55 protein-coding genes, 1 tRNA gene and 1 pseudogene are annotated in these 55,845 nt (G+C 64.7%); 42 read left to right on the forward strand and 15 right to left on the reverse strand.

Annotated elements, in window-relative coordinates:
- Nucleotides 1-285: 285 nt before the first annotated feature.
- From mnmA to OC450_RS00570, 6 genes and pseudogenes are all read left to right on the forward strand, one after another.
- Nucleotides 286-1,467 carry a tRNA 2-thiouridine(34) synthase MnmA gene (mnmA, locus tag OC450_RS00545; RefSeq protein ID WP_211382329.1) on the forward strand — a complete coding sequence of 394 codons (1,182 nt, stop codon included), beginning with the start codon at nt 286-288 and terminating at the stop codon, nt 1,465-1,467.
- Nucleotides 1,468-1,706: 239 nt separating this feature from the next.
- Nucleotides 1,707-2,345, forward strand: a complete 639-nt coding sequence (locus OC450_RS00550) for a class I SAM-dependent methyltransferase (protein ID WP_262046973.1) — start codon at nt 1,707-1,709, stop codon at nt 2,343-2,345.
- Nucleotides 2,346-2,616: 271 nt separating this feature from the next.
- Nucleotides 2,617-2,976, forward strand: a complete 360-nt coding sequence (locus OC450_RS00555; RefSeq protein ID WP_211382331.1) for a hypothetical protein — start codon at nt 2,617-2,619, stop codon at nt 2,974-2,976.
- Between the two features lie 267 nt (nt 2,977-3,243).
- Nucleotides 3,244-3,320, forward strand: a tRNA-Met gene (locus OC450_RS00560).
- Nucleotides 3,321-4,562: 1,242 nt separating this feature from the next.
- Nucleotides 4,563-4,769: a hypothetical protein gene (locus OC450_RS00565; RefSeq protein WP_211382332.1), complete on the forward strand. Its 207-nt coding sequence runs from the start codon at nt 4,563-4,565 to the stop codon at nt 4,767-4,769.
- Nucleotides 4,770-4,957: 188 nt separating this feature from the next.
- Nucleotides 4,958-5,074, forward strand: a pseudogene (locus OC450_RS00570) (aldehyde dehydrogenase family protein); the annotation flags it as partial.
- Nucleotides 5,075-5,078: 4 nt separating this feature from the next.
- Here OC450_RS00570 and OC450_RS00575 read toward each other — a convergent pair.
- The 5 genes from OC450_RS00575 to OC450_RS00595 form a co-directional block, all read right to left on the reverse strand.
- Nucleotides 5,079-6,044 (reverse strand): ABC transporter ATP-binding protein, encoded by a 966-nt coding sequence (locus OC450_RS00575; RefSeq protein WP_262046974.1) that lies wholly within the window; start codon nt 6,042-6,044, stop codon nt 5,079-5,081.
- Entirely contained in the window at nt 6,041-7,015 is a 975-nt protein-coding gene (locus tag OC450_RS00580; RefSeq protein WP_211382334.1) for an ABC transporter ATP-binding protein, read from the reverse strand. Before OC450_RS00580 ends, OC450_RS00575 begins: the two co-directional genes overlap by 4 nt.
- A 3-nt stretch (nt 7,016-7,018) precedes the next feature.
- Nucleotides 7,019-7,879 carry an ABC transporter permease gene (locus OC450_RS00585; RefSeq protein WP_211382335.1) on the reverse strand — a complete coding sequence of 287 codons (861 nt, stop codon included), beginning with the start codon at nt 7,877-7,879 and terminating at the stop codon, nt 7,019-7,021.
- Entirely contained in the window at nt 7,876-8,820 is a 945-nt protein-coding gene (locus OC450_RS00590; RefSeq protein WP_211382336.1) for an ABC transporter permease, read from the reverse strand. The genes OC450_RS00585 and OC450_RS00590 overlap by 4 nt, the downstream gene beginning before the upstream one ends.
- Nucleotides 8,821-8,898: 78 nt before the next feature.
- Nucleotides 8,899-10,440 carry an ABC transporter substrate-binding protein gene (locus OC450_RS00595; RefSeq protein WP_262046975.1) on the reverse strand — a complete coding sequence of 514 codons (1,542 nt, stop codon included), beginning with the start codon at nt 10,438-10,440 and terminating at the stop codon, nt 8,899-8,901.
- Nucleotides 10,441-10,761: 321 nt separating this feature from the next.
- Between OC450_RS00595 and OC450_RS00600 the strand changes: the two genes are divergently transcribed.
- Nucleotides 10,762-11,640 carry a MurR/RpiR family transcriptional regulator gene (locus OC450_RS00600; protein WP_262046976.1) on the forward strand — a complete coding sequence of 293 codons (879 nt, stop codon included), beginning with the start codon at nt 10,762-10,764 and terminating at the stop codon, nt 11,638-11,640.
- Between the two features lie 103 nt (nt 11,641-11,743).
- Here OC450_RS00600 and OC450_RS00605 read toward each other — a convergent pair whose 3' ends face one another.
- The gene (locus OC450_RS00605; protein WP_211382339.1) at nt 11,744-12,475 is read right to left on the reverse strand and encodes a DUF3750 domain-containing protein; all 732 of its coding nucleotides are present in this window, start codon (nt 12,473-12,475) and stop codon (nt 11,744-11,746) included.
- A 122-nt stretch (nt 12,476-12,597) separates the two neighbouring features.
- Here OC450_RS00605 and OC450_RS00610 point away from each other — a divergent pair, with 122 nt between their 5' ends.
- The 5 genes from OC450_RS00610 to OC450_RS00630 all read left to right on the forward strand — a co-directional run bounded on the left by OC450_RS00610 (nt 12,598) and on the right by OC450_RS00630 (nt 17,228).
- The gene (locus OC450_RS00610) at nt 12,598-12,858 is read left to right on the forward strand and encodes a hypothetical protein (protein WP_211382340.1); all 261 of its coding nucleotides are present in this window, start codon (nt 12,598-12,600) and stop codon (nt 12,856-12,858) included.
- 342 nt (nt 12,859-13,200) lie between these two features.
- The gene (locus OC450_RS00615) at nt 13,201-16,329 is read left to right on the forward strand and encodes a DEAD/DEAH box helicase (protein ID WP_262047226.1); all 3,129 of its coding nucleotides are present in this window, start codon (nt 13,201-13,203) and stop codon (nt 16,327-16,329) included.
- 93 nt (nt 16,330-16,422) lie between these two features.
- On the forward strand, nt 16,423-16,617 hold the full coding sequence (locus OC450_RS00620) for a hypothetical protein (protein ID WP_211382341.1): 195 nt from the start codon (nt 16,423-16,425) through the stop codon (nt 16,615-16,617).
- 41 nt (nt 16,618-16,658) lie between these two features.
- Entirely contained in the window at nt 16,659-16,925 is a 267-nt protein-coding gene (locus OC450_RS00625) for a hypothetical protein (RefSeq protein WP_256805812.1), read from the forward strand.
- Between the two features lie 117 nt (nt 16,926-17,042).
- Nucleotides 17,043-17,228 carry a hypothetical protein gene (locus tag OC450_RS00630; RefSeq protein WP_211382342.1) on the forward strand — a complete coding sequence of 62 codons (186 nt, stop codon included), beginning with the start codon at nt 17,043-17,045 and terminating at the stop codon, nt 17,226-17,228.
- A 496-nt stretch (nt 17,229-17,724) separates the two neighbouring features.
- On the opposite strand, the gene OC450_RS00635 is transcribed toward OC450_RS00630, so the two are convergent.
- Nucleotides 17,725-19,512, reverse strand: a complete 1,788-nt coding sequence (locus OC450_RS00635; RefSeq protein WP_256805813.1) for a peptide ABC transporter substrate-binding protein — start codon at nt 19,510-19,512, stop codon at nt 17,725-17,727.
- 459 nt (nt 19,513-19,971) lie between these two features.
- Entirely contained in the window at nt 19,972-20,550 is a 579-nt protein-coding gene (locus tag OC450_RS00640) for a TetR family transcriptional regulator (protein ID WP_256805814.1), read from the reverse strand.
- A 145-nt stretch (nt 20,551-20,695) separates the two neighbouring features.
- Here OC450_RS00640 and OC450_RS00645 point away from each other — a divergent pair, with 145 nt between their 5' ends.
- Complete coding sequence (locus OC450_RS00645) at nt 20,696-22,141, forward strand: MATE family efflux transporter (protein WP_262046977.1); 1,446 nt, start codon at nt 20,696-20,698, stop codon at nt 22,139-22,141.
- A 6-nt stretch (nt 22,142-22,147) separates the two neighbouring features.
- Here the strand turns inward: OC450_RS00645 and OC450_RS00650 are convergent, their stop codons facing one another.
- Nucleotides 22,148-22,534 (reverse strand): hypothetical protein, encoded by a 387-nt coding sequence (locus tag OC450_RS00650; protein ID WP_211382346.1) that lies wholly within the window; start codon nt 22,532-22,534, stop codon nt 22,148-22,150.
- Between OC450_RS00650 and OC450_RS00655 the strand changes: the two genes are divergently transcribed.
- The 11 genes from OC450_RS00655 to OC450_RS00705 all read left to right on the forward strand — a co-directional run bounded on the left by OC450_RS00655 (nt 22,533) and on the right by OC450_RS00705 (nt 34,210).
- Nucleotides 22,533-22,721: a hypothetical protein gene (locus OC450_RS00655; RefSeq protein ID WP_211382347.1), complete on the forward strand. Its 189-nt coding sequence runs from the start codon at nt 22,533-22,535 to the stop codon at nt 22,719-22,721. The two genes, OC450_RS00650 and OC450_RS00655, sit on opposite strands and share 2 nt — an antisense overlap.
- Nucleotides 22,722-22,786: 65 nt before the next feature.
- The gene (locus OC450_RS00660; protein ID WP_410050486.1) at nt 22,787-23,581 is read left to right on the forward strand and encodes a MetQ/NlpA family ABC transporter substrate-binding protein; all 795 of its coding nucleotides are present in this window, start codon (nt 22,787-22,789) and stop codon (nt 23,579-23,581) included.
- Nucleotides 23,582-23,707: 126 nt separating this feature from the next.
- Nucleotides 23,708-24,742: a putative FMN-dependent luciferase-like monooxygenase gene (locus tag OC450_RS00665; protein ID WP_211382349.1), complete on the forward strand. Its 1,035-nt coding sequence runs from the start codon at nt 23,708-23,710 to the stop codon at nt 24,740-24,742.
- 37 nt (nt 24,743-24,779) lie between these two features.
- The gene (locus tag OC450_RS00670; RefSeq protein WP_211382436.1) at nt 24,780-25,379 is read left to right on the forward strand and encodes a CMD domain protein; all 600 of its coding nucleotides are present in this window, start codon (nt 24,780-24,782) and stop codon (nt 25,377-25,379) included.
- A 14-nt stretch (nt 25,380-25,393) separates the two neighbouring features.
- Nucleotides 25,394-25,978 carry an alkylhydroperoxidase domain protein gene (locus OC450_RS00675; protein ID WP_211382350.1) on the forward strand — a complete coding sequence of 195 codons (585 nt, stop codon included), beginning with the start codon at nt 25,394-25,396 and terminating at the stop codon, nt 25,976-25,978.
- 61 nt (nt 25,979-26,039) lie between these two features.
- A complete protein-coding gene (locus OC450_RS00680) occupies nt 26,040-27,197 on the forward strand; it encodes an ABC transporter substrate-binding protein (RefSeq protein ID WP_211382351.1) in 1,158 nt (385 codons plus the stop codon).
- A gap of 56 nt (nt 27,198-27,253) precedes the next feature.
- On the forward strand, nt 27,254-29,077 hold the full coding sequence (locus tag OC450_RS00685) for an ABC transporter permease (RefSeq protein ID WP_262046979.1): 1,824 nt from the start codon (nt 27,254-27,256) through the stop codon (nt 29,075-29,077).
- Nucleotides 29,077-29,925, forward strand: coding sequence for an ABC transporter ATP-binding protein (locus OC450_RS00690; protein WP_211382353.1), 849 nt, complete (start codon nt 29,077-29,079; stop codon nt 29,923-29,925). Before OC450_RS00685 ends, OC450_RS00690 begins: the two co-directional genes overlap by 1 nt.
- A complete protein-coding gene (locus OC450_RS00695; RefSeq protein WP_256805820.1) occupies nt 29,922-30,662 on the forward strand; it encodes an ABC transporter ATP-binding protein in 741 nt (246 codons plus the stop codon). The genes OC450_RS00690 and OC450_RS00695 overlap by 4 nt, the downstream gene beginning before the upstream one ends.
- Nucleotides 30,663-30,837: 175 nt before the next feature.
- The gene (locus OC450_RS00700; RefSeq protein ID WP_211382355.1) at nt 30,838-31,917 is read left to right on the forward strand and encodes a HoxN/HupN/NixA family nickel/cobalt transporter; all 1,080 of its coding nucleotides are present in this window, start codon (nt 30,838-30,840) and stop codon (nt 31,915-31,917) included.
- Nucleotides 31,898-34,210 carry a TonB-dependent receptor gene (locus OC450_RS00705; RefSeq protein WP_262046980.1) on the forward strand — a complete coding sequence of 771 codons (2,313 nt, stop codon included), beginning with the start codon at nt 31,898-31,900 and terminating at the stop codon, nt 34,208-34,210. Before OC450_RS00700 ends, OC450_RS00705 begins: the two co-directional genes overlap by 20 nt.
- 5 nt (nt 34,211-34,215) lie before the next feature.
- Here OC450_RS00705 and OC450_RS00710 read toward each other — a convergent pair whose 3' ends face one another.
- The 6 genes from OC450_RS00710 to OC450_RS00735 all read right to left on the reverse strand — a co-directional run bounded on the left by OC450_RS00710 (nt 34,216) and on the right by OC450_RS00735 (nt 42,327).
- Entirely contained in the window at nt 34,216-35,727 is a 1,512-nt protein-coding gene (locus tag OC450_RS00710) for an ATP-binding protein (RefSeq protein WP_256805823.1), read from the reverse strand.
- Between the two features lie 177 nt (nt 35,728-35,904).
- Nucleotides 35,905-36,969 (reverse strand): ketopantoate reductase family protein, encoded by a 1,065-nt coding sequence (locus OC450_RS00715; RefSeq protein ID WP_262046981.1) that lies wholly within the window; start codon nt 36,967-36,969, stop codon nt 35,905-35,907.
- Nucleotides 36,970-37,952: 983 nt separating this feature from the next.
- Nucleotides 37,953-38,600: a MarR family winged helix-turn-helix transcriptional regulator gene (locus OC450_RS00720; RefSeq protein ID WP_211387351.1), complete on the reverse strand. Its 648-nt coding sequence runs from the start codon at nt 38,598-38,600 to the stop codon at nt 37,953-37,955.
- A gap of 844 nt (nt 38,601-39,444) precedes the next feature.
- Nucleotides 39,445-40,770: a flagellar protein export ATPase FliI gene (gene fliI / locus OC450_RS00725; RefSeq protein WP_256805824.1), complete on the reverse strand. Its 1,326-nt coding sequence runs from the start codon at nt 40,768-40,770 to the stop codon at nt 39,445-39,447.
- 36 nt (nt 40,771-40,806) lie between these two features.
- Nucleotides 40,807-41,535, reverse strand: coding sequence for a flagellar basal-body rod protein FlgF (gene flgF / locus OC450_RS00730; RefSeq protein WP_211387349.1), 729 nt, complete (start codon nt 41,533-41,535; stop codon nt 40,807-40,809).
- Between the two features lie 3 nt (nt 41,536-41,538).
- On the reverse strand, nt 41,539-42,327 hold the full coding sequence (locus tag OC450_RS00735; RefSeq protein ID WP_256805825.1) for a DUF1217 domain-containing protein: 789 nt from the start codon (nt 42,325-42,327) through the stop codon (nt 41,539-41,541).
- A 142-nt stretch (nt 42,328-42,469) separates the two neighbouring features.
- Here OC450_RS00735 and motA point away from each other — a divergent pair, with 142 nt between their 5' ends.
- The 18 genes from motA to OC450_RS00825 all read left to right on the forward strand — a co-directional run.
- The gene (motA, locus tag OC450_RS00740) at nt 42,470-43,366 is read left to right on the forward strand and encodes a flagellar motor stator protein MotA (protein ID WP_256805826.1); all 897 of its coding nucleotides are present in this window, start codon (nt 42,470-42,472) and stop codon (nt 43,364-43,366) included.
- A complete protein-coding gene (locus OC450_RS00745; protein WP_256805828.1) occupies nt 43,363-44,304 on the forward strand; it encodes a flagellar motor switch protein FliM in 942 nt (313 codons plus the stop codon). Before motA ends, OC450_RS00745 begins: the two co-directional genes overlap by 4 nt.
- The gene (locus OC450_RS00750) at nt 44,285-44,599 is read left to right on the forward strand and encodes a hypothetical protein (protein ID WP_211387345.1); all 315 of its coding nucleotides are present in this window, start codon (nt 44,285-44,287) and stop codon (nt 44,597-44,599) included. Before OC450_RS00745 ends, OC450_RS00750 begins: the two co-directional genes overlap by 20 nt.
- Before the next feature lie 76 nt (nt 44,600-44,675).
- Nucleotides 44,676-45,056 carry a flagellar motor switch protein FliN gene (gene fliN, locus OC450_RS00755; RefSeq protein ID WP_211387344.1) on the forward strand — a complete coding sequence of 127 codons (381 nt, stop codon included), beginning with the start codon at nt 44,676-44,678 and terminating at the stop codon, nt 45,054-45,056.
- 2 nt (nt 45,057-45,058) lie between these two features.
- Nucleotides 45,059-46,099 carry a flagellar motor switch protein FliG gene (locus OC450_RS00760; RefSeq protein ID WP_211387343.1) on the forward strand — a complete coding sequence of 347 codons (1,041 nt, stop codon included), beginning with the start codon at nt 45,059-45,061 and terminating at the stop codon, nt 46,097-46,099.
- Nucleotides 46,100-46,112: 13 nt separating this feature from the next.
- On the forward strand, nt 46,113-47,198 hold the full coding sequence (flhB, locus tag OC450_RS00765) for a flagellar biosynthesis protein FlhB (protein WP_211387342.1): 1,086 nt from the start codon (nt 46,113-46,115) through the stop codon (nt 47,196-47,198).
- Nucleotides 47,199-47,283: 85 nt separating this feature from the next.
- Nucleotides 47,284-47,664 carry a flagellar basal body rod protein FlgB gene (gene flgB / locus OC450_RS00770; protein ID WP_262046982.1) on the forward strand — a complete coding sequence of 127 codons (381 nt, stop codon included), beginning with the start codon at nt 47,284-47,286 and terminating at the stop codon, nt 47,662-47,664.
- 11 nt (nt 47,665-47,675) lie between these two features.
- Nucleotides 47,676-48,092: a flagellar basal body rod protein FlgC gene (flgC, locus tag OC450_RS00775; RefSeq protein ID WP_014492659.1), complete on the forward strand. Its 417-nt coding sequence runs from the start codon at nt 47,676-47,678 to the stop codon at nt 48,090-48,092.
- A 2-nt stretch (nt 48,093-48,094) separates the two neighbouring features.
- Complete coding sequence (locus tag OC450_RS00780) at nt 48,095-48,424, forward strand: flagellar hook-basal body complex protein FliE (protein WP_211387340.1); 330 nt, start codon at nt 48,095-48,097, stop codon at nt 48,422-48,424.
- A 17-nt stretch (nt 48,425-48,441) separates the two neighbouring features.
- Nucleotides 48,442-49,230 (forward strand): flagellar basal-body rod protein FlgG, encoded by a 789-nt coding sequence (gene flgG / locus OC450_RS00785; RefSeq protein ID WP_211387339.1) that lies wholly within the window; start codon nt 48,442-48,444, stop codon nt 49,228-49,230.
- A 13-nt stretch (nt 49,231-49,243) separates the two neighbouring features.
- Nucleotides 49,244-49,720, forward strand: coding sequence for a flagellar basal body P-ring formation chaperone FlgA (gene flgA / locus OC450_RS00790; protein ID WP_256805833.1), 477 nt, complete (start codon nt 49,244-49,246; stop codon nt 49,718-49,720).
- Nucleotides 49,717-50,847, forward strand: coding sequence for a flagellar basal body P-ring protein FlgI (flgI, locus tag OC450_RS00795; RefSeq protein ID WP_211387337.1), 1,131 nt, complete (start codon nt 49,717-49,719; stop codon nt 50,845-50,847). Before flgA ends, flgI begins: the two co-directional genes overlap by 4 nt.
- 67 nt (nt 50,848-50,914) lie before the next feature.
- Nucleotides 50,915-51,682, forward strand: a complete 768-nt coding sequence (locus OC450_RS00800; RefSeq protein ID WP_262046983.1) for a MotE family protein — start codon at nt 50,915-50,917, stop codon at nt 51,680-51,682.
- Nucleotides 51,683-52,378 carry a flagellar basal body L-ring protein FlgH gene (gene flgH / locus OC450_RS00805; RefSeq protein ID WP_211387335.1) on the forward strand — a complete coding sequence of 232 codons (696 nt, stop codon included), beginning with the start codon at nt 51,683-51,685 and terminating at the stop codon, nt 52,376-52,378.
- Between the two features lie 42 nt (nt 52,379-52,420).
- Complete coding sequence (locus OC450_RS00810; protein WP_211387352.1) at nt 52,421-52,864, forward strand: flagellar basal body-associated FliL family protein; 444 nt, start codon at nt 52,421-52,423, stop codon at nt 52,862-52,864.
- A complete protein-coding gene (gene fliP, locus OC450_RS00815; RefSeq protein ID WP_211387334.1) occupies nt 52,861-53,601 on the forward strand; it encodes a flagellar type III secretion system pore protein FliP in 741 nt (246 codons plus the stop codon). Before OC450_RS00810 ends, fliP begins: the two co-directional genes overlap by 4 nt.
- A 242-nt stretch (nt 53,602-53,843) precedes the next feature.
- Nucleotides 53,844-54,758 (forward strand): flagellin, encoded by a 915-nt coding sequence (locus tag OC450_RS00820; RefSeq protein WP_262046984.1) that lies wholly within the window; start codon nt 53,844-53,846, stop codon nt 54,756-54,758.
- A 271-nt stretch (nt 54,759-55,029) separates the two neighbouring features.
- Nucleotides 55,030-55,845 (forward strand): flagellin (locus OC450_RS00825; RefSeq protein ID WP_262046985.1); only part of this gene is annotated, 816 nt, incomplete at its 3' end.

The following is a 55,845-nucleotide window of genomic DNA, read 5'->3' on the forward strand; positions in this document are numbered from 1 at the left end:
TTTGATGTATTTTATCTCGTAAAATCAATTACTTGAGGAAATGGAGCGGCCGCCGCGCAGCCCTTCGCAACCCCGCCATTTCTGCCTCCCCGGCAAGAATTGCCCTAAGGCGGCGGCGTGCGTGATTGCTTCACCGGAATGCCGCCTATATTAAAGAGACAGCTCTCAGCTGCTTTCGACCGGGCAAGCCGTGGCCTTCGGGAACTCTTGGTTCCCGGGGATCGCCGGGTGTCCCGCCCCGAACCAGCGGATCGCCAACACCGCCGTCACAACGCTTGCAGGCCCATGCTCAACAGTCTGGATCTCGAAGGCCGTCCTGAGGACACCAGGGTCGTCGTTGCCATGTCGGGCGGCGTCGATTCCTCGACGACGGCTGCGCTGCTCAAGGCCGAGGGCTACGACGTCGTCGGCATCACGCTGCAGCTCTACGACCATGGCGCGGCGACCCATCGCAAGGGCGCCTGCTGCGCCGGCCAGGACATCCACGACGCCCGCGACGTTGCCGCCAAGCTCGGCATTCCCCATTACGTGCTCGACTACGAGGACCGTTTTCGCGAATCCGTCATCGACAATTTCGCCGATTCTTACGCGCTCGGCGAGACCCCGGTGCCGTGCATCGAGTGCAATCGCAGCGTCAAATTCCGCGACCTGCTGAAGACCGCGCGCGAGCTCGGCGCGCAGGCGCTCGCCACCGGCCATTATGTCGCCTCGCGCCGCCGCGACGACGGCTCGCGCGCCCTGGTGTGTGCGGCCGATGCCGATCGCGACCAGAGCTACTTCCTGTTCGCGACCACGCAGGAGCAGCTCGACTATCTGCGCTTCCCGCTCGGCGACATGACCAAGCCCGAGACGCGCGAGCTTGCACGCCGCTTCGGCCTCGCCGTCGCCGACAAGCACGACAGCCAGGACATCTGCTTCGTGCCGACGGGCCGCTACACCGACATCATCACCCGCCTGCGTCCGAACGCGATGGATCCCGGCGACATCGTCGATCTCGGCGGCCGCGTGCTAGGCCGCCACAACGGCATCGCCAATTTCACCATCGGCCAGCGCCGCGGCCTCGGCATCGCGGCAGCCGCGCCGCTGTTCGTGGTGCGGTTGGATGCTGCGAACCGCCGCGTCGTCGTCGGCCCGCGCGAGGCCCTGAAGATGCACCGCATCGTGCTGCGCGACGTCAACTGGATCGGCGGCGGCGACATCGACCGCGCCATCGGCGATGGCCTCGAAATGTTCGTGCGCGTGCGCTCGACCCGCGCTCCGCAGCCCGCGTGGCTGCGCGGCGGCAACGGCCATTACGAGGTCGAGCTCGTCGCCGGCGAGGAGGGCGTCTCGCCCGGACAGGCCTGCGTGTTCTACGACGCAGCCAGCGGCCAGGCCCGCGTGCTCGGCGGCGGCTTCATCCAGAGTGCCGCGGCGAAGATCGCGAGCAATGCCGCACGTCCGCTCGCCGAAGCCGTGCGCGGCTAATCCATGAGATCGGACCGCACTCTTGCGACACCGGAGTTGCGCCCCCTCTCCCGCCTGCGGGGGAGGGTAGGGGAGAGGGGTCTCTCCGCTCGCGATATCTCGCGAGAGGAAAAAACCCTCACCCGGCGCGACGCGCCGACCTCTCCCGCAGGCGGGAGAGGTGCAGCGAGTTCGGGGCAAGACCTCATTCCACCAACAATCACGACACTCTAAGAAATTCCGGGGCGGGGCAGGGGGACATGGCAGCAGACATCTCGCGGGCCGGGGTCGAGAAGGCCTATGGCCGCTGGGCGCCGGTCTACGATCTCGTGTTCGGCAAGGTGTTCGACGCCGGAAGGCAGTCGACCATCGCGGAGGCCGACCGCATCGGCGGCCGCATCCTCGACGTCGGCGTCGGCACCGGGCTCTCGCTGTCCGATTATTCGCGCACCACGAAGATCTGCGGCGTCGACATCTCCGAGCCGATGCTGCGCAAGGCGCAGGCGCGCGTGCGCGCGATGCGCCTCAGCAATGTCGAGGTGCTCTCGGTGATGGACGCGAAAAACCTCGCCTTCCCCGAAAACTTCTTCGACGCCGTGGTCGCGCAATACGTCATCACCGCCGTGCCCGATCCCGAAGGCACGCTCGACGAGTTCGTGCGCGTGCTCAAGCCCGGCGGCGAGCTGATCCTCGTCAACCACATCGGCGCCGAGAGCGGCCCGCGAAAGCTGTTCGAGCTCGCCTTCGCCCCCATCGCCCGCCGTCTCGGCTGGCGCCCGGAATTCCCGTGGGCCCGCCTGGTCGACTGGGCGTCGAAACATGGTCGCATCACGCTTGCCGAGCGCCGCCCGATGCCGCCGATGGGGCACTTTTCGCTGATCCGCTACCACAAATCGTGACTGCAAACGGCACCGGCCGTGCGCTTCTCAGGGCGGCCGCATTCGAGAGTGGCTTCCCCGCGGCACATCCTTCGAGACGCCCGCCTTTGGCGGGCCCTCAGGATGAGGGTGGAGGACTCGGCACCGCCTTCAACGCCGACTGCGCAGCTGAGCCTCATCCCGAGGAGACCGCGAAGCGGTCGTCTCGAAGGACGAGGCGCTTGCCCGGTCGTCCCCGATCACATCGCATTTCGGCGGGGAACATCGACCCCGACCCGCGCATTTCCCTTCCATGCGCAACCCATCGAACATCATCCTGGCCAGCCTCCTGATCGCCGCCTCAGGCAGCGCGATCGCGCAGGCTCCGCCCGCCCCGGCGACGCCGCCGCAAGCGACCGCACCGCCATCCCCGCAACGCAGCCCCGGCTGCGCGCCCTCGGACCGGATGACCACCGCTCCCGACGGCACCACCACAACCGGCCAGTCCCGGGAACCGCTCGGCGACAAGCTCGCCAAGACCGACGGCGTGCTCTGCCCGCCCTCCGGCGTCGACCCCGAGATGCACGCCCCGACCCCCGAGACCGGCGGCAACACCCCCGTCATCCCGCCCCCCGGCAGCCCCGGCGGCGACCCGACGGTCCGGCCGAAATAGGGATTTTTCGCCGCTCCGCGTTGCTTCGCCTCTCCCCGCCGGGGAGAGGCCGGAAACCGCGCCAAGCGGGGGACTCTCCGCGAGTCTGATTTGGGAAATGAGCGAATCCGGCGCTGAAAGCGGCCGCTTTTCCACCCGCCCGGCGACGTGTCCCGCCGAAGCCTTGCATAGGCGGAAGGCGGACCACATTGCTTGACAGCCCGCCGCCCCCTTCCTTATATGCCGCGCGTTCGCGAGATCGGCCGTAACAGCCGTTCGCGACCCTGTGGCGGGGTAGCTCAGCTGGTTAGAGCACGGGAATCATAATCCTGGGGTCGGGGGTTCGAGTCCCTCTCCCGCTACCAATCATATCTCTCAAATCTCCATTTGTAGCACTCTGCAATTCTTCCGGAGGCTTCGCTGCCGTAGGCCGAGATTACGGCCGGCCAGAACATCACTCTTAAGTTGCGGTTGCAATATTTGCGCGGAAAGCCATGCCGCCAGTTTGATGTACTGACAGTGGTGCCTACCAATAGCCCTTGCTGACAGAGTCCTTGCGCTCCGATTGCTAGAGCTCTCTTCCAATCAGCGAGATCTGCCCCTTGCTGTTGAGGTGGCAGGGAAAAGCCATGCTGTTCATACAAATCTCTTATCCACCGCTCGAGCGTGCTAACGCAATCTCGAGGAAAAATCTCTCGACCTTGCGCATCGAAGCATCCGACTGAGCGAATAGTCGTTCTCCATTGCCCGTCGGGCAAAACACCCACCACCCCGTCAATCGCTTCTCGCAGAAATATTCCACTTTACCGAAATTCGGTTTTAGCGTATATGTCGTTCCATCCCGGCTCAACCTTGAGGGGCGATCTCGTTGTCGTCTTGTTCGCGAGCCGGGCTTGCGGTGGACGCGGCAGCGTCGGCATGAGAGGTGCGGGCAGGGCGGGTAGTCCCTGTGAGCTCGCGGCCGCGTGCGGACGAGCGGCGCTGTCAGGTTCGTCTCGCCCGCAAGTTTCCGGCTCCGTCGACAGGGCCGGGAAAACTGCGGCGAAATGGCGGGCCGTGCGTACGGCAAAACCGTGTGGTCCTGGCCGTCGTTGCTACGGTCAAGCTTTCGCGGAGGTGTGTGCGAGCCCAACCGGGCGGACAGCATCGTCAATTCGCGAGGGCGAGGGAGGCTAGAACGAACTCGGCTCCCGGGAGAGCAGGCATAAGCCGTCCAACCATCGCGCAGGGAAGGCCGAGTGATTGGCACCACCTGTATGCTGCTGTGCGGTCTTTTTGCGCTACATCTTCGCGCAGCGGACCGTGGGTGCGAGGTCAGCACCCGGCCTTCCCTGCGCCCTCTTGGCTTTCAGAGGGTGGAGTGACCAGGCAAAGCTCGGGCGAAACGCGCCGCGAGGAGGCGAAAGTGTGTTCGCGAGCGATGAATCGCTACCGGGCGCGATCTCTCATCGAGCCTCGGTGGCGATCGGCGCCCCAAGCTTGCCGCCGAACAACGCTGCACCCAATTGCCGAGCCGAATTGGTCATGCGCGCGCATTCAATGTGGTTACATTGCGTCACAGCATGCTCTACGATAGAGCCATCGTGGATGACGTTGGAGGTAAGCACATGTCATATGCCTATAAGCCGAACGAAGAGGTTCGCCACCAGCCGCAAGGTCCACAAGGACGTGCCGCAACCGATCCAGCAATGGTTTACACCATCGTTCAATGCATGCCCATCGAGGCAGACGGACGTCTTCGATACCGTATCAAGAGCAAGTCGGAGAATGTCGAGCGGGTCGTAACGGAAGATCAGCTGTCGTACTTTCAGTGATCTGGCGCGCTTGAGCCGCGAATTGCGGCGACGGTCCAGGCATGCCTGCTTTTCGGCATGCCCTTCGTTTCAGAATATCTTCCTCGTAGCTTGAGTCTCTTTCGTGCACGTCACTCGCGTTGCGGCCCCTTGCCGATGCGATTGGAGTCGTCGTCCCGTGAGCATGGAAATCATCCTGGTCCAGACGATCCATCTTTACCGGCGTGGAGAACAAGATGGCGGTCGCCCAGGAGGAAGTGTTCGGACCCGTTCTGTCGATCGTTCCTTTCGATACCGAGGAGGAAGCGATCGGCATCGCGAACGAGCAGGTTATACGTTGTGGCAGGCGATTGTTCTACCATCCGTGCCGGCAGACCGAAGTTTTGGCGCATCAACGAAGCAGCGGTCGCTGGCTAATGGACATCGCGGCGCATAGGCGCAGCCGCGCGGTCGTGTGAAGAGGCTTGGCGGTTCACCCATTTCGATCGCGCCCAGGATTCGCTTTGAAGGATCCGGCTTCGGAATTGCTGCGACCAACGCGCGCGTGTACGGATGGAGCGGTTGATCCAGGACAGTCCGTGTCCGGGCGTGCTCCACGATCCGGCCCATATACATGACGGCGACGCGGCTGCTGATCTGTCCTATCACGCCAAGGTCGTGCGAGATGAAGAGCATCGACAATCTCAGCTGGTCACGCAGGTCCATCATCAGATTGAGCACCTGCGCCTGCACGGAAACGTCGAGGGCCGAGACCGGTTCGTCCGCGATGATGATGGACGGCGTGGGAAGAATGGCGCGCGCGATTCCGACCCGTTGCCGTTGCCCGCCGCTCAGTTCGTACGGATAGCGAGCGGCGAAAGACGGATTCAAGCCGACGGCCGTCAACGTGGCAGCTATGGCTGCGCTGCGCTCGGCACGGGTCTTGAAGAAGCCGCTGATATCGCCCGCCTCCGCCACCGAGTCTCCAATTGCGCGCCGTGGGTTGAGCGATGCGTTGGGATCCTGGAAAACCATCCGGACCTTCAGGCGCATCTCGCGGAGACTGGAGCTGCCGGCTCCGATCATGTCGGCTCCATTGAATCTGATGGTGCCGCTGTCGGGACGGACCAGCCCGACGATGGTTCGGCCCAGCGTGGTCTTGCCGCATCCCGATTCGCCGACGATGCCGAGGACCTCTCCTTCGGCCAGCGACAGCGACGCACCATCCACCGCTTGCACCCGGTATTTCCGACCGGCTCGCCTGGCACTGAAGGAAACCATGATGTCCCGGACGTCGAGGATGACATCTCCGCTCACGGCAGTTCCCCGCCGCCCAGCGGGAATGCGCAGAGCACCTCGTGTCCTCGGGAGACCTCCATGCGAGGCGGGGTCGCCACGCGGCACACGTCGCGCACCGCTGCGCAGCGCAAGGCAAAGACGCAGCCGGCAGCGACCGTACCCGGCACCGGCGGCTGACCCGAAATGGTTGGCAGCCGGCGCGCGCCGGAATTTCGCGACGGCATGCAATCCATCAGTCCACGGGTGTAATGGTGACGCGGTTTCCCGAACAGCTCATCGACCGCTGCGGTTTCCACGATCCGGCCGGCGTACATGACAGCCACGCGATCGGCGAGCTGCGCAACGACTCCCATGTCGTGGGTGATGAACAATATTGCCATATCGAGGCGATTGCACAGCTCGCGCAAGAGCCCGAGAATCTGAACCTGTATGGTGACATCCAGCGCTGTGGTCGGTTCATCGGCGACCAGTACCTGCGGCCTGCAGGCCAGCGCAATCGCGATCATGACCCGCTGGCGTTGACCTCCGGACAGCTGATGCGGATATGCCGACAGCTGCATTCTCGGGTCGGGCATGCGCACCAGCTCGAGCAGTTCGCACGCACGGGAGAGGGCCGCCGCGCCCGAAATCCCCTCATGTACGCGCACGGCTTCGGCGATCTGATCGCCGATCCGGCGAACCGGATTGAGTGAGGTCATCGGCTCCTGAAAGATCATTGCCATGCGGCCGTGGCCCGCTTCGACACGTTGCCAGGGCTGCAACTGCGTTACGTCGCAGCCCTCCAACAGGACCTCTCCGACCCGGACCCGGGGACCGGGTTGCGGCAGCAATCCCATGACCGCAAGCGAGGTCATGCTCTTTCCGCAGCCGGACTCGCCGACGAGACCGAGGATCTCGCCTTTGGCCAGTCCGAATGACACGCCCGCGACGATGTCGACCGGTGCGGTTGCCGGTCCCACTGACACCGTAAGGTCGCGAACACTCAGCACGGCCTAACCCTTCTCACCAAAGACCTGACGGAACCGCGGATCGAGTCGATCGCGCAATGCGTCGCCGACCAGGTTCAGCGAGAATGCCGTCGCCACGATCATCATGCCCGGGAAAATGAGCAGCCACGGCGCGCGCGTGATGAAGGTGCGCGATTCCGCCAGCATGTTGCCCCAGCTTGGAATCTCCGGCGGGGCGCCAAGGCCCAGGAAATCGAGTGAGGCCGCGCCAAGCTGCGCGAAGGCGAAGACGAAGCTGGCCTGTACGAGAAGCGGTGAGACCAGGTTCGGCAAGATGTGCCGACTGATGAGCCATACGGTTCCGGCGCCCATGCTGCGGGATGCCTCGACATAAGTTTCCGCGCGCAAGCGTAGCGTCAGACCGTAAACGATGCGCGTTGTAGTCGTCATGTAGCCGAGCCCGATGGCCAGAATGACATTGGCCACACTCGGCCCCAGGATGACAATCAGACCAAGTGCGAGCAGCAGAGTCGGGAAGGCCATCAGCACGTCGACCATGCGCATCAGCAGGTGACCCAGCCGCGGGAACAGAGCGGAAAGTACGCCGGCCGGAACGCCTGTGGCGAGGGCGAAGACGACCACGCCCGAGCCGATCAGAAGTGCCATCCGTGCTGACTGAATCGTGCGTGACAGGGTATCCCGGCCGAATTGGTCGGTGCCGAACCAGTGGGTCACGTTCGGGGGCGTCAGACGGATCAGCGGATCGATGGCGTACGGATCGTAAGGCGCCAGCCAGGGTGCGAAGGCCGCGGCGAGCACGGTCGCCAGAAGGACCCCGAGCCCGGCCAGCGCGATCGGGCGAGCGATGAACGGCCTGAGCCACAAGGTGGCGCTGTTGGTGCTCATTGGAGTTCGACCCGCGGATCAAGCAGACGGTAGCTCAGATCGACCATCAGATTGACCAGGAGATAAACCACGACGATGACGAGGATGACGCCCTGGATCACCGGGTAGTCTCGGCGGAGGATCGACTGAACGACGAGGCGGCCGATGCCGGGCAGGGCAAACACGGTTTCGGTCACCACCGCTTCGGACAGCAGAGCAGCGAAAGTGAAGCCGAATGCCGAGACGACCGCCAGCAGCGCATTGCGCCAGATGTGGCGGCGCACGACCTGCCAGGGCCGGATTCCCTTTGCACGCGCCGTGCGCACGTAGTCCTCGCGGGAGACGTCGAGCATGCTGGCGCGCGTCAGCCGCAGGATCAAAGCAGCGTTCGGCGCCGCAAGCGCCAGGCTGGGGAGGACGAGATAGCGCAGATTGACGACACCGCCTTCGAAGATCGACGGATAGCCGGAGCTCGGAAACCAGCCGAGCCAGGCGGCAAAGATCAGGATCAGATAGAGCCCGACCCAGAACGTGGGTATCGAGGCCATCAGCATCGCCGCGCCGGACAGTCCCTGATCGAGCCACGTGCCGTGCCGGACGGCCGCAATCATGCCGATCGGCACACCGATGACCGCAACCCAGATCATCGTCATGGTGGCGAGCAGGGTGCTGGTCTCGGCACCATCGGCAATCACCGACAGCACCGGCGCCTGGAAGAAGATCGAGCGCCCGAGGTCGCCCTCGAGCACATGTCCGGCCCAGTTCAGATATTGCAGGATGATCGGTTGGTCGAGACCGAGTTGGTGTCGCAAGGCGTCGATCTGGTCGGGGGTGGCGGTGTCGCCGAGCAGAACATAGATGGGGTCACCCGGCACGATATGGATGAACGCGAAGATGATGACGGACGCTGCCAGCAGCGTCACCGCCGTCGTTCCTGCGCGCTTGAGTGCGTAAGACCACATGTGATTATGCGGCTGTCAGCGGCAACGATGCGCGCCGGCGCCGGCGCTCGACAGTCCTCGCGGCCTCATTGCCCGTCCTTATTTCGTGGACACGTTCCAGAAGACGGGACCGTTCGGGTTGAGTCCCTTGAGCTTGGGAGAAGCAATGTCATAGGTGTAGGCATCGCCTACTTTCATGACCGGCACCTGTTCGTAGATCAGCGACTGGATCTTGTCCCATGTCGACTTCCGCGCGACTGGATCGGTCGTGTTGATCAACTCGGCCCGAAGCGAGCCGATCTCGGGGCTGTCCCACCAGCCGGGATAGCTCGCATTCAGGAACGTCAGCAGCAGCGGGTCGGGCGCGAACGAATGGTGGGTGACGAAGATGTCCCACTGTTCCGGCTGGCCGCGCATCTTCAAAAGGGTCGCCCAATCGACGACCATCATCTGAACATTGATTCCGGCGTCGGCCAGCTGGCGGGTGAAGACTGACGCTTCGTCATAGTGTGCCTGGTAATTCGTCGAGACCAGCAGGCGGATCGGCGTTCCCGTGTAGTCCGCCTCCTTCGCGAGCTCCTTGGCCTTCTTCGGATCGTGGGCGCTGTAATTGGAGACGCCATCCGTCGAGTACCAGGGCGTGCCCTTGGGAAAGATCGATCCCTCGGCATTCCACAGGTCCTTGGGACCGAAGGCGACGCGCAGCGCCTGCGACTTGTCCAGCGCGGCCTGGATGGCGCGGCGGAGCTTGTAATTGTCCTTCAGGATCCCCTGCTTCGAGTTCATGAAGAAAAGGCCGAAGATCGGCGCGTTCGTGCGCTGCACCTGAACCGATGGGTCTTTGCTCAGGGATTCGTACAGATCGCCGGAGATCATTTCCGCATAGTCGTAGTCGCCCGCCTGCACGCCGCTCACGCGCGTGCCGACGTCAGGCACCGGAATGAACCGAATCTTGTCGAAGCCGGCGACGCGGGCACCGGCAAAGCCGTCGCCGTTTTCCTTCACCGGCTTGTAGCCATCGAACTTCTCCACCTCGACATAGCGGTTCGGCCGCCATTCCACGAACTTGTAAGGCCCGGTGCCGATATAGTCCTTCTGCTCGATCGGCCGGTTTCCCGCGTTGGCGGCTATCTCTTCCGGATAGATCGCAAGGCCGCCATTGACGTCGGCAATGAGAGCTTTCCAGGCGCCGTTCGGCGCTGACAATTTCAGCGTGACTTCATACTTTCCGGTTGCCTCGACTGATGTGGCCGCGGCCATCAGGAGCTTGCCGCGAGCACCGAAATTGCCCCATCTCGTCATCGAGGCGACCACGTCCTTGGCAGTCATCTCCTTGCCGTTGTGGAAGAGGACGCCTTCGCGGAGCTTGATGACGATGGTCCGACCGCCGTCTTCCGTGCGATCGCTCTCGGCCAGCATCGGACGCGGCGTGTAGGTCGAGTCCAGCGCATACAGGGTCTCGAAGATATGGCGGCCGATGACCGATGCGACGTCGGCCGTCGTCAGCATGACATCGAGCGGCGGCGGTTCTCCGATGGTGGCTTCGCGTAGCAGGGTGGCGGCATTGGCCTGCGCAATCAGGAACGACGCGGTGGCCAAGCCGACGACGCCACGCATCAAGACACCTGGACCGTATCTCATGATCGCTTCTCCCGCCCTGTTGAGCCGCCTGCTTCCGGTGCAGGGGGATGTGCCTTTCAGCTGTTGGTTCTGACGGCACGCTATTGCTTGTTTGAAAGTTACATATAGAATTCGGCAATTATCAAGCAGAAAATGCTACTCTTGATAACGGCATGCCGATATGGGTTTGGTCAATGCTGAAGGTTTCTTACGGCAGCTTCGTGCCAAGGGCGCGGGTTGGTCTGACCTGAGGAAGAGCGGGCAATGCCGCGTGCAAAGCGAAATGACCCGGCGAGAGCCCCTGGTGCAGCGGTCTCGAAGCCGCCCGGCGACGACAATGTCGTGGCCGGCGACATCATCTCCCTCATCAGGCAGAGCGCTCCGGGCCTCAGCCCGTCGGAGCAGCGCGTTGCCACGGTGCTGCTCGCCGATATCGAGTTTGCCGTTCACGCCAGCAATTCCGAGTTGGCGCGCCGGGCGCGCGTCAGCGAGCCGACGGTCACCCGGTTCAGCCGTTCCGTTGGCTGCCGCGGCGTCCGTGACCTCAAGGTGAGGCTGGCTCAAGCAATGGCGGTTGGGCGAATTTACGTTGAACTGCCCCCGCATGTCGGGACGGATCTGGCGCGCCCCGCGCTCTGGCGGTCGGTGTTTCAGGAAATTCGCCGTGCCATTGCCGCGGTCGAGGAGGGGCTTCGGAAGGAGGACATCGAGAGGGCTGCCGCAGCCATCTCCCGCTGTTCGAAACTCGCGGCGTTCGGCGTGGGGGGTGGTTCGACCCTTGCGGCGGCGGAGGTTCAGAACCGGTTCTTTCGTCTTGGCATCGCCGTGTCCCACGCCTCCGATCCGAGGTTGATGCGCATGATCGCAGCGACCTTCGGGCGGGATGATGTCGTCGTTGCCATCTCGACCACGGGTGAAGCGAACGAAGTGATCGAGGCAGCCGGTATCGCCAGGCAATACGGCGCCTTGGTCGTCGCAATCACCAAGCCGCAAAGCAGGCTGGCTTCAATCGCCGATATTGCGCTTGGCGTGCACGTGCCCGAAGCGCCCGACGCGCTCAAGCCGACGGCCTCGCGCTATGCGCTTCTCGCCACCATCGATCTGCTCGCCGCGTCCACGGCCTATTGCAAGCCGCTCGAAGCCCAGGCACGCATGCGGCGGATCAAATACGAGTTGCTGAAGGGGAGCGACGGGGACGCCAAAGGGCCGCTGGGAGACTGAAGCTTGGAGGATGGGGATGCCGCCTCCTGCGCTCGCTATGACGATGTGGAAAAAGCGAGTGCCACGCCCCATCGTCACGGCACCGACGATGTCGCCGCCTCGCTTACGCACCCGCCGCGACACCGAGGCGGCCGATGCCGGGAAGCTTCAGCGCCGGACGGCGGATGTCGAGGCCGAGCACCGCGCCGAGAAAGTTGATCTCGATGCCTTCGACCCAGCCGATGGTCATGCCGAGATAACCCGACAGCGAGGCATAGAGGCCGGTGCCTGATGGCGTGATGCCGGCCCAGCGTCCGCTGTAGGGATAGTCCTTGCCGATCGCGGTCGGCGGCAGCACGGCCCGCAGCTCGGGCACGGAATCCAGCGCCGCCTGCACGAAGGTGTTGGAGTTCGGGCCCGGCCAGGCGTTGTAATCGCCATAGGCGCGGAACCTGTAGGTCTCGATGACGTCGCGGATCTTCGGGATCAGCGCTTCGGCCCGCGCGCCGTCGACCGCGACCACCGTTTCCGGTATGGCGCCGAACCAGCGGCCGTCGGGCGCAAAGCCGTTGCTGCGGATCGGGTCGCCCCACGCCGTGTAGTCGTAGCGGCTGTAGGCCGAAGCGTCCTTCTCCTTGACGACGATCCAGGTATGGACGGCAAAGATGCTGCGCCAGCGCACGGTGCGCGCGGCAAAGACGCGGATCAGCGCGTCCGGATTGCTGGAGGCCGGCGGCAGCAGGCCGGCGCTGGAGCGATCCGCCATCTGCCAATTGCCGCGGCCGTCGCCGCGCAGATAATAGCTGCCGGCCGACACGCCGATCGGCAGGAAGATCAGCAGCAGAAAGAGAATCAAGACTTTCCTCAAGGGTGAATGGCGCTTCAAGCGGGACGATGCAGTGAATATAGTTCGCAGGCGCCCTCGCGCCAGCGCCGTCCCGCTCTTGCATTCGCAACGTGCGGCCATATGTTGCTGCCATGAGGAAGTTGTCACTCGTCGAGGACCAGGCTATCCAGGCGCGAATCGCGTTCATCGCAGGCGCCGAGACGTTCGATCGCCTCTTCCTGGGCATCCGCTTCGACGAGGTCGACGGCAACCTGCTGTTCGCTGTCGCCAGGGACGAAGACTGCGCGTCCGAGATCGAGGACGAGTTCTCGCACCATCTCGCCGTGGTCGCGTCGCACATCCTCGCGCAGAGCGTCGATGTGGTCGTGGTGCTGCCGAAGGTGCTGCAGTAGGATTCTGCGCCTTCAGGGCGCTTGCCTTCGCCTTGCGTCTCTGCTTTCCAACGCCATCGCAAAATTGTAATGACCTCATCGAGCGTTTGGGGCCGTATTGCGTTGTCGAGGGAGCTCGACCGGATGGCTCGTCATCGCTCTATTCTGCCTGCCGACAAAGATGGATTGAAATTGGCGCCCGCCACGAAAACCCGCGCCGCGAAAGGCGCGACCAGGACCAAAGCCAGGACTTCCAAGGATTCCAGGAATTCCAAGAATTCCAGGGATTCCGCGGGGGCGAGGAATTCCATGAGTTCCAGGAATGCGACGCGTTCCGCGATCGCGTCCTCGTCGCCGCTCGGCATGCTGGCGCTGCACCTGCTGGAGCAGTGGAGCAAAGCCGGCCGCGACGGCCTCGTCTTCCTCTGCGACGACGAGAGCCGGGCAGAGCGGCTCGGCGGCGTGATCCATGGGCTCGATCCTGAAGTCGAGGTGCTGGTGTTTCCGCGCCTGAACACGCTGCCCTTCGACGGCCTCGAGCCGTCCCGCGAGATCGCGGGCCGGCGCAGCTCCGTGTTGCGGCGTCTCGCCAAGGCTAAAAAACCCGTCTTCCTGGTCTCGACCGCGGAAGCCATCATGGAACGGCTGCCGCTGCCGGCGAGTTGGTCGAGGTCGAGCCTCACGCTGAAGGTGGGCGCGGCCTATTCGGAAGCAGAGCTGGAGACGCGGCTGGAAGGGCTCGGCTACGATCTCGACGAGGAGGCGGAATATCCCGGCGGCGTCCTGTTCCATGGCAAGACGTTCGAAGTGTTTCCCGCCGGCGCGCTGGCGCCCTTCCGGATCGAGCATTCCGGCGAGACGATCCGCAAGATCGTCGCTGTCGATCCGATCGAGCACGAGGTGGTCTACGAGACGAAGGAGTTGATCGTCGACGCCATGTCCGAGCGGATCGCGCTGGGCGCCAAGCGCGGACAGCGGGCGACGCTGCCGGATTATTGCAGCCGCGCGCGATGGATCGCGGATGCCGGGGTGTCGGCCCACGCGGAGAGCTGGCTGGGCACGATCGAGGAAGCCGCGGGCCGCAGGGACGCGGAGCGCGAATATCTCGGGCAGGCGGACTGGAAGAAGCTGAAGAAGCGCATCAGCGTGCTGCCGCGAAAGGCCGCCTTCACCTCGACGCCCGAATTCTCCAAGCTCGCCTCGCCGCGCAAGGCGCTGCGCGCATTCGTCGCCGACATGCAGCGCGCGGGATCGCGGCTGCTGTTCGTCGCGGCGATCGAGGACGATTTGCGCGCGATGGAGCGCATGAGCGGCATCAAGGCGGAGCGCCTTGCCGATTGGAGCGAGGTGGCGAAAGGAAGAAGCCGCGAAGGCGCGCTGCTCGCCGATTTCGATGCGGGGTTCATCGGCGTCGGCCGCAAGCCCCTTGTCGTCGTGACCGCCTCCGACGTGCTCGGGAGCCGGGCTCATCATCCGCAGCCGATGGCGCGCGCCTGGAATCCGGCGTTCGATCATCCCGACGTGCCGGAGAAGGGCGCCGCCATCATCCATCTGCAACGCGGGCTCGCCGTGCTCGATGGCTTGCAGACCCTCGACATGGGGAAGGGATCGCGGCGCGAGATGATCAGGCTCGCCTTTGTCGCAGACAACGCCGTGCTCGTTCCGCCGTCCGATCTTGCGGTGATCTGGCCCTATGCCGGTGAGCCCGGCAAGCTGGCGCTCGACAAGGCGGACGGCAGCACCTGGTGGGCGCGGCGCACCGCGGCGGAAGCCGAAATCCAGGTGGCCGCGAAGGCGCTCGCCAAGCACATCAGCCAGCGGCGCCGCCGCCGTGCCCCCAAGCTGGTGCCGCCGGGGGCTGCTTACGAAAAATTCGTCGCGCGCTTCCCCTATTTTCCCACGGTCGACCAGGCTCAGGCGATCCAGGACGTGCTCGACGATCTGGCGGCGGGCCATCCCATGGACAGGGTGGTCTGCGGCGATGTCGGCTTCGGCAAGACCGAGGTGGCGCTGCGGGCGGCGGCCGCGGTGGCGCTGTCGGGAAAGCAGGTGGCGATCGCGGCGCCGACGACCGTGCTGGCCCGGCAGCATGTCGAGACCTTCCGCAAGCGGTTCGGCCCTCTCGGCATCGAGGTCGGAAGCCTGTCGCGGGCCAATTCAGGCCCCGAGACGCGAGAGACCAAGGAAGGGCTGCGGCGCGGCCGGCTGAAAATCGTGGTCGGCACGCAGGCGCTCAGCGCCAAGGACGTGAAGTTCGCCGACCTCGGCCTCGTCATCATCGACGAGGAGCAGCATTTCGGCGCGGCGGAGAAGGCGAAGCTGTCGGGCCTGGCCAAGGGTGCCCATTCGCTCTGGATGAGCGCGACGCCGATCCCCCGCACGCTCGCGGCGGGTCTTGCCGGCTTCAGGGATCTCAGCGTGATCGCCTCTCCGCCGGTTCATCGGCTTCCCATCGTGACCAGGATCGCGCCGCTGTCGGAGGCCGCGATTGCCGCGGCGCTGCTGCGCGAGCGGAGGCGCAACGGGCAGAGCTTCCTAATCTGTCCGCGCATCCAGGATCTGGAGCCGATGCTGGCACGGGTGCAATCGGTAGCGGGCGATCTGCGCATCGTCTGTCTTCACGGCAGATTACCCGTCGAGGACATCGACGACCGCATGATGAGCTTCGTCGACGGCGAAGCGGATGTTCTGCTGGCGACCAATATCGTGGAAAGCGGTCTCGATATTCCGCGCGCCAACACCATCGTGGTGTGCTGGCCGGAAAAGTTCGGCCTGGCGCAGCTGCATCAACTCAGGGGGCGGGTGGGACGCGGCGGCACGCGCGCATTCGCCCATCTGCTGACGGAATCGACCTCGGAGCAGTCCGAGAAGCGTCTGGCGGTGCTGGAGGAGTTCAGCAAGCCGGGTGCCGGCTTTGCCATCAGCGAGCGCGATCTCGATCTCCGGGGCGCCGGCGATCTGTTCTCGGAACAGCAGTCCGGGCACGTCCAGGTGTTCGGACCCGTGCTCTACAGTCATCTCCTGAAGCTGGCGTCCGAGCGCGCCAGCGACAACGGCACCGATCTGTGGGTGCCCGATCTCAATCTCCCGATGGCCGACATGCTGCCTGCAGGTTACGTGCAATCGGAAGCGGTTCGCCTCGAAATCTATGGGCGCGCTGCCAGGTGCCGAAGCGACGACGATCTGGAAGACCTGGAGGAGGAGATCTCGCGCCGGTTCGGCAGGCTGCCGCCGGAGGCCCGCGACTTCTTCGCAGCCGCAAGACTCCGGATCGATTGCAAGCGGCGCGGCATCGTCAGGCTGGATGTCGGACCCGAGGCCGTCGCCGCGACGTTCCTGCCGGGGCGGCTGCGGAAATCCAGGGGGACGTCCGAGGGGAAGTCCGAGGCGCGGTCGCTCCAGCGCGACGGCGACCGCGTCGTCTACGCCGGTCGCCGCGACGAGGATGCGTTCAGCCGGGTCGAGGAATTCCTTGACCTGCTGGACGCCTGAGGCAGGTTTGCGCTGTCAAGGCGTCGATATTGGCAATGGAACGCTGCCCGGCCCCCGGCTGTTCCATTCCCGTGCCCAGATCAGGAGAATCGAATGAGCGAAGCAGCGGATCATCTTGCGGGCCTGCTCGGACGAGCGGCGATGGACGTGTGGGGCGACATGCCTCGCGACATCCAGGAAGCGCTGTTCGAGGCCGCCATGAAGGGACGTCCCGCGGAGCGGGAAGAGCTCGCGCGCCTGCTGCACGAGCGGCATCCCCGCACGCTTCATCCGGCGCGGCCCGGCTGAGGCGACGGCAGGAACGATCACGCGGGAAGCCGATTGGTAAATTGCGCGATGCGCTGCAAACGGGTTTGCAAGAATCCCGCGGGCCGCATCGCTCGACCTTGAGGCAAACCCGTGAGTCGATCGGCGTGACTGAGATGATCATCGGAAAATGGTACGACCCGATCTCGCAGCGATGGATCGTGCCGCGCGAGGCTCGCCCAATGGCGACCCATTCGCCTTCCGGCGCGAAGAAGGTGCCGGACACAAGCAAGACGGGCGAGGCGGAGAGGATCTGGCACCTGCTGGTCGATTGCTGCGCGGGCGGTTGATGCGCCTTGAAACACTGCTCGATCTGTTCACATGTGAACAGAAGCGCCGCGAATTCTCCCTATCATCGGTACACCACGACCTCCGTTCGTGGAGTGCCATGACAGGGAGACCCGATCGTGCTCAGGCGGCGTCGCGTTCAGCAAACCACCAGCCTTCAGGAGCGGCTTGCGGAGTTCGCCAGGACGATCCGCGAAAAGGCGGAGTCCTTGCCGGACGGCAAGGAGAGGGATGAGCTGTTGAAGCGGCTGCGAAGCGCCGACACCGCGTCAACCCTCGACCGTCAGTTTACCGGCAAGGACTGAGCAAGGACTGAGCATGATTGGTTTCGCTCGGGCTCGCTCATCTATGCGCGACTGAGGAACTCTTGTGCGGGATCGAGGCTTGAATCTGCGGGCCAGCGTCGCCGCCGATGGCTGGTCTGCACGGTCCCGCCTCCAAGCCCCCATACCCCCCAAGGTGGGGCCGTGCCTCACGGCAGAAGATGCAATGCCTGAGCCCGACCGAGCAGGACATCAGAGAACGTGCGGACCGATTGTGTCGGCCGCAGCACGTCGCTGCCTCGGTCGATAAAAAAGCCGCCGAGTTCTTCACCCTGGCGGCTTCAGAGTCCGGAGCTGTTGATCGCCTTCCCAGCATCGTGCGTACCGCCGTTACCTTGTTTGCGGCCATGCCCGGTCATTCTAGGCGAAGGCGTTCAATTCGACTGTGATCTGAAGCACAATCGCAAAATCGATGTCGCAAAGCGAGCGTCAGCGCCGACAAGCGCAGAGCACTCGCGAAATCCACGACGTTCCACCGTCAGGTCCGATACCAGCTCGCCAGATTCCAGGTCGTGACGTCCCACCCCGAGATGTCGGCCATGAGGTTGTTGACGCCGCCGCCGACGATGTTGCGCGAGAGCAGCGGCACCAGCACGTTGGCCTCGCAGAAGATCTCGTTGACCTTGATCAGCAGCGCGGCGCGCTTGACCGGATCGAGCTCCTGCTGCGCGGCCTTGTAGGCCTTGTCGGCCTCGGGATCGGACCAGCGCGAGATATTGCGGCCCAGCCATTTGTTGTCCTTGTTGGCGATCTCCCAGGAGACGCACTGGTTCAGGAACCGCTCCGGGTCGGGCTGCGGCTGCGTCGTGTTGTACATCTCCATGTCGGCATAAAACTTCGAGTAGGTGTCGGGGTTGCCGACGTCCGACGAGAAGAACACCGAGGCGGTGACCGCCTTGATCTCGATCTCGATCCCGGCCTTCTGGCAGGCCTGCTTGATGATGGCCTGCGTCTTCTGGCGCGGGGCGTTGATCGAGGTCTGGAAGACATATTTGAGCTGCTTGCCGTCCTTGGCGCGGATGCCGTCCGCGCCCTTCGTCCAGCCGGCCTCGTCCAAAATCTTGTTCGCCTTGTCGGGGTCGAACTCATATTTCAGCTTGCTCGACTTGAACCGCGAGGGCTGGTTGACGAAGCTCGCTGTCGCGATGCCGCCGCGGCCGTAGATGAATTTCTGGATCGCCTCGCGATCGATCAGGAGGTTGAACGCCCGGCGCACGGCCGGATCGGACAGCGACGGGTGCTTGGTCTTGGTGCTGGACCGCTCGCCGTCGACCTCGGTCCCCGGATCCGTCGTGTTGAGGATGATGAACTCGACGCCGCCGGAGAGCGTGAATTCCACCTTGCCTTTGCCGCTGGCCTCCATGCGCTTGAGGACCTCGTCCTCCACCAGCAGATTCCAGGCATAATCGTATTCGCCGGTCTGCAGCACCGCGCGAGCGGCGGAGACCGCGTCGCCGCCACCCTTGACCTCGAGCGTGTCGAAATGCGGCTGGTTCTTGACGTGATAGTCGGTGTTGCGTTCGGCCCTGATCAGATCGCCCGGCTTGAACTCGATGAATTTGTACGGGCCCGTGCCGACCGGCTTCAGATTGCCCGGTGCGTCGCGCGACTTCGCGCCGGCATAGTCGGCGAAATGATGCTTTGGCAGGATCTGGCCGACGGAGCCGACGAAGGGGTCGGCCCAGAACGGGGTCGGCGCCTTGAAGATCACCTTGACGGTGTGATCGTCGATCTTCTCGACCTTGATATTCTGGTAGGACCCCGTGGTGTAGGCGGCGGTCGCCAGATCCGCGGCGTAGGCCCAGGTGAAGACGACGTCGTCGGCGGTGAAGGGCTTGCCGTCATGCCATTTGACGCCCTGCTTCAGCTTCCAGGTCACGGTCGTGCCGTCAGGCGAGAGGCCGCCGTTCGCCTTGGTCGGAACCTCGGCGGCGAGGCAGGGGATGAGGTTGCCCTCCTTGTCCCAGCCGGCGAGCGGCTCGAAGAAGATGCGCGAGGCGACCTGGTCCTTGGTGCCGATCGCGAAATGCGGATTGAGCAGCGTTGGTGCCTGCCAGATCAGGATCTTGAGCGGGCCGCCGCCGCCGGCCTTGGTCGGTTTGTAGTCAAGCGTGGCGTCCGCCATCGCCACGTCGTTCCAGCTCAGGATCTGGCTCGCGATCGGCGCGGCGATCCCGACCGCCGCCATCGTCTTCATGAACGAGCGCCGCGACAGCGTGCCTTGCTTGACCTCCGCGATAAGCCCGCGAATCTCGTTCTCGTTCATCGGATGACCTCCACCGTCGCAAAGACAAGTCGCCACTGGCATGCAAGTACCGTGCACACTAGCGCAGGATGTCCGGGGTCGTGGAGTCAAAGTTGAGGTTGTCGGTTTGAAGGAGGGCGTACTTGCGATGAAACGCCGCAGGGCAAGCCTCGAAGGGCGACGGCCCGGCTGCATCCCGGCCATTCGTCCTTCGAGGCTCGCAGTGCAATGTCTCTGCATCCACTCGCACCTCAGGATGACGGAACCAACATTGCGCAGCGCAGCGGAGCTGGACCGCCGCCTGAAGCATTCAGGCGGCGGTCCAGTGCGAGCTAACTGAACTTGGGGAAGTTCTAAGGCCGCGCCGGAACGCTAACCCGGTCGCCGCGGACGCCTCAAGTTTCATAATGTTGCTCCGGCCGGAATTTCATTGCAGTCGCCGGGAAAATGCCACACATGACCATCGGGGACTCGAATGCGTCAACGTCCATTTGCAATCGTCAGCGCTGTTCCAATTGCGTTCTCGAGAATTTCCTCCGACAATTGCCCGTCGCTCACCGCGCGTGACAATTGCAGCGCGCCGACCATGGCCGCGTAGACCGAAATCGCGCGTCGCCGACGGTCCGTAGCCGAGCCATCCGGCATCTGCGCCGCCATCAGCGCAATGATCTCGGACGTCTTTCCGGTGAATGCGTCACGCGTCGCCTTCGGATGCCGCGCGATCTCGGCAACCAGTGCCGCAGTCGGGCAACCGGTGCCGGCGTGTTCGCGATGACGCGGGGAGAGATAGTCGCGGATCGTCGTCTCCAGCGCGACGCCGTTTGCGAGATTGTCCTTGTGCTTCTGCTCGCGCCGCTCCAGCGCGTCGAGCACCACCGCGCGAACCAGATCTTCCTTGGAGGCGAAGTGGGTGTAGAAGGCCCCGTTGGTCAGGCCGGCCTGCGCCATGATGCCGGCGAGGCCGACCGCGGCGATACCGCTCTCGCGGAACTGCGACGAGGCTACATCGAGGATATGCCGCCGCGTCGTGTCCCGGTGTCCCTTGTCGTAGCGCGCCAATTCCGCCTCCTGCGACCCGATCGCCGCCCGGCCACAAAATCGTGAGGGCCGTCCTATTGCATTACGATCATAATAATACATTATAGTCATAATGCAAAGGGGCGGGCGATCGGTCGTGCCTTCAGGGAACCACAGGACCGTACCCATGTCAGTCGAGGATGCCGCCGCGCCGGCCTTGTCCGCCACGCAATTCGTGGCCCACACCGCGGCGCCGCTTCGCCAGGTGGCGGCATCGGCACCGAGCGCCGCGGAGCAAAGGCGTGCGGCGTTGCTGCATGCGCCGATCCTGCCGACGCTGCTCAGGCTGGCGCTGCCGACCGTGACCGTCCTCGTCGCACAGACCGCGGTCAACATCGCGGAGGCCTATTATGTCGGCTATCTCGGCACCGATGCCCTCGCCGGCGCCGCCCTGGTGTTCCCGATCTTCATGCTGATGACCATGATGTCGAATGGCGGCTTCGGCAGCGGCGTCGCGTCCTCCGTCGCCCGCGCAGTCGGTGCCGGCCGCCGCGCTGACGCCGAAGCGGCGCTGTTGCATGCCGTGGTGCTCGCGATCATCGCCGGCGGAGTGTTCACGCTGGGCGTCATCGTCGGCGGTCCGCATCTGTATCGTGCCCTCGGTGGCACCGGCGATGCGCTGGCGGCGGCGACCACCTATTCCAACTATCTGTTCGCCGGCGCCATACCGGTGTGGATCGTCAATCTCCAGGCCGCAGCGCTGCGTGGCTCCGGCAATGTCAGGGTGCCCGCACTGGTGACGCTGGTCGGCGCGATCGTGACCATTCCGGTCTCGCCGGCGCTGATCTTCGGGTTCGGGCCGATCCCGCGGCTCGGCATCGGCGGCGCGGGCGTCGCCTTCGGCCTCTATTATGGCGCGGCGATGTTGTTCCTGCTGCGCTACATGGCCTCTGGCGCCACCGGCCTCAAGCTGCACATCGTGCCATTGCGTGCAAAGATTTTTGGCGACATGCTCAAGGTCGGCATCCCCACCGCGTTCAACGCGGTGCTGACCAACCTCACCGTCATCCTCGTTACCGGCGCGGTCGGCCTGTTCGGGACCTCCGCGCTCGCCGGCTACGGCATCGCCTCGCGGCTCGACTACATCATGATCCCGCTGCTGTTTGGCATCAGCACGGCGACACTGACCATGGTCGGTGTCAACATGGGCGCGGGCCAGCCGGCGCGGGCGCGGAAAATCGGCTGGATCAGCGGCCTCGTCGGCATGATCATGACCGGCACGATTGGCCTCCTGGTCGCGATTTTCCCGGCCGCCTGGCTGCACCTGTTCAGCCATGACGCGGACGTCGTGGGCGAGGGTATGACTTACCTGCGCATCGTCGCACCAGCCTATGCGGCACTCGGTTTTGGCTTCGTCACGTCGTTCGCCGCCCAGGGCACGGGCCGCGCGATGGGCCCGCTGGTTTCGTCCGTCGCGCGCATCCTGATTGCGGCGGGCGGCGGCTGGATCGCGGTGGCGGGCTTTGGCGCAGGCATGGCGGGGCTTGCCACCATGGTGACGGTGTCGCTCGCTGCCTATGCCGCCATCTGCGTCCTGATCATGCTGTCACCGGCGACGTGGCGGACTGAGTAAAGAGGCTCACTGGAGGCCGGCAACGCCGACGGCCAGCGCCGACAGCAGCAGCAGATTGCTCAGCAATTTGAGCGGCGTGTTCGGCTGCGCCAGCCAGCGCGAGACCTTCTCGGAGAAGGACAGCGCCGGATCGGCGAACAGTTGCTCAAAGCTTTGCCCGAAGAAATGTGGAAATTTCGGTCCGAGCCACGGCGTCACCAGCGCGTGCAGGGTTGACGCCATCGCGACGAAGATGGCGGCGCCAAAGGGTTCGCCGACGAATTCGGCTGCGTCGATCAATTTCATCGTCAGCGCGACGCCGGAAAAGAACGGCACACCCTGGAGCAGGACGTAGAGCACGAAACATTCGCGGCGGTTCCGGCCTGTGAGCTTCGGAGCGGTGAGGGTGGTCATGGCTGATCTCCTGGCTGAATTGGTTTCTGTGATGCCGCCATTTTCGCTCCCCGGCTGTCACTGCGCCGTGATGCGCGTCACGCTTGCGGACGGCGTCGTCGTCGCCGTGAATTCGTTTCTCGTCGGGCATCGAATGGAGAAGGTGATTGCCGCTGCCCGCATTCAATATGGATTTCCATTTCATTGATTTCGCAGCGTGGAGAAGCGAATACGGTTCCAATCGTTGCCGATGAGTCATGAAGACGCTGAGTCGTGGAGACCAAGATGTCGTTTCGTTCCGCCCTGATCCTTTCCGCCATCCTCGCCGCGTGGTCGGCGGGCGCCTCGGCCGAGACCATCAAGATCGGCGTGACGCCGGGGCTGCATGCGCAGATCTTCGGGGCGGTGAAGCCGATCGCGGCCAGGCAGGGCCTCGACATCCAGCTCATCGAGTTCTCCGATTATTTCGTGCCGAACGCCGCGCTCGACGCGGGCGAGATCCAGGCCAATTCGTTCCAGAACCAGCCGTATCTGGACAACCAGAAGGCCGATCGCGGCTACAAGATCGAGTCGTTGGGCCTGACCGTGAACTTTCCGATCGGCGTCTATTCCAAGAAGCACAAGGCTTTCGCCGACATCCCCAAGGGCGGCAAGGTTTCGATCCCGAACGATCCGACCAATGGCGGCCGCGTTCTGCTGCTCCTGCGCGACAAGGGCGTGATCAAGCTGAAGGACGGTACGGGCTTCAAACCGACGGTGCTTGATATCACCGAGAATCCCAGGAAGCTGAAATTCATCGAGGTCGACGCGGCGCAGGCGCCGCGCGCGCTCGACGACGTCGATGCCGCCGCGATCAACACCAATTACGCAACCCAGGCGGGCCCCGATCCGGTCAAAAATCCGATCCTGCGCGAGGACCCGATGGGACCCTATGTCAATTTGATCGCCATCCGTACGGCGGACAAGGACAAGCCATGGGTCAAGATCCTCGTCGAAAGCTACCACACGGCGGAGGTCAAGGATTTCGTCCTGACCAAGTTCAAGGGCGCGGTGCTGCCGAGCTGGTAGGCAGTCTGCCCAGCCAAAGCCCAGCGCAGGGGGAGTGATCTGGCGGGCAGCCTTGCACAATGCCCGCTTGTCTGGAGCCGCGGCAACCGACATCATCGGGGCCCATCCTCGCCCGACAGGGGTCGTATGAAACGCTTTGCAAACCTGAAACGCCTTGGGTTCTTCACCCGGCTTCTCGACGAGGCCCCGCCCGCCGATCGCTACCGCTTCGCGGCCGAGCAGATCGTGCGTGCCGAGAAGGCGGGCCTCGATTCCGCGTGGATCGCTCAGCATCATTTCCACGAGCGCGAGGGCGGCCTGCCGTCGCCCTTCACCTTCCTTGGTTATGTGGCGGCGCAGACCTCGCGCATCCGTCTCGGCACCGGCATCGTCACCTTGCCGCTCGAGAATGCGGTGCGGGTGGCGGAGGATGCCGCGGTGCTCGACCTGCTCTGCAATGGCCGGTTCGAGCTCGGCGTCGGCACCGGCGGCAACCCGTCGGCCTTTGCCGCCTTCGGCCTCGACAGCGCCCGTCGCAACGAGATTTTTGCTCGCAATCTGGACGTCGTTCGCACGGCGCTGGTCGGCAAGCCGCTCGACGGCGGCGATACGATCTATCCGCAGCGTCCGCAATTGGACGGCCGGATCTGGCAGGCGACGTTCTCGGTCGCGGGGGGCGCCCGTGCCGGCAAGGCGGGCGACGGCCTCTTGCTGTCGCGGACCCAACCCCGGACCAGGGGGGCGCCGAAGGCCACGCTTGCCGAAATCCAGAACCCGGTCATCGACGCCTATCTCGAAGCGCTGCCGCCGGGACGCGAGCCGCGCATCATGGCCTCGCGCAGCGTCTTCGTCGCCGACGACCATGCCGAGGCGATGCGTCTCGCCGATATCGGGCTGCGGCGCGCGCTGCCGCAATTCATGAAGGGTGGTCACCTTCCCCCAGGCGAGACCCTGGAGGAGATGATCACGGCGTTCGACACCCATGTCGGCGCGGCCGACCAGGTCATCGCCTCGCTCCGCGCGGACGCGACGCTGGAGCGGGTCACCGATCTCGTCTTCCAGGCGCATTCGGTCGATGCGCCGCATCCCTATATCCTGCGCTCGATCGAGCTGGTCGCGGAGAAGGTTGCGCCCGCGCTGGGCTGGACCCGGACGGCCCCCGATGTGGCTCTGGCAGGCTGATCGACATGAAACTGATTGCGTTGCACGAGGCTGAATGATGGGAACGAAGGATATCATCGATACGCTCGCCGGGATCGAGCCGGGCTCGGCGCTCGACGCCATCCGCGGCCGCCGCGTGCAGGCACGCGAGAATGCACAGACAAGCTATCTCTCGCTGTTCGAGCCGATCGACGCCAGCGATTTTTCGCTGGTGGAGCGTGCGGCGGTCGCGTTCTTCGTGATCGGCCTTCACCGAGAGCTTACCGTGGCCGCTTTCTATCGGGCCAAGCTCGCGGCGGCCGCCGATGGCGCGCGTCTGGTTGAGGCGGTCGAGGTCGAAATCGCGCGAGGCGAGACCTCGGGCCCGTACGGCGCCTTTCCGGCGGGCCCGCTGTCGGTGGAGAACAAGGCCGGGCTGATCTATCGCGTGAGCGCAGAGCGCGGGCCGGACCTCGGCGCCCGGCTCGTGGCGGCGTTTGAGCATGCGCACCTTCTGGTGTTCCGGCCGCGCGATGCCGCATCGTCCGACATGAAGGCGTTGCTGGCGGCGGGCTGGTCGAATACCGGCATCGTCACCTTCTCCCAGCTCGTGGCGTTCCTGTCGTTCCAGGTGCGTGTCGTCAGCGGCTTGCGAACGCTCGCAGCAGCGAACGCGTAAGAGGAGACCGCACCATGAGCCCTGCAAGCACAGTCAACCCGCCCGTCGTCTTCACCCAGGACGAGCTCGGCTGGGTGTCGTGGATCGATCCACTGCCCGAAGCCGAGTTGACCGAGCGGCATTTCGCCGGCCTCGTCGATCGCGCCCGCGCCAAATCGGAATACTTTCGCCTGCTGGTGCGCGATCCCGAGGTGCTGGAGGCCCGCACCAAGACCGACAAGGACATCTTCTACAACATCGCCGACGGCCTGCCGCGTGCCGAGCGTGAGCTCGCGGCCGCGGCGACCTCGCGCTACAACGGCTGCATCTATTGCGCCTCCGTGCATGCGCGGTTCGCCAGCACCTATTCCAAGCGCCGCGACGACGTACAGCGGCTACTCGACGAGGGCGTCGGCGCCGATCTCGGCGAGCGCTGGAATGCGGTCGTCAAGGCGTCGGTGGCGCTGGCCGCGACGCCGGTTGCGTTCGGTCCTGACAATGTCGATGAGCTGCGCCGTGCCGGCCTCGACGATGCGGAGATCGTCGACGTCATCAACGGCGCCTCGTTCTTCAACTGGGCGAACCGGCTGATGCTGTCGCTCGGCGAGCCCTCGAAATAGGCAATCTCACCGGCATGGAAATTGCTGATTGTTTCAACACCTGACAGGATGGAGCCCCTGCATGAGCAACATCGATCGTCGTACCCTGGTCAAAAGCTCGCTCGCCGCCATGATGGCGGGAGCAGCATTCTCGCGTACAGCCTTCGCGCAATCGTCCGAGCCGATCCTGCTGGGCGTCAGCGGTCCGCTGACCGGGCCGAACGCACAATATGGCACGCAGTGGAAGCAGGGCTTTGATCTCGCGCTCGACGAGATCCAGGCGGCCGGCGGCATCAACGGCCGCAAGCTCGCCTACAGCTTCGAAGACAGCCAGAGCGATCCGCGCCAGTCGGTGGCGATCGCGCAGAAATTCGTCTCCGATCCCAGGATCGTCATGGAGCTCGGCGACTTCTCGAGTCCCGCTTCGATGGCGGCCTCGCCGATCTATCAGCGCGGCGGGCTGGTGCAGTTCGGCTTCACCAATTCTCATCCCGACTTCACCAAGGGCGGCGACTTCATGTGGAGCACCTCGGTCAGCCAGGCCGACGAGCAGCCGCTGCTGGCGGCCTATGCCGTCAAGCGTCTCGGACTGAAGAAGCTCGCAGTGCTGCATCTCAACACCGATTGGGGCCGCACCAGCCGCGACTATTTCGTCAAGGCGGCCAAGGAGAATGGTGCCGAGATCGCGGTCACCGAAGGCTACATCGCGGAGGAGCGCGACTTCCGCTCCACGCTGGTGCGTGTCCGTGATGCAAACCCGGACGGGCTGATCCTGATCTCGTACTATTCCGACGGTGCGCTGATCGCGCGTCAGGCGCGTCAGGTCGGGCTGAAGCAGGTGATCTGCGCCGCGAGCTCGGTCTACTCGCCGAAATTCCTGGAGCTCGGCGGCGAGGCGGTCGAGGACGTCCATGTCGGCACGCGCTACTTCCCGGAAGACCCGCGCCCCGAGGTGAAGAAATTCATCGCGGGCTTCAAGAAGAAATACAACGGCCAGGAGCCCGATGCGTTCAACGCCTACTCCTATGACGCGATGAACATGGCGGCCGCCGTGATCAGGATCGGCGGCACCGACCGGCGCGCCATCCGCGATGCCTTCGCGAAAGTGAAGGACGTATCGAGCGTGATCTTCGGGCAAGCGACGTTCGACGTCGAGAGCCGCCGCGTCAAGGGCGCCATGAATGCCGAGCTCGTCGTGCGCAAGGGTCAGTTCGCGCTCTGGGATGGCAAGCCGACCTGACATGATGGCCGGAGCGGGCGCTCCGGCCGCTTTTCTCTCTACGCGGTGACAACAGCGTGTCTTCCTGGCTCGACTACACGATCAACGGGCTGATCGTCGGCAATGTCTACGCTCTGGTTGCGGTCGGGCTTGCGCTGATCTTCGGCGTCAGCCGGCTGATCAACTTTGCCCAGGGCTCGATCTATCTCGTCGGTGCCTATATCGGCTGGGTCGCGGTGGTGCAGCTGCATACGCCGCTGCCGCTCACCATCATCGTGGTCGCGGTGGCCGCCGCGCTGGTCGGGCTGGTCATCGAGCGGTTCGGCCTGCGGCCGCTGCAGAACTCAGTGCGCATCGCACCGCTGCTCGCGACGATCGGCATCAGCTTCGTGCTCGATCAGCTGGTGATGCTGACCTTCTCGCCCAACCCGCGCGCGCTGCCGAGCCAGTTGCCCGATGTGCGTTTCCAGGTCGGTGGCGGCACGATCGGGCCGCTCGATCTGCTCATTGCCGGCGTCGGCATCACCAGCGCGCTGCTGCTGTTCGTGTTCCTGCGCTACAGCAAGCTCGGCTGGGCGGTGCGCGCGACCGCGCAGGATCGCGATGCCGCGATGCAGATGGGCGTGGACGTCAACCGCGTCAATCAGGCGGTGTTCGGCATTGCGGCTGCGCTCGGCGGCGTCTCCGGCCTGCTGGTCGGCATGTACTACAACCAGATCGACACTGCGATGAGCCTGCAGGCGACGCTCAAGGGCGTCGTCGCCGAAGTCGTCGGCGGCGCCGGCAACGTGCCGGGCGCCGTGATCGGCAGCCTGCTGCTGGGACTGGTCGAGAGCTACGGCGTCGCCGTGTTCGGCACCAGCTACCGCAACCTGTTCGCATTCCTGCTGCTCGTCGTGGTGCTCGTGTTGCGCCCGAACGGATTGTTCGCCAGCGCACGACAGGCGCCGCCGGAGCCGCTCACCGGCACCTTCATCGCGCCGAGCCGCCCGGTGCGGATTCCGCGCTGGGCGCTGCTGGTCGCCGCCGCTGCGTTTGCGATCCTGCCGCTGTTTCCGGTGTCCTTCTATGTGCTCCAGACCCTGATCAACGCCTGGCTGCTCGGCATGCTCGCGCTCAGCCTGACGCTGGTGGCGGGAACGATCGGCCAGGTCTCGCTCGGTCACGCGGCGCTGCTTGCGATCGGCGCCTACACCTCCGCGCTGCTGTCGCTGAATTTCTTTGTCCCCGTCGGCCTCGCCATCATCGGCGGCGGCCTGATGAGCGCCGCGCTCGGCACCGCGCTGATCTCGCCGTCGTTCCGTCTGCGCGGGCACTATGTGTCGATCGCCACGCTCGCGATCGGCGAGATCGTGTCGCTGGTGATCCTGAACTGGGAAAGCGTCACCCGCGGGCCCATCGGCATCTCCGGCATCCCGCCGTTGGCGCTGTTCGGCTATGATCTGATCAGCGCGACATCGATCTACTGGTTCAGCTTCATCGTGATGGTCGTGCTGGCTTTGCTGCAGGGCCGGCTGCTCGGCTCGCATCTCGGCCGCAGCTTTCGCGCCATTCGCGACGACGACATTGCTGCGCGCGCCTATGGCCTCAGCCTGAACCGCTACAAATCGCTCGCCTTCATCTTCGGCGGGTTCGCCGCCGGCGTCAGCGGCGGCATCGCCGCGCATCTCTATTCCTACATCAACCACGAGACCTTCAACACGCAGCAATCCATCCTGGCGCTGACGGTCGTGATCCTCGGCGGTCTCGGCAACGTCGTCGGTGCCATCGTTGGATCGGTGGCGCTGGTCGGCCTGCCCGAAGTGTTCCGGATCGCGGCGGAGTATCGCATCCTGATCTACGGAATCGTGCTCCTGCTGCTGGTGCGATTCAGGCCGCAGGGCCTGTTGGGGACGATGTGATGGCGGAGCAGCACACGACCATGCTGTCCCTGCGCGGGCTGACGCGCCGCTTCGGCGGCCTCACCGCCGTCAATGCGATTGATCTCGATCTCGCGAAGGGCCAGCTCGTCAGCATCATCGGCCCGAACGGTGCCGGCAAGACCACGCTGTTCAATCTCGTCACCGGGCTCGATCGGCCTGACGCCGGCGAGGTCCGCTTCGAAGGCCAGGACATCACGGGTCTGTCGCCGGAACGGCTTGCGGCCGGAGGGATCGCGCGCACCTTTCAGCTGGGCCGAGTCTTCGGAAATCTCAGCGTCATGGACAACGTTTTGATCGGCGCCCACACGCGGCTGCGCGCGGTCAAGCCGGCGGTGCCGCTGATCGGCCCGCTGCTGGAGCTGGGATTGGCGCTGCTGCGTCCCGCCAGTGTCAGGGCGGAAGAAGAGCGGCTGCGCGAAGAGGTGAAAGCCATCCTCGCGCGCTTCGGCGAGCGGCTGCTGCCGCGGATCGACCAGCCGGCCTACAGCCTCTCCTACGCCAACCGCCGCCGCGTCGAGATCGCGCGCGCGCTGGCGCTGAAGCCGCGCCTGCTGCTGCTGGACGAGCCGACAGCCGGCATGAACCCGACGGAGACAACGGAGATGCAGGGCCTCGTCGCCGAGCTGAAGGCGGAAGGGCTGACCATCCTCCTGATCGAGCACAAGCTGGAGATGGTGATGCGGCTCTCCGACCGCGTGATCGTCATGGACGAGGGCAAGAAGATCGCGGAAGGTCCGGGCGAAGTGGTGCGTGGCGATCCCAAGGTGATCGAGGCCTATCTCGGCCACGGCCTGTCGGGGAAGGCTGAGCAGGAGAGCGCGGCATGACGACGAGCGCAGCCGAGCCGCTGCTGGCGCTGTCCAACGTCAATACGTTCTACGGGCAGGCGCAGGTGCATTTCGATCTGTCGATCACGGTCGGCCGCGGCCACATCGTCTGCCTGCTCGGCGGCAATGCCAGCGGCAAGTCCACGACGATGAAGATCATCCTCGGCCTCGTGAAGCCGCGATCAGGTGACGTGACGTTCGATGGCGCCTCGCTGCTGGGGCTGACCACGCCGCAGATCGTCCGCCGTGGCATCGCCTCGGTGCCCGAGGCGCGGCGCCTCTTCGCCGACATGAGCGTGCGTGAAAACATCCTGATGGGCGCCTTCGTGCGCAACGATCACGAGGCGATCGCGCAGGATCTCGAGAAGATGCTGGGGCTGTTTCCCAAGCTCGGCCAGCGGCTGTCGCAGCGCGCCGGCTCGCTCTCCGGCGGCGAGCAGCAGATGGTCGCGATGGCGCGCGCGCTGATGAGCCGTCCCCGGATGATCGTGATGGACGAGCCGACCATGGGGCTGTCGCCGCTCTATGTCGATCGCGTGCTGGAGCTGATCCGCACCATCAACCAGGAAGGCGTCTCGGTCTTCATGGTCGAGCAGAACGCCAGCCTCGCACTCGAGATCGCGCACGAGGCCTATGTGCTCCAGACCGGCAAGATCGTGCTCTCCGGACCGGCGCGCGCGTTGAAGGACGACCCCCGCATCCGCGACGCCTATCTCGGCGGCTCCGAGGCGGCCTGATGCAATGCGCTGACCTCTCCGCCTCGTCATGGCCGGGCTTGTCCCGGCCATCCACGTCTTAACTCCGGGCACTCCTGCAAATTCGCATATACGGTCATCAGGACGCAGCCGGGGCTGGTCAGTATGATCATTCTATGAAATTATCATACTGCTGGCGCGATGGCGCGCGGACGGAATGATTGCTGTGTCGAAATTGTCCTTGCGGGCGGTCGAGCCCGGTGTGGTGCTGCTGTTCGGTGGGCTCATCGCCGCCAATATCGCAGCGTGGATGTGGGCCTTCGCTGCTTTCGGTGACCGGCCGACGGTGATGGCGACCGCGCTGCTCGCCTGGGTGTTCGGCCTGCGCCACGCCGTCGATGCCGACCACATCGCTGCCATCGACAATGTCGTGCGCAAGCTGATGCAAGCGGGCGGCACGCCGCGCAGCGTCGGCCTTTATTTCGCGCTCGGACATTCCACCGTGGTCGTGGTCGCGACCATGCTGCTTGCGCTGGGCGTGGTGAGCCTCGGCGGCGACAGCCTGCTGCGGGAAATCGGCGGCTTCATCGGCACCTCGGTGTCGGCGCTGTTCCTGCTGGTGATCGCGGCCATCAATCTCGCTATCTTCGTCAGCCTGTGGCGGACGCTTCGTATCGCGCGCGAGCAGGGCGTTCACGACGCCGAAGGCCTCGAGGCGCTGCTTGCCAGCCGCGGCTTCCTCGCTCGGCTGCTCGGCCCGATGTTTCGCCTGGTGACAAAGCCGCAGCACATGTATCCGCTGGGATTCCTGTTCGGGCTCGGCTTCGATACCGCGACCGAGATCGGCCTGCTCAGCATCTCCGCCGGTGAGGCCGCGCGCGGCGCTTCGTTCGCCGATATCCTGGTCTTTCCCGCGCTGTTCGCCGCCGGCATGGCGCTGGTCGACACCGCCGACTCCGCGCTGATGGTCAGCGCCTATCGCTGGGCCTTCGTCGATCCCTTGCGAAAGCTCTGGTACAACCTCACGATCACCGGCGCCTCCGTCGCGGTGGCGCTGTTGATCGGCGGCATCGAGGCGCTTGGCCTGATCGCGGATCGCCTCGGCCTGTCCGGCGGCGTGTGGACGCTGGTCGATCACCTGAACGGGTCGCTTGCGAATGTCGGCTTTGCCGTGATTGCGCTGTTCGTTGTCGCCTGGCTCGTCTCGGTCATGCTCTATCGCCGTGTGTTTGCAGGCGATCGGCACCGCGCCGCGCCAAGGGTCCTGGAATGCACCGATGCGACCGAGGCGGCCTGATCTCGGTCGTCGCTGCGGCGCGCTGACGGCACTCCCGGCCTTCGTCCTTCTCGCGGATTGCGACAGGGCCTTGGCGCAGAGCAACGGTGCCTCGCGCGAGCTGCCCGCGATCCAGGTCACCCGCGGCGAGACGCCGCGTCACAAGAAGCCGCCTGTGCCGCGACGCGCCGGCAAACCGGCGGTGGACGGCAGCAGCGTCGCACAGCCGGCGCCAACGCCGCCAGCGGATGTCGCCGGTGTCGCCTCCGGCGCGAAAGGCGCGCCCGGAATGGCGAGCGAGCTCACCGTCTCCGGCGACGCGGTCAACGCGCGCCCCTTCACCCGGCCGGGCGAGGCGCTCGAAGCCGTGCCGGGGCTGATCGTGACCCAGCATTCCGGCGAGGGCAAAGCCAACCAGTATTTTCTGCGCGGCTATAATCTCGATCACGGCACCGATCTTGCGATCACCGTCGACGACGTCCCCGTCAACATGCGGACCCACGCGCACGGCCAGGGCTATGCTGATCTGAACTGGCTGATTCCGGAAACCGTCGCCGCGATCGACGTGCGCAAGGGGCCGTATTTCGCCGACGAGGGAGACTTCGCCTCCGTCGGCAGCGTGCGTATCGGCCTGATCGACCGAACCGAAAAGGGTCTCGCGCAGGTGACCGCCGGCAGCTTTGGCTATCGCCGCCTGCTCGGCATGGACTCCGCGACAGTCGGCGATGGCTCGCTGCTCGTCGCCGGCGAGCTCGGCACCTATAACGGTCCCTGGGACAATCCGGACAACGTTCGAAAGCTCAACGGCCTCGTGCGCTACAGCCAGGGCACTGCGACCGATGGAGTCTCCATAACCGGTATGGCCTATGTCAATAAATGGAATTCGACGGACCAGGTGCCGCAGCGCGCGATCACCAGCGGCCTGCTCGACCGCTTCGGCTCGGAAGATCCGAGCGATGGCGGCAACACCAACCGCTTCGCGCTCTCGGCCCGCGTCGCGCAGAGCGACGATCTCGGCTCGTGGAAGGCCAACGCTTATGTCGTGAAGAGCCAGCTCGATCTCTTCAACAATTTTACCTACTACCTCAGCGATCCCATGCTCGGCGACCAGTTTCACCAGCACGACGACCGACTGATGGCTGGCGCCAACATCTCGCGCACGCTGAGCGGCTCGTTGGCGGGCCTGCCGATGCAGACCACCTTCGGCCTGCAATCGCGCTATGACGCGATCGACCTTGCGCTCACCAACTCGTTCCAGCGCGGATTTCTCGCCAACATCCGCAGCGACAAGGTCGGCGAGGGCAGCGTCGGCCTCTATGCCGAGAACACCGTGCGCTGGGCCGACTGGCTCAGGACCACGATCGGCTTCCGCGGCGACTACTACGCCGCCGATGTCACCTCGCTGTTCGATGCCGGCAATTCCGGCCGTGCCGACGCCGCGCTCGGCAGCCCGAAATTCCGGATGGTGCTCGGCCCCTTCAACCAGACCGAATTCTTTCTCGGCGCCGGCACCGGCATGCATTCCAACGACGCGCGCGGCGCGACCACGACGGAAGACCCCGGCGATGCCTCCACAAGGCTGACGCCGTCGCCGCTGCTGGTGCGCACGCGGGGAGCGGAGGTCGGCGTCCGCAGCAGAATTGTTCCCGGCCTCGACAGCTCGCTCAGCCTGTTCATCCTCGACCAGGATTCCGAGATCCTGTTCTCAGGTGATGCCGGCGACACCTCGGCGACCCGCGCCAGCCGCCGCTACGGTTTCGAATGGACCGGCCATTATCGCCCGCGATCGTGGATCGATATCGACGCCGATCTCGCCATGACGCATGCGCGCTTTCGCGGCACCGACAGCGAGCAGGCGGAGGTCTACGCCTCGCTGGCCGGCTATCCAGAGGCGCAGATCGGCAATGCGCCCGGCAATTACATTCCGAATGCGCCGGCGATGGTGGCCTCGGCCGGCGTCACGCTCGGCGAGAAGACCGGCTGGTTCGGGGCCTTGCGCTGGCGCTATCTGGCGTCGAGCCCGCTCTCGGAAGACAATGCCTTCCGCTCCTCCGCGACCAGCATCTTCAACGGCCGCCTCGGCTATCGCATCGACAACGGCTGGCGCGTCCAGCTCGACGTGCTCAATCTCTTCAACACGCAGGCGAACCAGATCACCTACGCTTACGGTTCGCTGCTCAAGACCGACACGCTGTACAATCTCTGCACCGGCGGCGTCGCACCGACGGCGGTCTGCCAGAACGGTGTGATGGACTACGTGCTGCACCCGGTCGAGCCGCTGACGTTCCGCCTCACCGTAGCCGGAGCGTTCTGAGCATATCAGACGGAGGCCGCGCTCGGAGCCGGCTCCGCCGGCAGATCGTCGCCATTGGGATCGCCCGGCGCCGTGGCCCAGGCCAGTTCCACCAGCGTCACGAACCTGCGGCCGGCGCCATCGAGCTGGCACACGATCAGCCCCTGCTCCTCCATGTAGCCGAGCAGGCGTTGTGCCCGGCGCAGGGAGTGCGAGCCGTAGGCGCGGGCGATCGCGGCATCGCCGGGGCAGGGCCAGCCTTCCTTCGCCGCGCGCGCGATCATCATGAACACGCCCTGCATGTCGTCGGGCAGGATCGAGGCACGCAGCGAGACGTCCTGCCAGGCGTCGTCCTCGGCATGCTCGGCGCCGAGCCCGGCGCGTGCGCGTGTCAGCATGCGGCGGAATTCGGTGAGGTCGGGCACCGCGGAGCCGAGGCCCTCGATGCGGCAGCGAACCACGAACTCCTGATAGAGCACGCCGACGGCGCGGAACCCGGCATCGGGCGCCGCGAGTACGGCGCGCAAGGTACGATCGACGCGCTCGCGCCGCTCCGCGAGCTCCTCGGCGCTGATCGGCACCTCGACCGCCTCAGGCCGGATCTCCGGCGCGGCGGCTTTCGCGGCGCGAAGCTGTTCGAGCAGGTCCGGCGCGGGCCGGCGCTGTGGGCGGCTGGCATCGGGCGGCGGCGCTGCCAGGATCACGGCGCGCATATCCTCGAGTGAGGCTTCCGGCATCGGCATCAGCCGCGGCGTCGAATTGCGCGCGTGGGTGTCGGTCGGACCGATGTGCAAACGCAGGGGACGGCGCGACAGCGCAGGACCAAGCGCCATGAATTGTCCGCGCTCGAGATCGCGAAAGGCTTCGGCCTGCCGCCGCTCCATGCCGAGCAAATCGGCGGCGCGCGCCATGTCGATGTCGAGGAAGGTCCGCCCCATCAGGAAGTTCGACGCTTCCGCCGCGACGTTCTTGGCGAGCTTTGCCAGCCGCTGGGTCGCGATGATGCCGGCAAGGCCGCGCTTGCGGCCGCGGCACATCAGATTGGTCATCGCACCGAGCGAAAGCTTGCGCGCTTCGTCCGAAACTTCGCCGGCGACCGCCGGCGCGAACAGCTGCGCTTCGTCCACCACCACCAGCATCGGGTACCAATGGTCGCGGTCCACGTCGAACAGCCCGCCGAGGAAGGCTGCGGCGCGGCGCATCTGGTTTTCCGCGTCGAGCCCTTCGAGATTGAGCACGGTGGAGACGCGATGCAGCCGTGCGCGCTCGCCGGCGACCTGAAGCCCGCGCTCGGTGTGATCCTCGGCCTCGATCACGAGATGACCGAAATGCTCGGCCAGCGTGACGAAATCGCCTTCCGGGTCGATGATGGCCTGCTGCACCCAGGGCGCGCTCTGTTCCAGCAGACGCCGCAGCAGATGCGATTTGCCGGAGCCCGAATTGCCCTGCACCAGCAGACGGGTCGCCAGGAGTTCCTCGAGGTCCATGGCCGCCGCGGCGCCCGCCGCAGTCTGCCCCATCTCGATCGCAACCGTCATGTCCCGACTCAAATTCCCATCATTCGCGGACAGGGGCTTATCAACCCCGTCGCGGCGCGTCGAGCGCCACGGCGCGAATCATGCGTGTTGCCCACGGCGCAGTTCAGGCGCGATGTGATCGCCGTAGAAGTGCGGGCTGGAACGCTTGGGCGGAGCTCTTGAGCCGGGAGCGGCGCGCTACTGCGCGCCCGATCCGCCTTGCACGATCTTCTCGTTCAGCTTCAGGTCCACGGTCTCGACCGTGCGATCAATCTCGGTATTGGGCGTGCCGAGCTGATGCGAGATCAGCTTGACCAGCAGGTCGACGCGCTCGATGAAGGGGGCGCCGCTCGCAACCGCGCGCGCGGCCGATGACGGCTTGAGCAGGCTTTCGGCGGCCTTGGCGTATTTCGCGAACGGCACCTGGTCCTGCGGGTCGGCGCCGAGACGGCGGGCGATCGCGTCGACATGGTCGTAGATCGTCTGCGAGCGCGCCAGGTCGCCGTGCACGGCGTCGCGGATCGACTGCGGCTCGTGCGGCGTGATGCAGCGATAATTGCCGGTGAGCAGCATCGACCATTTCGCCAGCGGCACGAACAGGGACGAGAACACCTTCAGCTTCACCGGCACGTCATGGCCGTCGAGCGTCACCGCGTCGATGTCGGCTTCGAGCTCGCGCAGCACCTTGTTGTGCTTCTCGTCGGCGAAGACCGATGCCTTGAAGTTGGTGGGCAGGCCGACGTGAAGCACGTTCGCAGCCTCTTCCGGCGGACGGAAGGCCTGCGGGTCGGGCGAGCACAGCGTCACGAGCCCCGGCTCGAAGCGCTCCCACACCTGCGCATTGGTGTAGGCCTCCTCGAGATCCATGTCTGCGAGCGAGGGGATGCGCTTGAGATAGGGCAGCGGCGGCATGTTCATGATCGACAGGCACGGCAGCTTCGCCGCAGCGATCCTGACCATGAGCACGCGCACGGTGTGGTTGGTGTATTGCGGCTCCTGCATTGCAAGGCCGACCATGTCGTAGCGTGAGAGGTCGACATTGGCCGGGGTCACCGCGTCGAGCTTGCCGGGCAGATCACGCGAGAAGATGGCCCGGTGCACCGCCTCGTCGCGCAACTTGATGCGGACCTCGGTACCGTCGCGGTTGATCAGTTCCGCGGTCTTGGCGCGGCAGACCAGGGTCACGTTATGGCCCGCCATCAGCAGCTTCGTGCCCAGCAGCGAGCCGTAGGAAGCCCCGAGAATCAGAATGTTACGCGCCATATTCCGTCCCTTTGAAAATGTGTGTGATTTTTGAGCCCCGGCCGTCATCCGCGGGCGAGTTTCCGGCATGTAAAGCGAAGTGCCCTGGGATGGCAACTGGGATAATGCATACAAGGGGCGCCCCTATCGTCCGGAGCCGGGGGACCGAGGGAGCGCTCGCTCCGCATCGACCTTCCCCGACTGCGCTTCGCTCCGTCCGCGCTACGGGCTCTTGCTGTGTCGTCGTTCTGTCAATCCGCTTGCGTAAAAATATTCTTCTTTACCGAAATTCGGTTTTAACGTATGTGTCGCCCATCCCGGCTCATCCTTGAGGGGCGATCTTGTGGTCGTCATGTTCGCGAGCCGGGCTTGCGGTGGACGCGGCAGCGTCGGGCACGAGAAGTGCGGGCAGGGCGGATTGCTCTCCGTGAGCCCAAACGTCGTGCCGACGAGCGGCGCTGTCAGGTTCGTCTCGCCATCAGGTCGGCGGCAACGTGCACAAACGTCGTCGAAACCAATGGTGAACAAGCGAGCCGTGCGTACGGCAAAACCGTGTGGTCCTGGCCGTCGTTGTTACGGTCAAGCTCTTGCGGATGCGGCATCGCGTCAACCGGCGCGGTGTCGGCGACTTTCGCTGGAGTGAGGGAGGCCAAATGGAACTCGGCTCCCGGGAGAGCACGGCATAAGCCGTCCAACCACTGCGCAGGGAAGGCCGAGTGATTGGCTACACCTGTATGCTGCTGTGCGGTTTTCTCTGCGTGTGCTTTTCGCGCAGCGGACCGCGGGTGCCAGTCGGCACCCGGCCTTCCCTGCGCCCTCTTGGCTCAAAGAGGGTGGAGCGACCAAGCAAAGCTCGGGCGAATTGCGCCGCGAGGATGCGAAGGCGTGCCTGCGATTCAAGATGCGAGTTGGAAGAGCATATCTGCCGCCTCATGCCCCGTCATTGCGAGCACAGCGAAAAAATCCAGACTGCCACGAGGGATTCTGCTCCGTCGTTGCGCGTCTCACCCCTGGCTCGCCATGCGTGTGCGGTCGAGGTGTCCCTCGATCTTCGGGCGGTCGCGGGTACGCTCAAAACTGGTGCAGAGCAGTTCGGTCTCCTCGAGCGAGACCGGGGCGCGATACAGCCGGCACATGAATTCGGCCGTTGTGCGCCCCTTGCCGGCACCCGGGCCGGCGCCGGGGCTGCGTTCGGCGAGAAACATGCAGTCCCGGCAGATGCTGGCATCGAGGCGTTGATGTGCTGCGTCGAGGTGATTGAGGATCTCCCGCAGCGAGTCGCGCAATCTCACGCACTCGTCCGTCCCAAGCGCCGTGACTGCGTTCAGCACGTGATTGATCGGATCGTGCTGGTTCAGGCATTTCTCGCCCTGCGCGGTGACGTGGAGCACGACGGACCGCTTGTCCTCGTGCGACGGCTTTCGCACGAGGTAGGACTTGCTCTCCAGCGTCTTCACGATCTGCGATGCGGTCGCCCTAGTGGCGCCGATGAAGCCGGCCAGCGCGGACGGTGTACGCGAAAACCGGTTGGCGCGGCCGAGAAAGCGCAGTGCCATCCATTCCCGATCGCGCAATCCATGCTGATTGCCTTCGAAATACCAGGCCCTCGCCGCCTGAACCAGCAGCTCCACGGCTTCTCGTGCCACTGGCATGAATTTACCTCGTCCCCGGAGCTTCGTCTGCGGCGTCCCGAAGCCGCCATGCGCCCAGGCTCTCGAATTCTTCGAGGGGCGTCAGACGATTTGTGGCGTCCAAAGAGCACGTCGCGCCCGGGTCTTGCTCGAAGGCACGGACTGCAGCGGACACGACCGGGACCAATGGGCGTCGCGTCGTCAGGAGCAAGAGATTGCGTCGCTGATGGCATGCCAATGGCGTCGTCGCCGCACGGGAGCCCGAGTTGCCGTCGCCAGCAGACGATGGATCGGAGAAGTTCAACCGAAGCCCCTGAAGTTCAAGTCACACGCAGACGTTTCTTATCTTCCATCGAAACGATGAATGAGCTTCTCAACAAAATCAAGTAGAGACACTCTCGGAGACTGGATGTCTCTGCAATCGAATGTAACGTTCAAGACAATCCCGCTCTTCGGGACACATGATGGTGAACAACGTTCGACGAGTTACATGCACTTAACTGTGCGACGGTTTGATTGCACGGCACTTTGTTGTCTGTCGTTGATGCAGGTTGATCGAAGCTTGTGCATGATGACGCTGTGCTTCGGCACGTCATCCACAACCTGTGCGTTCTGACGGAGAATCGCCAAGGGAACTCACAGGAATTGCACGTTGCGGTTGTTGCGGCGCGGATCGAGTAATCGCCGGCCCCGTCGCTTCGGCATCAGCTGCCCCGATTCGCTCAACCGAACGGTGGAAGCGCTGGCGATGGAAACCGGTGGCGGCTGCGCGCGCATGCGCCGGGAGCGTGGCGGCATGCGCAATTGCCTGTCGAAACAATGAGCAAGGCGCGATTGCGGGGGCGCCGCGCGCCGTCTCGTCCTGCTAGTCGCCCCTGAGCATGTCCCGGAGCTCGCGGAAGGGATCGGCGCTTGGCGGAGCCGAGGCGTCCTGCCGCATCGCGCCGTAGATTCTCGGAACCATGTCGACCGCCTGATCGAGACCCGAATCACGTCCCGACTGGTATCCGCCCATCAGGCGAAGGTCGCGCGTGTCCTCGTATTTGGCGATCATGGCGCGCAGCTTGCTCACCAATTCGCGCTCCTCGGGATCCCAGACGTTATGGGCGAGGCGGGAGACCGAAGCCAGAACGTCCACGGCCGGATAGCGCGCCTGGTCGGCGATGTGGCGGCTGAGCACGATGTGCCCATCGAGTGTGCTGCGGATGGTGTCGGCGATCGGCTCGTTGTAATCGTCGCCGTCGACCAGCACGGAAAAAATCCCGGTGATCGTCCCGGATCCCTCCTCGCCAGGTCCGGCGCGTTCCAGAAGGCGCGGCAGATCGGTGAAGACGGTGGGTGCATAACCGCGCGCCACCGCGGGCTCACCGGCCGCAAGCGCGACCTCGCGGGCGGCATGGGCAAAGCGCGTGATCGAATCGACCATGAGCAGGACCGATTCGCCGCGGTCGCGGAAATATTCGGCGACCGCCATGGCTGTCTTCGGTGCCAGCCGCCGCATCATCGGGCTCTCGTCTCCCGTCGACACGATCGTGACGGCGCGATGACGGTCGGTGCCCAGCACGTCCTCGATGAACTCGCGCACTTCGCGGCCGCGCTCGCCGACCAGGGCCAGCACGACGGTGTCGAAGCCCTGGCTGCGGGCCAGCATCGCGAGCAGCGTCGATTTGCCGACGCCGGACCCGGCAAAGATGCCGACGCGCTGGCCGGCGCAGATCGGGGCGAACAGGTCGATCACGCGCACGCCGGTGCGCAGCGACTTGTGCACGCGCGCGCGCTTCATGGCCGAAGGCGCCTCCGCCTCTGCCGAGACCGCACGCGATCCCGGCGTCAGCGGGCCTTGCCCGTCCAGCGGCGCCCCGAGCGCGTTGATGACGCGGCCCTTCCAGCTCGGATCGGGCGCGAAGGACAGGGGCGGCATCCGGTACGCGACCGAACCGAGGCCGCCGGCGAATTGCCGATCGAACGGCTTGGCGATGATGCCCTCGCTGTCGATCCTGATCACCTCGCCGATCTGGGGCTTGCCGCCGGAGTTGACGCCGATCAGTTCACCGAGCCTGACGAAGCGCGACAGGCCGGAGACGCGGAAATGCGTCGGGGCGATCTCGGAGATCGCGCCGCTGACGCTTGCCAGGGGAGTGCTCTGCTGAAGCTCCAGCAGCGCCCACTCGAGTTGCCGAAGAGCGTTCAAGGAAACCGTCCAACCTCATTGCGCGCGAGGCGCAGTCTACTTGCCGGGTTCGCCCAGCGTCCGGATTGCGTTCTGGAGCGAGCTCTCGGTGCCCTCGATCATCGAATTGGTGCCGTCGAAGGCGCGCGAAGCTGCGATCAGCTTCGTCAATTCCATCATCGGATTGGCGCCGGAGCCCTCGACATAGCCTTGCTTGAAGCCGTCGCGCGAGAAATCGGCGATGGCGGTCGCAGGCCGGTCGGGCGTGACGCCCGAATTGCCGTAGCGGTCGAGATTGGCGTCGGCGGGAATGTTGAACAGACCGATGGTGCCGATCTCGTTGTTGTCCTGGGTGATCGCGCCGCTGCGCGCGATCGAGATCGGCCCGCCGTTCGGATCGAGCGTGATCGGCGCGCCGCCGGAATCGATGACGGGAAAGCCGGCCACGGTCTGAAGGTCGCCGTTGGGCGCGATCTGGAGGCGGCCGTCGCGCGTATAGACCGTTCCGTTCGGGCCGGCGAAGGCGATCCAGCCCTGTCCGACCACGGCGACGTCGAGCGGGTTGCCGCTCTCGGTGATGCTGCCTTGCTCGCGCGAGATGATGTTGTCGCCGGGCGAGGAGAAAGCCACCGGGTTCGCCCCCGCCCTGGACAGCACGGTCTCGAATTTCACCACGTCGGTGCGGAACGCCGCCGTGTTGACGTTGGCGACGTTGTTGGCGATCGTCTGGAGGCGCTTTTCGAGGGCGACCTGCGCCGACAATCCCACATAGAGAGCCGATTGCATGACTTACCTGTTGAACCGGATGTTCTGAAGGGTCGTGAGGAGGTCCGTGTCCATGCTGGCCGACGCCGACGCGCCGCCGATCAGGACCAGCGCGGGGTTGGTCGAGCTATCGCTCTGCGCCTGGGTGGCATCCCACATCGCCGCGAAGCGCTGGACGAATTTGGTGACCTTGGTCGGGTCCTGGAAATCGGTGAGGTCGATCTTGTCCGTTATCATCTTGGCCTGGGCATCGATGTCGGACGAGCTGATGGTCGACGACCAGCCCATTGCGGTCTGGACGACCTGCGTCAGCGCCCTGTCGGCGAGGATCTGGTAGGCATTGGTGATCGTGGACGCCTTGCGGGTGAAATAGAGCGCCAGCCGCAGGCCTTCGTTCTGATCGCCGGCTTTCTGTTCCATGGTCTGCGTGACGTACTGGGTCGCCGTGCCGGTCGTGGCCTGGGTGCTCTGGGTCGCCTGGTCGCCGAGGGCGGCGAAATTGAAGGCCGTGGCGAATTCACGGTAGCGGGTGTCGGAGAGCTTGTTGGCGAACGCGTCCTTGTCCGAGACGCCCTCCGTCAGCACCTTGCGCATGAACGCCTTGGCGTAGGTCATGTCGCTGAGGCCATAGGCCTTCATCGCATAGGAGTAGAGGCGATAATCCTTCAGGAAATCGTCGATGGTCTTCACGCTGCCGATGTGGCTGAGGAAATAGTCGGTGTCGCGGCTGACGTCCGGCTGCGTCGCGACCTGCGTCAGCGACTTGCCCATGTCCTTGGTCAATCTGGTGTAGTCCGCGATGGTGGATAGCATGACACACGCCCCTCTGGCCGCCCTTGCGGCACCGTCCCAAGCTGCCGTGAATTGCTTGTGCGAGGCTGGCGACCGGATAGCCAGCTCCACGCAAGGCTCGCCGACTAGATATTCCCGATGGGATCGGTGATGGAGCGGCGCGTTGGGCAGTTTCGTGGGGATCGTCATCACGGTAGCGGCACTGCTGGGCGGATTTGCCGCCATGGGCGGGCATCTCGCCGTGCTCATGCAGCCGTGGGAGTTCGTGATCATCATGGGCACCGCGGCCGGTACCTTCATCATGGCCAATCCGTGGAAGGTGGTCGCCGATACCGGGCTGGCGTGCGTGCAGGCTGTGACGGGGGCGGTGCCCGGCCAGCGCTACTATCTCGACCTACTCGGCGCGCTGCATGCCCTGATGCGGGAGCTGCGGGGCAAGGGTCGTAACGAGGTGGAAGCGCATATCGACGACCCGGCCTCCTCCGAGATCTTCAAGGCGTTCCCGAGCGTGCTCGGCGATCCGTCGCTGCTCCAGTTCATCTGCGACTACGTCCGCCTCATCATCATGGGGAATGCGCGCACGCACGAGATCGAGGCGCTGATGGACGAGGAAATCCACACCATCGTGAAGAGCAAGCTGATGCCCTACCATGCGCTGGTGGTGGTCTCGGAGGCGCTGCCTGCGCTCGGCATCGTCGCCGCAGTGCTTGGCGTCATCAAGGCCATGGGCGCGCTCGACCAGTCGCCGAAGCTGCTGGGCGGCTTCATCGGCGCCGCCCTGGTCGGCACCTTTGCCGGCATCTTCCTGTCCTACGGCCTCATCTCACCCTTCGCGCTGAAGGTCAAGATGACGCGCGAGAAGCGTTGCCGGCCCTACATCATCGTCAAGCAGACGCTGCTGGCGTTCATGAACGGCGCCATGCCGCAGATCGCCGTCGAGCATGGCCGCAAGATGATCTCGAGCAACGAGCGGCCGTCGATCGACGTCGTCGAGAACGAGACGATTGCGGGTCCCAAGGCCGTGGTGACCGAGGCTGAACCCAAGGCCGCCCGCGCATGATGATGGAAGACCTCGACGTCGATCAGCGCAAGCAGCTGCCGAACTACCTGCTGGACGCCGCCGGCATCTCGATCGAGCGGATGCCGATGCTCAATGTGATCTTCGATCGCATGGCGGCATCGTGCACGGACAGCCTCCAGCCGATTGCCGGAACGCCGTGCTATTTCTCCGTCAATGGCATCACCAACGACCGCGTCGGTGACATCATCAAGGACTACGAGGCCAACGCGGTTGCGGCCGTGCTCTATGCCGAGCAGTGGGACTCCCGCATCATCATCATGCTCGACCGCGACTTCGTGTTCACCATGGTCGAGGCGATGTTCGGCTCCGACGGCGCCGAGCCGCCGCTCGACGTCGAGCGCACCTTCTCGAACATCGAGATCCGCCTGGTCCAGGCGCTGTTCGAGCGGTTCGCCAAGGCGCTGCAATCCGCCTTCGCCGGCACCTCCAACGTCACCTTCCGCGTGGAGCGGGTCGAGACCGCCATGGCCTCGCTGGCGATCGGGCGGAGCGGCAACATGTCGATCTGCGCGAACATCATGTTGCAGGCGCTTTACCGCGGCGGGCAGATGTTCCTCATCATTCCGCACTCCGCGCTCAACCCGCTGAGGCAGAAGCTTGCCACCGTCGTCGTCAGCGACGGCCGCGCAGCCGATCCGCGCTGGCGCGAACAGATGGAGAGCGAGGTTCATCGCACCGAGGTGACGCTGAGCGCGGTGCTCGACGAAAAGATGATCTCGCTCGGCGACGTCGTGAAGTTCCAGGTCGGGCAAGTGCTCGAGCTCGAAGCCACGCCGCGCACGCTGGCGCGGCTCGAGAGCAACAACCAGGTGCTGTTCTGGTGTCAGATCGGCCAGCTTGATGGCTATTACGCCATGCAGGTGGCAGATCCCGTCGATCAGAAACGGGAGTTCGTCGATGATATCCTATCTCGTTGATGCGGTGCTGCTGATTGCGCTCGCCTTCACCAGCATGCGGGTGACCCGGATGCACCGCGAACTTGCGCGGTTGCGCAGCTACCAGGGTGAATTCTCGACCATCGTCCACGAGACCGCGGGCGCCTTCGACACGGTCATCACCGCCGCCCACGATTCTACCGCAAATCTCGGGCGGCTCGCCAGCGTGCTGAGCACGAAGATCGACCAGGCCCACGAGGCGATCGCTGCGCTCGACGCGAGGAGCGGGCTCGCATCCACGGTGACCGCGGGCGGCGCCGACGTGAACAAGCATTGAAGTCGAAGCCGGCGGAACAAATACGATCGGAACGTCGCGGCGCTCCGGGAGCGGAAATACCAAGAGGCGATACCAAATGGCGCAATCCTTCGACTACGAGTCAGCATCTGCAACCGACGAGGGGCATACCGACACATCTCCGCTGGAGCGGCTGGCGGAGATCGCCGCGCGCGCTGCCGAGGAGACCGGCAAGTTCGCCAATGTCGATGCCATCCTGCGCATTCCCGTGACCATGCAGGTGGTGTTGGGTTCGGCCACCATTCCGGTGGCGAACCTGATGAAGCTCGGCCGTGGCGCGGTGGTTCCGCTCGATCACCGGGTCGGCGAACCCGTCGACGTCGTCGTCAACGGCCGCGTCGTCGCCCGCGGCGAGGTGGTCGTGGTCGAAGAGGACAATTCACGCTTCGGCGTCTCGCTCACGGAGATCGTCGGGCCGCTAGGGCAGGGTGATAGCTGACCATGGCGGCACAGGTCGGCATCGCCCCCATCAAGCAACGAGGCGTTGCCACGCTGGGCGGAACGGAAAAGGTCGCGGCGCTCCTGCTCGCCATGGGCCGGCAGGCGGCGGCGAGCGTGCTCGCGCAGTTCGAGCCGCAGGATATCCGTATCGTCACCAAGGCCGCCGCAGAACTGCGGCCGATCACGGCGCAGGAACTCGAGTCGATCGTCGAGGAGTTCGCCCAGCAATTCTCGATGGGCGCCAACATCCTCGGCACCCTCGGTGGCCTGGAGGCCGTGCTCGGCGACGTGCTTCCCGCCGACCAGGTCTCGGCGATCATGTCGGATCTGCTCGGCAATTCGAGCCGGTCGGTGTGGGACCGTGTCTCGTCGGTGTCGGAAAACTCGCTCGCCACCTATCTGTCCAAGGAACATCCGCAGACTGCCGCGCTGATCCTGTCCAAAGTCAAGCCGGCCTGTGCCGCCAAGGTCATGAGCCAGCTGCCGTCGAGCCTGCGCAACGAGCTGATGCGGCGCGTGCTCAGCCTCAAGCCGATCGTCGACGACGCCATGAAAGTTCTCGAGAAGACGCTGCACGAGGATCTGACGCTGAATTTCGCCCGCAACCTCGGCGCGGACACCTATGCCCGCGTCGCGGACATCATCAACAAGATGGAACGTGGCCACATCGAGGACATGCTGAAGAGCCTGTCGGAGAAGCGGCCGAAGTCGGCCGAAGTGCTGAAGGAGCTGCTGTTCACCTTCGACGACGTGATCAACCTGGCGCCGAAGGCGCGCACCATGATCTTTGACCAAGTGCCGACTGATCGCATCGTCGTCGCGCTGAAGGGCACCGACAAGCATTTCCGCGAGCTGATCCTGTCTGCGGTCGCCTCGCGCGTCCGCCGCGTCGTCGAGCACGAACTCGCCATCGGCGAGCCGTCGAACCAGCGCGACGTGCTGGAGGCGCGCCGCGTCATCACCGACCTCGCGCTCGACCTCGCGGAGAAGGGCGAGATCGAGCTCAACCCCGAACAGGAGGATGAGCTGGTCTTCCGCTGACCGCTGAACGGGCATGGCAGAAACATCCGATCAGGAGAGCAAGACAGAAGAACCGACCGAGAAGAAAGTCCGCGATGCGCTCGAACAGGGCAAAATCCCGGTCTCTCGGGAGGCGTCGATCTTCGCCTCGATGGCTGCGCTGATGGTGATCCAGGCGTTCCTGATCGGCCAGGGCGTGCAGCAATTGACGCCGACGCTGATGGGCTTTCTCGACGATCCCGACGGTTTCCCGCTCGGCACCGGGGCCGACGCCCTCAATCTCCTCACCGTGGTAGGGCTTCAGGCATTGCGGTTCCTGGTGCCGCTGGTCGTCACCCTGGCGGTGTTCGGCCTTGCAGCCTCGCTGCTGCAGAATGCGCCGCGCGTCGTGCTGGAACGCATCATGCCGGACCTGTCGCGCATCTCTCCGCTCAAGGGCTGGAGCCGGCTTTTCGGAGCGCAGGGTCTCGTCGAGTTCGCCAAGTCGCTGTTCAAGCTCGCCTCGGTGACCGTCGTCGTCGCCTTCGTGCTGCGCTCGTCGGAAGCCAGGGCGTTCGAGGCGATGTACACCGATCCGGTCGCGCTTCCCGAGATGATCCTCAACATCGCGATGCGGATCGTTTCGGCGATCTGCATCGCGACCATCGTCCTGGTCGCGATCGATCTCGCCTGGTCGCGCTTCCACTGGCGGCGCGACCTGCGCATGACCAAGCAGGAGATCAAGGACGAGCACAAGCAGGCCGAAGGCGATCCGCTGATCAAGGCGCGCCTGCGCTCGCTGGCGCGCGACCGCTCGCGCCAGCGCATGATCGCCTCCGCATCGCGCGCAACGCTGGTGATCGCGAATCCGACGCACTTCGCGATCGCGCTGCGCTACAAGCGCGAGGAAAACCCGGCGCCGATCGTCGTGGCCAAAGGCATGGACGTGATCGCGCTGAAGATCCGCGAAGTCGCCGAGCAGAACCGAATTCCGGTGATCGAGAACAAGGCGCTGGCGCGCGCGCTCTACGAGGCGGTTCAGGTCGACCAGGTCATTCCGGCGGAGTTCTTCCGGCCGGTTGCCGAGATCATCTACTTCCTGCAGTCCAAGCAGGCGCCGCGGACCGAGAAGGTCCAGTAGAATTCCGAGGACGGCTTCTGCTCCATCAGCCTGACGAAAGCTTGCCGCCATAAGCTCTCTCCGAATAGACCAGAATGGGACTGCCGTGGGACCGCTTTATCTCTTCGAACTCGCATCGTCGCAGGCGCGGTACCTCGAACTCCGCCAGTCGACCATCGCTACGAACGTCGCCAATGCCAATACGCCGGGCTTCAAGGCGCGCGACGTCGAACCGTTCAACAAGGTGCTCGACAGCATGCCGGTGAGGCTCGCGACGACGTCGCCCTCGCACATGCAGTTGTCTGGAGCCGAGACCGACACGCGGAAGATCGCGAAGAAGGACAGCTGGGACGTGGTCCACTCCGGCAACTCCGTCAGTCTCGAGCAGGAAATGATCAAGGGCAGCGACGTCAGCCGCGACTACTCGATGAACTCGGCGGTGGTGCGGTCGTTTCACCGCATGCTGCTGTCGAGCGCGAAGACCTGAGGTGAATTGACATGCTGGACTCACTGCAAGCCTCATTGACGGTCGCGAGCTCCGGGCTCGAAGCGCAGTCGACGCGCATGCGCATCGTCTCGGAAAACCTCGCCAACGCCACGTCGACGGGACGCACGGCCGGCGCCGATCCCTATCAGCGCAAGACCATCACTTTCGACGCCGCCATGGACCGCGCCTCGGGCGCGCAGCTGGCGAAGGTCAAGGAGATCGGGGTCGACACCACGCCGTATCGCGTGGAGTACGAGCCCGGGCATCCGGCTGCCGACAAGGCCGGCTACGTCAAGCTACCGAACGTCAACATGATGATCGAGATGGCGGACATGCGGGAAGTCAATCGGTCCTATGAAGCCAATCTCCAGGTCGTGAAACAGGTGAGGTCGATGCTGGGAATGACCATCGACCTGTTGAGGAGCTGACAATGCTTGAGGCGATTTCATCCACCGCGGTCTCCGCCGGGCAGGCGGCGAGCCGTGCAACCGAGACGCAGTCCATCGCGCCCACCGCTCCGACCGCGATCCAGTCCACCGACGATGTCGGATTCGAATCAGTCATGAAGCAGGTGACGACGGACGCGATCGGGACGCTGAAGGCGGGCGAAGCGGCGTCGATCTCGGCGATGCAGGGCAAGGAATCGACGCGGCGCGTCGTGGAGGCGCTGATGTCGGCCGAGCAGGCCCTGCAGACGGCGGTCGCGGTTCGCGACAAGGTCGTGCAGGCCTACCAAGAAGTCGTCCGTATGTCGATTTGACCTGAAGGAATGACATTGTGAAATCGCTCGCCATCGCGGCCACGGGCATGAACGCCCAGCAGACCAACATCGAAGTCATCGCGAACAACATCGCCAACATCAACTCGACGTCGTACAAGCGTGCGCGCGCGGAATTCACCGATCTGTTCTACCAGATGGACCGCATGCAGGGCGTCGCGAACGTCAACGGCTCGTCGCCGATCCCGGAAGGCGCAAATCTCGGCCTCGGCGTCAAGTCGGCGGCGATCCGCAAGCTGCACATCCAGGGCGCGCTGACGCAGACCGGTAACCCCTACGATCTCGCGATCAACGGCCGGGGCTGGTTCCAGGTGCTCGGCCCGAACAACGAGGTCCAATACACCCGTGCGGGTTCGTTCAACACCAATGCCAACAGTCAGCTCGTCACGACCGACGGCTACCTGCTGGATCCCGCCATCACAGTGCCGCAGGGAACGGTCCAGGTCACGGTCAACCAGACCGGACAGGTGTTTGCCAAGCTTGATACGGAAGTGAACCCGCGGCAGATCGGTCAGCTCAATCTGGCCAACTTCGCCAACGAGGCCGGCCTCGAACCGCTGGGCAGCAATCTCTATCGCGAGACCACGGCGTCCGGCACGCCGGTCGTCGGTCTGCCCGGCGATGCCGGCTACGGCAAGATCAACCAGCAATATCTCGAAGCCTCGAACGTCGACCCCGTCAAGGAAATCACCGAGTTGATCTCCGCCCAGCGCGCCTACGAGATGAACGCCAAGGTCATCCAGGCTTCCGATGAAATGGCTTCGACCGTATCGAAGGGCCTTCGCTAGTTCCGGTGTGTCCATGTTGAACAGGGTGGGCCTGATCGTGCGCGGGTTGGCCGCCGTGCTGCTGCTTCTCGTCTCGGCGCAGGTCGCTGCGGCAGAGGAGAAGCGGCTTCCCGTGCCGGCCGTCTCGATCCGCGCCGGCGAGCTGATCCGGGACGACATGATCACGGAACGCGCCTTCGCGCCAAACTTGCTCGGCGTTGCCATGTTCATCGAGCAACGTCAGATCCTGGTCGGCCGGATGGCGCGCCGCACGCTGCTGCCCGGCCAGCCGATCCCGACCAATTCGGTGGAAGATCCATGGACCGTCGCCCGCGGCGCCATGGTCAAGGTCGTGGTGGAAGACAGCGGCCTGTCCATCGTCACTTACGGCTCGGCGATGCAATCGGGTGGGGCCGGTGCGCTGATTCCGGTGCGAAACACCGATACGGGCGTGATCATCAGGGGCGTGGTCCAGCCGGACGGCACCGTCAAGGTCGTGGACGGGTCATGACGAGATTCCTGCTTGCCCTCGTCCTCCTCGTTTCGGCCGCCAGCGCCCAGGCCGCCGTTCGTATCAAGGACATCGCGGATATCAAGGGACTGCGCGAGAACCAGATCGTCGGCTACGGTCTCGTCATCGGCCTGAACGGCACCGGCGACACGCTTCGCAACGCTCCGTTCACCGAGCAGTCCCTCCAATCGATGCTCGAGAACATGGGCATCAATGTCAGGAACGAGACCACTAGCACGAACAATCCACCGCGTCCGACGACGCTGCGCACGCGCAACGTCGCCGCCGTGATGGTGACCGCGGACCTGCAGCCTTCGATCGGTGCCGGCGAGCGCATGGACGTGACCGTGTCGTCGCTCGGTGATGCGACCTCGCTGCTCGGCGGCACCCTGGTGATGACGTCGCTGCGCGCGGCGGACGGCGCCGTCTACGCGGTCGCGCAGGGAGCGGTTACGGTCGCCGGTTACAGTGTCGGAGGCCAGGCCCAGAACGTCAGCCAGGGCACGCCGACTGCCGGCCGCATTCCGAACGGCGCGCTGGTCGAGCGCGAGGTGCAGGGAAGTCTCCACGAGATGGAGTTTCTGGTGCTGGAGTTGAGGAACCCCGACTTCGTCACCGCAACACGAATCCTCGACGCCATCAACCGCTTCGCGGGCGGGCGCTACCGCGCGCAGATCGCCTTTGAGCGCGACTTCCGAACCATCGTGCTCTCGAAGCCGCGCCATATCGGCCCGGTCCGCTTCCTGGCCGAAATCGGCGAGCTCACTGTCGAGCCGGACACGCCGGCGCGGGTTGTGATCAACGAGCGCACCGGCACGGTGGTGATCGGACGCGACGTGCGGATATCGACCGTTGCGGTGACGCACGGCAATCTGACGGTCCGCGTCACCGAGCTGCCCGTGGTGTCGCAGCCGGCGCCGTTCTCGCAGGGGCAGACGGTGGTCGTACCACAAACCATGGTCGAGGCCAACGAGGCCGGATCGCAAGTGGCGATCCTCAGCGGCGTCGACCTCCAGCGCCTGGTGCGCGGGCTGAACCAGATCGGCCTGAAGCCATCCGGCATCATCGCGATCCTCCAGGCGATCAAGACGGCCGGCGCTCTCCAGGCCGATGTCATCGTGCAATGATGCACAAGCGTCGTGCAAGCTTGGTCGCTCAATGCTGAGGTCTCGACCGAGAATCGCACGCGGCCCGATGTTGAAGCTGGATCACAACGCCAAACTCCTCGTCCTGGTCGCGGCCTCGATGCTCGCGAGCGCCTCGCCCGTGCTTGCTCTGGACGAGGCCAAGCCGTCGAAGCCGCTCAACCTGCGGTCCTTCGCGCGCGCCCGCGCGCCCGGGCCGCAGAAGCCGAATCCGCCGGCCTCGGTCGACAATGCGTCGGTCCGGGCGACGGCGTGGGCAGCCGAAGACTCCGGTCCCGCCGTCACGGGAGCTGTGCCGGCTTCCGAGAAGCCCGCACCGGCGCCAGCACCCGCAGCCGCGCCGGTGCGCCCGGCCAAGCCCGGCAGCGTCACGGCGCCGCCGAAGCCCGCACCGGCACAGGCTGCCGTGCCTGCGGACAGCGAAGTCGCTCTGTTCTGCAGCAATGTCACCGACCCCGCGGTCGATGCGAGGCTGGCCTGGCAGCTCAAGGAGTTGGAGAAGGCCGAGATCGAGCTCCGCGAGCGGATCGCCGAGGTCGAGGCAAAGCGGGCCGAATACGAGAAGTGGATGGCGTTGCGCGACGACTTCCTGAAGAAAGCCGAGGCGCAGGTCGTCGAGATCTATTCGCGCATGAAGCCGGACGCCGCGGCGACGCAGATCGCCGGCATGGCGGACGAGACGGCCGCGGCCGTGCTCGCCAAGCTCAGCCCGAGGAGCTCGAGCGCGATCTTCAACGAGATGGATACGGCGCGCGCGGCGCACCTCGCCGACCTGCTCGGTGGAATGCGTCGCGTGGATGACGGAAAGACCAAATAGATGAAGAATCTGATCCTCATCCTGCCGCTCCTGATGCTGACCGGATGCATCGGCGATCCCGCCGAGATCCTGACCGGCCCGAGACTGTCGCCCGTGGGCAGCGGCCTGCGGGCGCAGGCCGATCCGATCCCGGTGACGCCGCGCATGCGCACGCCCGTCAGCTATCGCTCGACCTGGGACGACGGCACGGATCTCTATCGCGATCCCCGTGCCCGGCGCACCGGCGACGTCGTGACGATCATCATCTCGATGCAGGACAAGGCCAAGCTCGACAACAAGACCGATCGCTCGCGCGATTCGCAGATCAAGTTCGGGCTGGACTGGCTGATGGACGTTGCTGGATGGCAAGACAAGGGCTCGACCAGCGCCAATCTGAACACCAACACCCAGATCAAGGGGAATGGTCAGATCGATCGTACCGAAGACATCAAGCTGTCGATTGCCGCCATCGTCACCGACGTGTTGCCGAACGGCAATATGATGATCAGCGGCTCGCAAGAGTTCAAGGTCAACACGGAGATGCGCGTGCTCAACGTCGGCGGCATCGTGCGTCCGCGAGATATCTCGCGAACCAACACCATCTCCTATGAGAAGATCGCCGAGGCGCGCGTCTCCTATGGCGGTCGCGGAAATCTGTCTGACGTGCAGCAGCCTGGATGGGGACACCGGATCTATGACGCCGTGGCACCATTCTGAGACTCGCGCCGGTCGGGCCGCGCCGCGAAGGCAGGGGACATGATGCGCCTGATTGCGGCCATCGTAGTGCTGACCCTCGTCGCGATCGGCGCCGGCGCGCTCGCCGGCCTGCATCTGTTCGCGGCCGCCGAACGCGTCGCCGATGCGAAGAAAACCGCCACGCCGCCGCCGATCGCCTCGAGCTACGCCGGAAGCGCGCGGCTCAGGAAACTGTCCCCGATCGTGACCAATCTCGGCGCGCCCGCCAACAACTGGGCTCGTATCGAAGCCTCCATGGTGACCGAGAGCATGAGCGACGAGGATGCCGGCATCCTGGCGGCCCATATCAGCGAGGACATCGTGACGTATCTGAGGTCGGCATCGGTTGGACAGTTCGAGGGCGCGCGCGGGCTCCAGCATCTGCGCGACGACCTGATTGAGCGCGCCAACATCCGCTCGTCGGGCAAGGTCCGCGAATTGATCATTGAGACATTGGTGATTCAGTGAGATTGAAAGTCCTGCTGCTCGCGTTGGTTCTGGTCGTGCTGCCCGAGGTGGCGCTCGCCCAGATTCCGGACCTCAATTCGCTGCTGCCGCCCGGAAACGGCTCGACCAGCGGCCGGATCATCCAGCTGATGGCCCTGATCACGGTGCTGTCGGTGGCGCCGGGACTGCTCATCATGGTGACGAGCTTCACGCGGTTCGCGGTGGCGCTGTCGTTCCTGCGCGCCGGCCTCGGCCTGCAGACCACGCCGGCCAACCTGGTGCTGATCAGTCTCGCGCTGTTCATGACCTTCTACGTGATGGCGCCGACCTTCGACCGTGCCTGGGAGACCGGCGTCCAGCCCTTGATGAAGAACGAAATCTCGGAGGAAGAGGCCTACCTCAAGATAACCGATCCGTTCCGCGAGTTCATGCTGGCCCATGTCCGCGACAAGGATCTCCAGACCTTCGAGGCGCTGGCCGCGGAGAGCTTTCGCAAGAAGTTCGACGACAAGCGCATCGACATGCGCGTCATCATTCCGGCCTTCATGATCTCAGAGCTCCGGCGCTCGTTCGAGATCGGATTCCTCATCATCCTGCCGTTCCTCGTCATCGACATGATCGTGGCGACGCTGACCATGTCGATGGGCATGATGATGATGCCGCCGACGATCCTCGCGCTGCCGTTCAAGATGCTGTTCTTCGTGCTGATCGACGGCTGGAATCTGCTGGCTTCCGGACTGGTGCGGTCGTTCTCGTAAGAGCCGCGATCGCGGGTCGTAGGCCGGGTATGGTTAGCGAAAAGTAATATTAACCATATGATATTGCTAAGCAATTCAAGCCGATCTTAATCTGCGGGCAAGATTCGGCGTGCTAGCAATGCGTCACGGCGGGTTGGACCCCACCCACGTCAGTCCAAAGGCATGATGCCGCCCCTCCGTACCGGTGAAAGCCCGGTATGTCCCACGTGAAAATGTAACGCGTACATAAAGGGACATTCGCAATGTCAAGTCTGCTTACGAACTCGACCGCCATGACGGCGCTCCAGACCCTGCGGTCTGTCAGCTCGCAGCTCTCCACCACGCAGACCCGCATCTCCACCGGCCAGCGCGTGGCGACCGCTTCGGACAACGCCGCCTATTGGTCGATCGCGACCTCGATGCGAGCCGACAACGCCGCGCTCTCGGCAGTCTCCGACTCGCTCGGTCTGTCGTCCGCGACCGTCGACACCGAATATACCGCTCTGACCACGGTTATCGGCGACAAGGACTCCGGCCTGACCAAGCTGCAGTCGCTGCTGGTCGAAGCCAAGACGGCAGGTATCGACCGCAGCAAGATCCAGGCGGACGTCACCCAGATCCAGCAGCAGATGAAGGCTACAGCCAATGCGGCGACCTTCAACGGGGTGAACTGGCTGAGCACGACGACCGGCACCACGCCCACGAGCTTCAGCCTCGTGTCGTCGTACTCGCGCGTCGGTGGCACGCCCACGATCGGCTCCATCACCGTGACGACCGCCAACTACTCGCTCTACACCAGCACGCAGAACGGCCTTCTGGACACGGCGGCCAGTTCGAGCGCTCCGTCGATCGACACGATCAACATCTCGGCGCTGACCGACTCGGCGGCTGACCAGACCCTGCTCGATGGCTACATCGCGCAGGTCACCGCCGGGATCAATTCGGTGGCCTCGGCCGCCGCCAATCTCGGTGCCGTCAAGAACCGCATCGCGACCAACACGGACTTCGTGAAGTCGCTGATGGACTCCGTGGACCGCGGTGTCGGCCAGCTCGTCGACGCCGACATGAACCAGGAGTCCACCCGTCTGGCGGCTCTCCAGGTCCAGCAGCAGCTCGGTGTGCAGGCGCTCTCGATCGCCAACAACAGCAGCCAGAGCATCCTGTCGCTGTTCCGCTAAGCCTTCAACCATCCAGGCGAGGGCCGCGCTTCTCGCGAAGCGCGGCCCTTTCGTTTGGCGCGACGTCCTGCGCGCCGTCATTTCGGCAGCCCTGTTGCCGAGGGGGCACAGAGCCACAAGCCTCGCACAAGCTTCGCTCGCTAACATCGCCACTACGACAGGTTGGGCCTAACGCGCATTTCCGCAGCCCAAAGGCATGACGCCGCCCTGTCGTACCGGTGCAAGCCCGGTATGTCCCCCAAGCTCAATTCAATCTCAAAGGGACATCAAAATGGGTTCTAGTCTGCTTACCAACTCCGCCGCAATGACCGCGTTGCAGACGCTTCGGAACGTCAGCTCCAGCCTGCAGACGACCGAAAACCGGATCTCGACCGGCCAGCGCGTCTCGACCGCCTCGGACAACGCCGCCTATTGGTCGATCGCGACGTCGATGCGCTCCGACAACGCCGCGCTCTCGGCAGTCTCCGACTCGCTCGGTCTGTCGGCCGCGACCGTCGACACCGAATATACCGCTCTGACCTCGGTCATCGGCGACAAGGACTCCGGCCTGACCAAGCTCCAGGCGCTGCTGGTCGAAGCCAAGACCGCCGGTATCGACCGCACCAAGATCCAGGCTGACATCACCCAGATCCAGCAGGATATGAAGCTCAAGGCCAATTCGGCGACCTTCAACGGCGTGAACTGGCTGAGCACGACGACCGGCACCACGCCGACGAGCTTCAACCTCGTGTCGTCGTATTCGCGCGTCGGTGGCACGCCTACGATCGGCTCCATCACCGTGACGACCGCCAACTACTCGCTCTACACCAGCACGCAGACCGGCATCCTGGACACGGCGGCCAGCACGACTGCTCCGTCGATCGACACCATCAACATCTCCGCGCTGACCGACTCGGCGGCTGACCAGACCCTGCTCGATGGCTACATCGCGCAGGTCACCGCCGGGATCAATTCGGTGGCCTCGGCCGCCGCCAATCTCGGTGCCGTCAAGAACCGCATCGCGACCAACACGGACTTCGTGAAGTCGCTGATGGACTCCGTGGACCGCGGTGTCGGCCAGCTCGTCGACGCCGACATGAACGCGGAA

The organism is Bradyrhizobium sp. Bra78 (genome assembly GCF_024519855.1).
Classification (GTDB): domain Bacteria; phylum Pseudomonadota; class Alphaproteobacteria; order Rhizobiales; family Xanthobacteraceae; genus Bradyrhizobium; species Bradyrhizobium japonicum_G.

What these genes read in the sequence shown, in the direction of transcription:
- OC450_RS00695 (WP_256805820.1), top strand. Translation starts at nt 29,922, where the DNA reads ATGACGACGAGCGCAGCCGAGCCGCTGCTGGCGCTGTCCAACGTCAAT.
- OC450_RS00690 (WP_211382353.1), top strand. Translation starts at nt 29,077, where the DNA reads ATGGCGGAGCAGCACACGACCATGCTGTCCCTGCGCGGGCTGACGCGC.
- OC450_RS00735 (WP_256805825.1), bottom strand. Translation starts at nt 42,327, where the DNA reads ATGCTATCCACCATCGCGGACTACACCAGATTGACCAAGGACATGGGC.
- OC450_RS00615 (WP_262047226.1), top strand. Translation starts at nt 13,201, where the DNA reads ATGCTGGCGCTGCACCTGCTGGAGCAGTGGAGCAAAGCCGGCCGCGAC.
- flgF (WP_211387349.1), bottom strand. Translation starts at nt 41,535, where the DNA reads ATGCAATCGGCTCTCTATGTGGGATTGTCGGCGCAGGTCGCCCTCGAA.
- OC450_RS00820 (WP_262046984.1), top strand. Translation starts at nt 53,844, where the DNA reads ATGTCAAGTCTGCTTACGAACTCGACCGCCATGACGGCGCTCCAGACC.
- OC450_RS00555 (WP_211382331.1), top strand. Translation starts at nt 2,617, where the DNA reads ATGCGCAACCCATCGAACATCATCCTGGCCAGCCTCCTGATCGCCGCC.
- OC450_RS00550 (WP_262046973.1), top strand. Translation starts at nt 1,707, where the DNA reads ATGGCAGCAGACATCTCGCGGGCCGGGGTCGAGAAGGCCTATGGCCGC.
- OC450_RS00715 (WP_262046981.1), bottom strand. Translation starts at nt 36,969, where the DNA reads ATGGCGCGTAACATTCTGATTCTCGGGGCTTCCTACGGCTCGCTGCTG.
- OC450_RS00720 (WP_211387351.1), bottom strand. Translation starts at nt 38,600, where the DNA reads ATGCCAGTGGCACGAGAAGCCGTGGAGCTGCTGGTTCAGGCGGCGAGG.
- OC450_RS00810 (WP_211387352.1), top strand. Translation starts at nt 52,421, where the DNA reads ATGCGCCTGATTGCGGCCATCGTAGTGCTGACCCTCGTCGCGATCGGC.
- OC450_RS00650 (WP_211382346.1), bottom strand. Translation starts at nt 22,534, where the DNA reads ATGACCACCCTCACCGCTCCGAAGCTCACAGGCCGGAACCGCCGCGAA.
- flgH (WP_211387335.1), top strand. Translation starts at nt 51,683, where the DNA reads ATGAAGAATCTGATCCTCATCCTGCCGCTCCTGATGCTGACCGGATGC.
- OC450_RS00655 (WP_211382347.1), top strand. Translation starts at nt 22,533, where the DNA reads ATGGCTGATCTCCTGGCTGAATTGGTTTCTGTGATGCCGCCATTTTCG.
- flhB (WP_211387342.1), top strand. Translation starts at nt 46,113, where the DNA reads ATGGCAGAAACATCCGATCAGGAGAGCAAGACAGAAGAACCGACCGAG.
- OC450_RS00610 (WP_211382340.1), top strand. Translation starts at nt 12,598, where the DNA reads ATGAGGAAGTTGTCACTCGTCGAGGACCAGGCTATCCAGGCGCGAATC.
- OC450_RS00760 (WP_211387343.1), top strand. Translation starts at nt 45,059, where the DNA reads ATGGCGGCACAGGTCGGCATCGCCCCCATCAAGCAACGAGGCGTTGCC.
- OC450_RS00710 (WP_256805823.1), bottom strand. Translation starts at nt 35,727, where the DNA reads ATGACGGTTGCGATCGAGATGGGGCAGACTGCGGCGGGCGCCGCGGCG.
- OC450_RS00585 (WP_211382335.1), bottom strand. Translation starts at nt 7,879, where the DNA reads ATGAGCACCAACAGCGCCACCTTGTGGCTCAGGCCGTTCATCGCTCGC.
- OC450_RS00705 (WP_262046980.1), top strand. Translation starts at nt 31,898, where the DNA reads ATGCGACCGAGGCGGCCTGATCTCGGTCGTCGCTGCGGCGCGCTGACG.
- OC450_RS00675 (WP_211382350.1), top strand. Translation starts at nt 25,394, where the DNA reads ATGAGCCCTGCAAGCACAGTCAACCCGCCCGTCGTCTTCACCCAGGAC.
- flgC (WP_014492659.1), top strand. Translation starts at nt 47,676, where the DNA reads ATGCTGGACTCACTGCAAGCCTCATTGACGGTCGCGAGCTCCGGGCTC.
- OC450_RS00750 (WP_211387345.1), top strand. Translation starts at nt 44,285, where the DNA reads ATGATATCCTATCTCGTTGATGCGGTGCTGCTGATTGCGCTCGCCTTC.
- OC450_RS00680 (WP_211382351.1), top strand. Translation starts at nt 26,040, where the DNA reads ATGAGCAACATCGATCGTCGTACCCTGGTCAAAAGCTCGCTCGCCGCC.
- flgA (WP_256805833.1), top strand. Translation starts at nt 49,244, where the DNA reads ATGTTGAACAGGGTGGGCCTGATCGTGCGCGGGTTGGCCGCCGTGCTG.
- OC450_RS00620 (WP_211382341.1), top strand. Translation starts at nt 16,423, where the DNA reads ATGAGCGAAGCAGCGGATCATCTTGCGGGCCTGCTCGGACGAGCGGCG.
- OC450_RS00595 (WP_262046975.1), bottom strand. Translation starts at nt 10,440, where the DNA reads ATGAGATACGGTCCAGGTGTCTTGATGCGTGGCGTCGTCGGCTTGGCC.
- OC450_RS00635 (WP_256805813.1), bottom strand. Translation starts at nt 19,512, where the DNA reads ATGAACGAGAACGAGATTCGCGGGCTTATCGCGGAGGTCAAGCAAGGC.
- flgI (WP_211387337.1), top strand. Translation starts at nt 49,717, where the DNA reads ATGACGAGATTCCTGCTTGCCCTCGTCCTCCTCGTTTCGGCCGCCAGC.
- OC450_RS00800 (WP_262046983.1), top strand. Translation starts at nt 50,915, where the DNA reads ATGTTGAAGCTGGATCACAACGCCAAACTCCTCGTCCTGGTCGCGGCC.
- OC450_RS00645 (WP_262046977.1), top strand. Translation starts at nt 20,696, where the DNA reads ATGTCAGTCGAGGATGCCGCCGCGCCGGCCTTGTCCGCCACGCAATTC.
- OC450_RS00670 (WP_211382436.1), top strand. Translation starts at nt 24,780, where the DNA reads ATGGGAACGAAGGATATCATCGATACGCTCGCCGGGATCGAGCCGGGC.
- OC450_RS00780 (WP_211387340.1), top strand. Translation starts at nt 48,095, where the DNA reads ATGCTTGAGGCGATTTCATCCACCGCGGTCTCCGCCGGGCAGGCGGCG.
- OC450_RS00565 (WP_211382332.1), top strand. Translation starts at nt 4,563, where the DNA reads ATGTCATATGCCTATAAGCCGAACGAAGAGGTTCGCCACCAGCCGCAA.
- OC450_RS00590 (WP_211382336.1), bottom strand. Translation starts at nt 8,820, where the DNA reads ATGTGGTCTTACGCACTCAAGCGCGCAGGAACGACGGCGGTGACGCTG.
- mnmA (WP_211382329.1), top strand. Translation starts at nt 286, where the DNA reads ATGCTCAACAGTCTGGATCTCGAAGGCCGTCCTGAGGACACCAGGGTC.
- OC450_RS00665 (WP_211382349.1), top strand. Translation starts at nt 23,708, where the DNA reads ATGAAACGCTTTGCAAACCTGAAACGCCTTGGGTTCTTCACCCGGCTT.
- fliN (WP_211387344.1), top strand. Translation starts at nt 44,676, where the DNA reads ATGGCGCAATCCTTCGACTACGAGTCAGCATCTGCAACCGACGAGGGG.
- OC450_RS00700 (WP_211382355.1), top strand. Translation starts at nt 30,838, where the DNA reads ATGATTGCTGTGTCGAAATTGTCCTTGCGGGCGGTCGAGCCCGGTGTG.
- OC450_RS00745 (WP_256805828.1), top strand. Translation starts at nt 43,363, where the DNA reads ATGATGATGGAAGACCTCGACGTCGATCAGCGCAAGCAGCTGCCGAAC.